At 71.5% G+C, this 56557-nt stretch carries 52 protein-coding genes, 1 rRNA gene and 1 pseudogene (1 of these 54 cut by a window edge); 17 read left to right on the top strand and 37 right to left on the bottom strand.

The features are described from left to right. The 4 genes from ABZ833_RS29490 to ABZ833_RS29475 form a co-directional block, all read right to left on the bottom strand. Positions 1-175 carry the beginning of a hypothetical protein gene (locus tag ABZ833_RS29490; protein ID WP_361052540.1) on the bottom strand. It extends 701 nt beyond the left edge of the window, so 175 of the gene's 876 nt are visible here — the first part of the coding sequence; its start codon is at positions 173-175; its stop codon lies beyond the left edge, outside the window. Further along, positions 172-1452 (bottom strand): glycosyltransferase family 4 protein, encoded by a 1281-nt coding sequence (locus ABZ833_RS29485; protein ID WP_361052537.1) that lies wholly within the window; start codon positions 1450-1452, stop codon positions 172-174. The genes ABZ833_RS29490 and ABZ833_RS29485 overlap by 4 nt, the downstream gene beginning before the upstream one ends. 164 nt (positions 1453-1616) lie before the next feature. Beyond that, positions 1617-2897, bottom strand: a complete 1281-nt coding sequence (locus ABZ833_RS29480) for an ABC transporter substrate-binding protein (protein ID WP_361052534.1) — start codon at positions 2895-2897, stop codon at positions 1617-1619. Next, positions 2872-3387 (bottom strand): hypothetical protein, encoded by a 516-nt coding sequence (locus tag ABZ833_RS29475; protein ID WP_361052531.1) that lies wholly within the window; start codon positions 3385-3387, stop codon positions 2872-2874. The genes ABZ833_RS29480 and ABZ833_RS29475 overlap by 26 nt, the downstream gene beginning before the upstream one ends. A gap of 201 nt (positions 3388-3588) precedes the next feature. Here ABZ833_RS29475 and ABZ833_RS29470 point away from each other — a divergent pair, with 201 nt between their 5' ends. The 3 genes from ABZ833_RS29470 to ABZ833_RS29460 are packed head-to-tail and all read left to right on the top strand — an operon-like array spanning position 3589 to position 7653. Continuing rightward, complete coding sequence (locus tag ABZ833_RS29470; protein WP_361053005.1) at positions 3589-4098, top strand: hypothetical protein; 510 nt, start codon at positions 3589-3591, stop codon at positions 4096-4098. A gap of 4 nt (positions 4099-4102) precedes the next feature. Further along, a complete protein-coding gene (locus ABZ833_RS29465) occupies positions 4103-6916 on the top strand; it encodes an ATP-binding cassette domain-containing protein (protein ID WP_361052528.1) in 2814 nt (937 codons plus the stop codon). Further along, positions 6913-7653, top strand: coding sequence for an ATP-binding cassette domain-containing protein (locus tag ABZ833_RS29460; RefSeq protein WP_361052525.1), 741 nt, complete (start codon positions 6913-6915; stop codon positions 7651-7653). Before ABZ833_RS29465 ends, ABZ833_RS29460 begins: the two co-directional genes overlap by 4 nt. Positions 7654-7659: 6 nt before the next feature. On the opposite strand, the gene ABZ833_RS29455 is transcribed toward ABZ833_RS29460, so the two are convergent. Next, on the bottom strand, positions 7660-8280 hold the full coding sequence (locus ABZ833_RS29455; protein ID WP_361052522.1) for a transglycosylase family protein: 621 nt from the start codon (positions 8278-8280) through the stop codon (positions 7660-7662). A 110-nt stretch (positions 8281-8390) separates the two neighbouring features. Then, the gene (locus ABZ833_RS29450) at positions 8391-9035 is read right to left on the bottom strand and encodes a transglycosylase family protein (protein WP_361052519.1); all 645 of its coding nucleotides are present in this window, start codon (positions 9033-9035) and stop codon (positions 8391-8393) included. Between the two features lie 525 nt (positions 9036-9560). Here ABZ833_RS29450 and ABZ833_RS29445 point away from each other — a divergent pair. Beyond that, entirely contained in the window at positions 9561-10367 is an 807-nt protein-coding gene (locus ABZ833_RS29445) for a hypothetical protein (RefSeq protein ID WP_361052516.1), read from the top strand. Positions 10368-10545: 178 nt separating this feature from the next. Then, on the top strand, positions 10546-10845 hold the full coding sequence (locus ABZ833_RS29440) for a hypothetical protein (RefSeq protein ID WP_361052513.1): 300 nt from the start codon (positions 10546-10548) through the stop codon (positions 10843-10845). Positions 10846-10922: 77 nt separating this feature from the next. On the opposite strand, the gene der is transcribed toward ABZ833_RS29440, so the two are convergent. The 6 genes from der to ABZ833_RS29410 form a co-directional block, all read right to left on the bottom strand. Beyond that, entirely contained in the window at positions 10923-12395 is a 1473-nt protein-coding gene (der, locus tag ABZ833_RS29435; RefSeq protein ID WP_361052510.1) for a ribosome biogenesis GTPase Der, read from the bottom strand. 68 nt (positions 12396-12463) lie between these two features. Next, complete coding sequence (locus tag ABZ833_RS29430) at positions 12464-13150, bottom strand: lysophospholipid acyltransferase family protein (protein ID WP_361052507.1); 687 nt, start codon at positions 13148-13150, stop codon at positions 12464-12466. Further along, entirely contained in the window at positions 13108-13809 is a 702-nt protein-coding gene (gene cmk, locus ABZ833_RS29425) for a (d)CMP kinase (RefSeq protein ID WP_249590806.1), read from the bottom strand. The genes ABZ833_RS29430 and cmk overlap by 43 nt, the downstream gene beginning before the upstream one ends. A 169-nt stretch (positions 13810-13978) precedes the next feature. Continuing rightward, positions 13979-15064 (bottom strand): prephenate dehydrogenase, encoded by a 1086-nt coding sequence (locus ABZ833_RS29420; RefSeq protein WP_361052503.1) that lies wholly within the window; start codon positions 15062-15064, stop codon positions 13979-13981. Next, complete coding sequence (gene aroH / locus ABZ833_RS29415) at positions 15061-15423, bottom strand: chorismate mutase (RefSeq protein WP_249590804.1); 363 nt, start codon at positions 15421-15423, stop codon at positions 15061-15063. Before aroH ends, ABZ833_RS29420 begins: the two co-directional genes overlap by 4 nt. Positions 15424-15544: 121 nt before the next feature. Next, entirely contained in the window at positions 15545-16012 is a 468-nt protein-coding gene (locus ABZ833_RS29410) for a YidB family protein (RefSeq protein WP_361052500.1), read from the bottom strand. A gap of 189 nt (positions 16013-16201) precedes the next feature. Between ABZ833_RS29410 and ABZ833_RS29405 the strand changes: the two genes are divergently transcribed. From ABZ833_RS29405 to ABZ833_RS29390, 4 genes are all read left to right on the top strand, one after another. Then, positions 16202-16891, top strand: a complete 690-nt coding sequence (locus ABZ833_RS29405; protein WP_361052497.1) for a hypothetical protein — start codon at positions 16202-16204, stop codon at positions 16889-16891. A 29-nt stretch (positions 16892-16920) separates the two neighbouring features. After that, complete coding sequence (locus ABZ833_RS29400; RefSeq protein WP_361052494.1) at positions 16921-17514, top strand: DUF6529 family protein; 594 nt, start codon at positions 16921-16923, stop codon at positions 17512-17514. After that, positions 17511-17996: a Rieske (2Fe-2S) protein gene (locus tag ABZ833_RS29395; protein WP_361052491.1), complete on the top strand. Its 486-nt coding sequence runs from the start codon at positions 17511-17513 to the stop codon at positions 17994-17996. Before ABZ833_RS29400 ends, ABZ833_RS29395 begins: the two co-directional genes overlap by 4 nt. Before the next feature lie 79 nt (positions 17997-18075). Then, positions 18076-18768 carry a nucleotidyltransferase domain-containing protein gene (locus ABZ833_RS29390; protein ID WP_361053002.1) on the top strand — a complete coding sequence of 231 codons (693 nt, stop codon included), beginning with the start codon at positions 18076-18078 and terminating at the stop codon, positions 18766-18768. On the opposite strand, the gene ABZ833_RS29385 is transcribed toward ABZ833_RS29390, so the two are convergent. From ABZ833_RS29385 to ABZ833_RS29335, 11 genes are all read right to left on the bottom strand, one after another. Further along, complete coding sequence (locus ABZ833_RS29385; RefSeq protein WP_361052488.1) at positions 18765-19772, bottom strand: ADP-ribosylglycohydrolase family protein; 1008 nt, start codon at positions 19770-19772, stop codon at positions 18765-18767. The genes ABZ833_RS29390 and ABZ833_RS29385 overlap by 4 nt on opposite strands. Then, positions 19769-20497: an NUDIX domain-containing protein gene (locus ABZ833_RS29380; RefSeq protein WP_361052485.1), complete on the bottom strand. Its 729-nt coding sequence runs from the start codon at positions 20495-20497 to the stop codon at positions 19769-19771. Before ABZ833_RS29380 ends, ABZ833_RS29385 begins: the two co-directional genes overlap by 4 nt. A 133-nt stretch (positions 20498-20630) precedes the next feature. Further along, positions 20631-21854, bottom strand: coding sequence for a pseudouridine synthase (locus ABZ833_RS29375; protein ID WP_361052482.1), 1224 nt, complete (start codon positions 21852-21854; stop codon positions 20631-20633). 10 nt (positions 21855-21864) lie between these two features. Further along, on the bottom strand, positions 21865-22521 hold the full coding sequence (scpB, locus tag ABZ833_RS29370) for an SMC-Scp complex subunit ScpB (protein ID WP_361052479.1): 657 nt from the start codon (positions 22519-22521) through the stop codon (positions 21865-21867). Next, complete coding sequence (locus ABZ833_RS29365; RefSeq protein WP_361052476.1) at positions 22518-23498, bottom strand: ScpA family protein; 981 nt, start codon at positions 23496-23498, stop codon at positions 22518-22520. The genes scpB and ABZ833_RS29365 overlap by 4 nt, the downstream gene beginning before the upstream one ends. A gap of 17 nt (positions 23499-23515) precedes the next feature. After that, positions 23516-24115, bottom strand: a complete 600-nt coding sequence (locus ABZ833_RS29360; RefSeq protein ID WP_361052473.1) for a hypothetical protein — start codon at positions 24113-24115, stop codon at positions 23516-23518. After that, complete coding sequence (locus ABZ833_RS29355) at positions 24100-25284, bottom strand: ParA family protein (protein ID WP_249590793.1); 1185 nt, start codon at positions 25282-25284, stop codon at positions 24100-24102. Before ABZ833_RS29355 ends, ABZ833_RS29360 begins: the two co-directional genes overlap by 16 nt. A 324-nt stretch (positions 25285-25608) precedes the next feature. Beyond that, positions 25609-26724, bottom strand: coding sequence for an alanine dehydrogenase (gene ald, locus ABZ833_RS29350; protein ID WP_361052999.1), 1116 nt, complete (start codon positions 26722-26724; stop codon positions 25609-25611). Positions 26725-26868: 144 nt separating this feature from the next. Next, on the bottom strand, positions 26869-28920 hold the full coding sequence (locus tag ABZ833_RS29345; protein ID WP_361052997.1) for a tetratricopeptide repeat protein: 2052 nt from the start codon (positions 28918-28920) through the stop codon (positions 26869-26871). A 241-nt stretch (positions 28921-29161) separates the two neighbouring features. Beyond that, the gene (locus ABZ833_RS29340) at positions 29162-29788 is read right to left on the bottom strand and encodes an NUDIX hydrolase (RefSeq protein WP_249590792.1); all 627 of its coding nucleotides are present in this window, start codon (positions 29786-29788) and stop codon (positions 29162-29164) included. 86 nt (positions 29789-29874) lie between these two features. Continuing rightward, positions 29875-31542: a CTP synthase gene (locus tag ABZ833_RS29335; RefSeq protein WP_361052994.1), complete on the bottom strand. Its 1668-nt coding sequence runs from the start codon at positions 31540-31542 to the stop codon at positions 29875-29877. A gap of 412 nt (positions 31543-31954) precedes the next feature. On the opposite strand from ABZ833_RS29335, the gene ABZ833_RS29330 reads away from it, so the two are divergent. Continuing rightward, positions 31955-33766: a glycoside hydrolase family 15 protein gene (locus ABZ833_RS29330; RefSeq protein WP_361052469.1), complete on the top strand. Its 1812-nt coding sequence runs from the start codon at positions 31955-31957 to the stop codon at positions 33764-33766. A gap of 18 nt (positions 33767-33784) precedes the next feature. Here the strand turns inward: ABZ833_RS29330 and ABZ833_RS29325 are convergent, their stop codons facing one another. Beyond that, on the bottom strand, positions 33785-35308 hold the full coding sequence (locus ABZ833_RS29325; protein ID WP_361052466.1) for an APC family permease: 1524 nt from the start codon (positions 35306-35308) through the stop codon (positions 33785-33787). Between the two features lie 159 nt (positions 35309-35467). Between ABZ833_RS29325 and ABZ833_RS29320 the strand changes: the two genes are divergently transcribed. Continuing rightward, positions 35468-37105 carry a PucR family transcriptional regulator gene (locus ABZ833_RS29320; RefSeq protein ID WP_361052464.1) on the top strand — a complete coding sequence of 546 codons (1638 nt, stop codon included), beginning with the start codon at positions 35468-35470 and terminating at the stop codon, positions 37103-37105. A gap of 15 nt (positions 37106-37120) precedes the next feature. Here ABZ833_RS29320 and ABZ833_RS29315 read toward each other — a convergent pair whose 3' ends face one another. The 3 genes from ABZ833_RS29315 to recN form a co-directional block, all read right to left on the bottom strand. Then, on the bottom strand, positions 37121-38263 hold the full coding sequence (locus ABZ833_RS29315) for a glycosyltransferase family 4 protein (protein ID WP_361052461.1): 1143 nt from the start codon (positions 38261-38263) through the stop codon (positions 37121-37123). A 319-nt stretch (positions 38264-38582) separates the two neighbouring features. Next, the gene (locus ABZ833_RS29310; RefSeq protein WP_361052458.1) at positions 38583-39359 is read right to left on the bottom strand and encodes a hypothetical protein; all 777 of its coding nucleotides are present in this window, start codon (positions 39357-39359) and stop codon (positions 38583-38585) included. Positions 39360-39506: 147 nt separating this feature from the next. Next, positions 39507-41234, bottom strand: a complete 1728-nt coding sequence (gene recN, locus ABZ833_RS29305; protein WP_361052991.1) for a DNA repair protein RecN — start codon at positions 41232-41234, stop codon at positions 39507-39509. A 244-nt stretch (positions 41235-41478) separates the two neighbouring features. Between recN and ABZ833_RS29300 the strand changes: the two genes are divergently transcribed. Next, on the top strand, positions 41479-42828 hold the full coding sequence (locus ABZ833_RS29300; protein WP_361052455.1) for an FtsX-like permease family protein: 1350 nt from the start codon (positions 41479-41481) through the stop codon (positions 42826-42828). Between the two features lie 171 nt (positions 42829-42999). Here the strand turns inward: ABZ833_RS29300 and ABZ833_RS29295 are convergent, their stop codons facing one another. From ABZ833_RS29295 to ABZ833_RS29285, 3 genes are read right to left on the bottom strand one after another with little or no spacing between them, the layout of a single operon-like run. Next, positions 43000-43920: an NAD kinase gene (locus tag ABZ833_RS29295; RefSeq protein WP_249590784.1), complete on the bottom strand. Its 921-nt coding sequence runs from the start codon at positions 43918-43920 to the stop codon at positions 43000-43002. After that, positions 43917-44732, bottom strand: coding sequence for a TlyA family RNA methyltransferase (locus tag ABZ833_RS29290; protein WP_344528876.1), 816 nt, complete (start codon positions 44730-44732; stop codon positions 43917-43919). The genes ABZ833_RS29295 and ABZ833_RS29290 overlap by 4 nt, the downstream gene beginning before the upstream one ends. Positions 44733-44739: 7 nt before the next feature. Then, complete coding sequence (locus tag ABZ833_RS29285) at positions 44740-45072, bottom strand: hypothetical protein (protein WP_361052451.1); 333 nt, start codon at positions 45070-45072, stop codon at positions 44740-44742. Between the two features lie 42 nt (positions 45073-45114). Between ABZ833_RS29285 and ABZ833_RS29280 the strand changes: the two genes are divergently transcribed. Further along, positions 45115-45462, top strand: coding sequence for an SCP2 sterol-binding domain-containing protein (locus tag ABZ833_RS29280; protein WP_361052448.1), 348 nt, complete (start codon positions 45115-45117; stop codon positions 45460-45462). Here the strand turns inward: ABZ833_RS29280 and ABZ833_RS29275 are convergent. Genes ABZ833_RS29275 through ABZ833_RS29265 form a run of 3 tightly spaced genes read right to left on the bottom strand, consistent with a single transcriptional unit; the run spans position 45446 to position 48422 of the window. Next, positions 45446-46357: an ABC transporter ATP-binding protein gene (locus ABZ833_RS29275; RefSeq protein WP_361052445.1), complete on the bottom strand. Its 912-nt coding sequence runs from the start codon at positions 46355-46357 to the stop codon at positions 45446-45448. The two genes, ABZ833_RS29280 and ABZ833_RS29275, sit on opposite strands and share 17 nt — an antisense overlap. Further along, entirely contained in the window at positions 46354-47382 is a 1029-nt protein-coding gene (locus tag ABZ833_RS29270; RefSeq protein WP_249590779.1) for an iron chelate uptake ABC transporter family permease subunit, read from the bottom strand. Before ABZ833_RS29270 ends, ABZ833_RS29275 begins: the two co-directional genes overlap by 4 nt. Further along, positions 47379-48422, bottom strand: a complete 1044-nt coding sequence (locus ABZ833_RS29265) for an iron chelate uptake ABC transporter family permease subunit (RefSeq protein ID WP_249590778.1) — start codon at positions 48420-48422, stop codon at positions 47379-47381. Before ABZ833_RS29265 ends, ABZ833_RS29270 begins: the two co-directional genes overlap by 4 nt. Before the next feature lie 53 nt (positions 48423-48475). Between ABZ833_RS29265 and ABZ833_RS29260 the strand changes: the two genes are divergently transcribed. Genes ABZ833_RS29260 through ABZ833_RS29250 form a run of 3 tightly spaced genes read left to right on the top strand, consistent with a single transcriptional unit; the run spans position 48476 to position 51392 of the window. Then, positions 48476-49516, top strand: coding sequence for an ABC transporter substrate-binding protein (locus tag ABZ833_RS29260; protein WP_361052440.1), 1041 nt, complete (start codon positions 48476-48478; stop codon positions 49514-49516). Next, complete coding sequence (locus ABZ833_RS29255) at positions 49516-50559, top strand: ABC transporter substrate-binding protein (RefSeq protein ID WP_361052437.1); 1044 nt, start codon at positions 49516-49518, stop codon at positions 50557-50559. The genes ABZ833_RS29260 and ABZ833_RS29255 overlap by 1 nt, the downstream gene beginning before the upstream one ends. Beyond that, a complete protein-coding gene (locus ABZ833_RS29250) occupies positions 50559-51392 on the top strand; it encodes a siderophore-interacting protein (protein WP_361052434.1) in 834 nt (277 codons plus the stop codon). Before ABZ833_RS29255 ends, ABZ833_RS29250 begins: the two co-directional genes overlap by 1 nt. A 97-nt stretch (positions 51393-51489) precedes the next feature. On the opposite strand, the gene ABZ833_RS29245 is transcribed toward ABZ833_RS29250, so the two are convergent. Then, the gene (locus ABZ833_RS29245; RefSeq protein WP_361052431.1) at positions 51490-52518 is read right to left on the bottom strand and encodes an HAD hydrolase-like protein; all 1029 of its coding nucleotides are present in this window, start codon (positions 52516-52518) and stop codon (positions 51490-51492) included. Positions 52519-52590: 72 nt separating this feature from the next. Here ABZ833_RS29245 and ABZ833_RS29240 point away from each other — a divergent pair, with 72 nt between their 5' ends. Beyond that, positions 52591-53868, top strand: coding sequence for a DUF1015 domain-containing protein (locus tag ABZ833_RS29240; RefSeq protein WP_361052428.1), 1278 nt, complete (start codon positions 52591-52593; stop codon positions 53866-53868). Positions 53869-53938: 70 nt separating this feature from the next. Here ABZ833_RS29240 and ABZ833_RS29235 read toward each other — a convergent pair whose 3' ends face one another. The 3 genes and pseudogenes from ABZ833_RS29235 to rrf all read right to left on the bottom strand — a co-directional run bounded on the left by ABZ833_RS29235 (position 53939) and on the right by rrf (position 56346). Beyond that, positions 53939-54745 (bottom strand): hypothetical protein, encoded by an 807-nt coding sequence (locus ABZ833_RS29235; RefSeq protein ID WP_361052988.1) that lies wholly within the window; start codon positions 54743-54745, stop codon positions 53939-53941. Between the two features lie 531 nt (positions 54746-55276). Continuing rightward, a pseudogene (locus ABZ833_RS29230) lies at positions 55277-56053 on the bottom strand (hypothetical protein); the annotation flags it as partial. A gap of 176 nt (positions 56054-56229) precedes the next feature. Further along, positions 56230-56346: ribosomal RNA gene (gene rrf, locus ABZ833_RS29225) — 5S ribosomal RNA — on the bottom strand. Between the last annotated feature and the right edge of the window lie 211 nt (positions 56347-56557).

Below are 56557 nucleotides of genomic sequence, written 5' to 3'. Positions count from 1 at the left end.
CGTCACGGCGGCGCAGCAGCAGGTAGGCCGCGCCCTTGCCGCCGGGGTCGGTGACGTCGAAGGTGAGGCCACCCGCGGAGTCGGCTATGCAGTCGGCGCGCGGTGCCGCGGCGACGTCCTGATCGGTACCGGCGTCGCAGGGCGATGAGGCGTCCGAGGTGGCCAAGGCCGTCATGCGGTGGATCCCTTCGTCTGTATGCCGCTGGTCGGTACCCCGTGTCCGATGTCCCGCACCGCGTACGCGCCGCCGAGGAGCGCGCCACGGGTGCGGTGCAGCGTGCCGCGCACCCGGCCGCCGAAGGAGCCGCCGCGGGCGAGCATCCCGGTGAACATCGCGTCGTAGCGCTCGGCGATGCGGGCCGGGTCGAAGCGCTCGGAGTCCTCGAGCGCGGCGCCCGCCATCCGCTGGCGCAGTGAGTCGTTGTTGATCAGTTCGAGCAGGCCGCCCGCTATCGCGTCGGGGTTGCCGACCTCGACGAGGCGTCCGTCGACGCCGTTGTCGATGATCTCGCCGGGCCCGTGCGGGCAGTCGGTGGCGACGACGGGCAGGCCGCAGCGCATCGCCTCGACGATCGTCATGCCGAAGGACTCCAGGCTGGAGGTGACGGCCGCGATGGAGCCCTTGGCCCACTCGGGCTCGATGGGGTGGGCCGGCCCCATCAGGAAGACGTGGTTGTAGAGGCCGAGTTCGTCGATCAGGGCGCGCAGCTTGTCCTTCTGCTTGCCGCCGCCGTATATCCGAAGGCGCCAGTCGGGACGCTCGGCGCGCACCTGGTCGAAGGCGCGGATCAGCAGGTCGTACCGCTTGACGGGGGCGAGCCGCCCCGCCGCGACGACCCACTTCTGGTTGCCGTCGGCGGGCTCGATGCCGGGCGCGGGCACGGGGTTGGGGACCGCCTGGACGTGGACTCCGGGCAGGCGCATCGTGCGGCGGTAGGCGCGGGCGTCGGCCTCGGTGGTCGTGGTCAGGACGTCGAGGCGGGGATAGACGCTGCGCAGCTGACGGCGCAGTTCCTTGGAGTGGCTGTCGAGCGTGAGGTGCTCCTGGCCGACGCGCAGCGGGCCGCGCGCGGTCTCGCGGGCGAGGTGCACGTTCAGGCCCGGCCGCGTGCCGACCACCACGTCGGAGCTGACCGAGGAGAGGTGCTCGGCGATGCGCCGGTCGGTGAGAGCGCTGTACTGGTCGTAGCGGCCTTCCGCGCTGGGGAAGGTCCGGGCGGGCCGCAGGGCGTCGGCGGCCTCCCCCTCGTAGCCGGGGCTGTCCTTGCGCATGTCGACAAGGTGACTGAGCCTGACGCGGGAGTCGGGCGAGAACACGGGGTCGTCACGGTGCCGGAAGACGGAGACGATCTCGACGTCGTGATGCTCGGCGAGAGTGTTCGCCAAGTTGTACGTCGTCCGGATCGTCCCGCCGATTCCGTACGCGTTGTGAATCAGGAAAGAGATGTGCATGCGTCCCCGTATCCCACGCTTCCCCGCGGACAGTCCCTCTCGTCCGCCTACCGCAGGGTTAGACGGGGATTAAGGACAGAGGGTTGGGTTTCATCATCATCTTGTTCCTGAACAGTTGTGCTATTGGTATCCGGTTCCGGGAACTTTCCTGCTAGGTACACGCATCATGGCTGGTAGGAGAGCTGCGGCACCTCGAAGCAGTTTTCGCTCATGTTCCCCTGTGTGACCCAGCCCTCACCGTCCTTCCAGCGGGCCACCGACACACAGGTCATGCGGGTCTCGGGCGGATCGGCCCGTTCCTCGTACGTCACCGGAAGCAGCAGCCCCCGCGCGGTGTACGGCTTGCCCCGGTTCATGAAGCGGTCGACGCACGCGCGCGTGACGTCGCCGCGGCACGACTTCGCCGCGTCCGTGAACCACATGGCCGCCGCCCAGCCCTCAAGCTGCCACTGGGAGAGCACCTTGTGGCCCTTCATCGCGTCGCGGAAGGCGCGCACGGCCGGCTGGTCCGTGTCCTCGTAGCTGCGGCTCGCGCCGGTGGCCCACAGGGCGTTGCGGCAGCGCGGTGCGTCCTTGTAGTCCTCGGCCACGGAGGAGGTCCAGTTCTGGACGTTGGTGACCTTGGCGGTGACCTTGGCCCCCACCTCGTCCATCGCCTCGCACAGCTGGGTGTTGCCGTGGGTGTCCATCGCGTCGAAGACGAGATCGGCGCCCTGCTCCTTCAGGTCGGCCGCCGCCGCGCGGAAGTTGGGCAGCGCGAAGTCGACCTGCTCGGTGACCACCTTGTAGCCCTCGGCCTTCAGGCCCCGGGTGACCAGACGGGCGTACGCGGCGGAGGCGGCCTGGTTGTAGGAGACGACGGCGGCGGTCCGTGCCCCCTGCTCCCGCTTGAAGTAGCGGTAGACCTCGGTCCCGCCGATCAGCTTGCCGTCCCAGCCCGGTTTCCCGCTCCGTGGGGCGAGGCTGCCGTAGATCCCGTACAGATGCGGATAGGTGTCGTACGCGGACCCGATCGGCTGGCCTCCGACGTCGGGCACGCGCGCGCGGGAGACGCGGGATGCCCCGGCGTAGTCGAGGGAACTGGTCGCGACGAGCGCGACGACGCGCTCCTCGTCGACCAGCTTGTGCACGCACGCGTTGTTGCCGACGCCGCTGCCGCCGTCATCGCACGTACGCACCTCGACCTTGCGCCCGTCGATGCCGCCCCGGGCGTTGAGCCGTGCGAAGTACTCCTTGGCCCCGTCCCGCGGCCCGGTGAACGCCGAGCCGCCGACCGGGCTGGTCGCGCTGGTGATGATGCCGACCCGGACCGGCGCCCCCGACGGGGCGGGCGCCGTGCTCCTGTCCTCGAAGTCGCTCTCGGGAAGCCGGCTGCCGCACCCCGCCACCGCCACGAGCAGCGCGGCTACGGCAAGGGCCTCAACAGCCCGGACCGGGCGACGCATTGCCGCTCAGCTTCACCAGTGCGCAGAGGGTCTTGACGGACACCTTCCAGGTGTCGTCCTCGTTGACGGAGGTTCCCGATGCGCCGGGCAGCGCGGTGGCACCCTTCAGAGTCAGTGCGTACGTCACGTCCGCCTCGGTCGCCGAGGTGAACTCGACCTTGTTGACCTCGGCGCTGACCTGCTTGCCGCGCTCGTCGCCGCTGAAGCTCTTCAGGACGGCACGCATCTTCGGCCCGTTCTCGAGAACGGCCTCCTTCTCCTTCATGGAGACAGCGGGATCGAAGAACTTCTCGAAGTTCTCCTTGACCTCTTTCTCGGCCGCCGCCGGATCCGCGGGCGCGGTCGCGTCGTCCGAAGGGGCGTCCGAAGGGACGTCCTGGGTCGACTTCTCGGCGGACGGCTTGGGCGGATCGCTCTCGCCGCCCCCGCCACTGTCGTCACCGCATGCCACGGCGGCCGGAGCGACGAGCAGGACCGCGGCAGCCGCCATCGCCGCGCTCCGCACCCTTCCCCGCCTGAGATCGCTCCCCCGCCTGGGGTTGGTCCAGAGCACCATCTGGGTCACCACCGGGTGTCGGTCCGGACCATCAGGGCCCGGTGCTTTCAGGGTCAGCTTGCAGAAGGCATAGTGCAAGCCATCGGCTGACATGGACAGCCCACCGACGCTACGAACGTGTCCCAGGGGGCGCAGATGCGGGCGGCTCAACCGGATCAGACAGCCAGTTCGGCCCGGCTCCGTGCCGTGCGCCCGCTCCTCTGGGTGGCCTTCGCCGCCCTCGCCGCCGGTGCGGTGCTCTGCGTGGTCGGCTGGTACGGCATCTCCGGCGAGCGCTTCGCCGAGCGCCAGCTCCCGTATCTGGCGTCGTGCACGGTGCCGGGCGCGGCACTGATCATCGCCGGGGCCGTGCTCTTCACCCACGGCAGAGGCGCCCTGTCCACGGCCCGCGTGGAGGAGCTGTACGAACTCCTGGTGACGGCGGGCACGCCCCCCGAAGCCACCGATCGGCAGGCCCCCGTGGCGACCAGCGGCGACTCGCTGATGATCCCCGGCGGAACCCTCTGGCACCGGGCTGACTGCCCCCTGGTCGCGGGGAAACCGGAAGCGGTCCCCGCGGACGCCCGCATCCTCGCCACCGGCGATCTGAGCCCCTGCCCCATCTGCGAACCGCAGTCGACCACCACCCCGCCCCCGGAGCGATGACCCGGTGGCCTCCCTGAGCTACGACCTGACGCTGGCCGGGCTCGCGGTCGGCAGCGCGGCGGCCCTCACCGGCATCGGCCTGATCGTCACGTACCGCGCGACCGGCGTGCTCAACTTCGCGCACGGCGCGATCGCGATGGTCTGCGCGTACGTCCTGCGCGAACTGACGGTGGAGTGGCACTGGCCCCTTCCGCTCGCCACGGCGGTCACGCTCCTCCTCGTCGCCCCCGCCATCGGCCTGCTCCTGGAGAAGGCGGTCTTCCGCCCCTTGTCGGTCCTGGGCAGCGACCCGGCCCAGACCCTGGTGGCGTCCATCGGCGTCTTCATCCTCCTGGTCGGAGGCGCCGCCCTGATCTGGGGCCCAGGGGCGAAGGCGGACGCCCCCACCCTCATGTCGGCGGATCCCTGGGCCCCACTGGCCGTGACGATCGCCCTCGCCACCACGGTCTGGGCGATCACCCGCTGGACCCGCTTCGGCAGCGAACTGCGGGCCGTGGTCGACAACCGCCCTCTCGCGGTCCTCAGCGGCATCGACGCGGACCGGGTGGCATCCGCGGGCTGGGCATTCGGCGCGTTCACGGCAGGTCTGACCGGCGCACTGCTCGCCCCCTTCGTACGCCTCGACCCGTACGGCATGCCGCTCCTGGTCATGGAGGTCGTGGCGGTGGCGGTGGCGGCCCGCATGCGGAGCCTGTTCATCGCGGTGATCGTGGCCCTCGGCCTCGGGGTGGCCCAGAGCCAGCTGACCCGCCTGCACCCATCGGGCTGGGCGGAGCCCCTCCTCCAGGCCCTGGGAGCCAACCTCTTCGTGGTGGCTCTCCTCATCGCGGCCCTCGTGCTCCCGGGCGTCGGCTCGCAGAACACGCTCCCCCGCACGGTGACGGCGCGCGTACCGACGCCTCCGGGCGCGTGGATAGTGGCGGCGGTCCTCTTCCTCATCCCGCTGGGCTTCGCGGGCTCGGACCTGACGACCTCGGTCCAGGTCCCGGCTCTGGCCGTCATCCTCCTCTCCCTGGTGATCGTCACCGGGAGAGGCGGTCAGATCTCGCTCGGCCAGGCGGCGTACGCGGGCCTGGGCGCGCTCTTCACCGCACTGCTCACGGCGGGCCGCTTCCCGGGCCTGCCCGAGCTCCCCCACCTCCCCGCCCTGGCCGTGGCCGTCCTCCTGGTGGCCCCGCTCGGCCTCCTCACCGGATGGCCCGCGATCAGCCGCCGCGGCCTGGCGCTCGCCCTCGCGACGTTCGCGGTCGGCGTCGGCGTCAGCCGCTTCGTCTTCGCCCAGCCGTACGCGACGTCGGGCCTCACCCTGGACCGCCCCGCGGGCTTCGACAGCGACCGCGCGTTCTACGTCCTGGAACTGGCCCTGCTCGCCGCGGCGTTGCTCTTCGCCTTCAGCATGCGCCGGGGCCGCATGGGGCGCGCGCTGGCCGCGATGCGGGACCACGAGGCGGGGGCGGCGGCCGCGGGCGTGCCGGTGCGCACCCTGAAGCTCACGGCCTTCGTGGCCGGTGCGGCGCTTGCCGCCCTGGGGGGCGGGATGCTGGGCATGGGCCTACGGGCCTTCGACCCCGCCGCGTACGACCCCGTGCGCGGGCTCCTCTGGTTCGCGGCGGTGGTGGTCCTTGGCGCGGACAGCCTCCTGGGGGCGCTCGTTGCGGCGGCGCTGCTCGTGGGGCTGGACGCGGGGGCGCGGGGCGGCGTGGCGGCGGCCTTGATCGGCGTCCTCGCGGTCCTGACCGGCCGTGTTCCGACCACCGCCGGGTGGACCCGCCGCCTCTCCCTGACCCCCCTGGGCCACCGAGCCCGCAGCGCGCTGGCCCCCACCACCCGATCACCCCGCAGCCCCACCTCAACGAACAAGCCCTCCCACCCACCCGCCCGATCACCCCGCATCCACCCCTGGACGAACAGGCTTTCCCGCCCACCCACCCGATCGCCCCGCAGCGAGAGTCTCACCGGCCCGCAGACGCCATCGCGACCCGAGGGGACGGTTCGGTATGTCCGCCCGGAGCACGGTTCGCGGCGCTCCGGGGCCGAAGCAGCCCCGCGGCCACCGGACGATGGCGAGGACGGACATACCGAGGCGGCCCCGCCCCCGAGCGGACCCCGCCGCGAAGCCCCGCACCACCCCCTGAGGGCTCACGGAATCACCGCCACCTACGACGGCTTCACCGCCCTCGACGGCGTGGACCTCACCGTGCCCCCCGGCCACATCACCGCCGTAGTGGGACCCAACGGCGCAGGCAAGAGCACCCTCTTCCACTGCCTCGCCGGCACCCTCCGCCCCACCAGGGGCCAGATCACCTACGACGGCCACGACATCACCCGCACCCCCGCCCACGCCCGAACCCGCCTGGGCGTGGCCCGCACGTTCCAGCAACTGGCGGTCTTCCCGTCACTGACCATCACGGAGAACGTCCAAGTAGGCGCGGAACAGGCGGCCCGCGCCCACAGCCCTGAGACCGAGACCACCACCCAGGCCCTCCGCCTCCTCTCCCTCCACGGCGACAACACCCGCCACCACCCCGCCGCAGACCTCCCCACCGGCACCCTCAGACGCGTAGAACTCGCCCGAGCCCTGGCAGGCAGGCCCCACACCCTCCTCCTGGACGAGCCCGCAGCAGGCCTGGACAGCGCCGAAGTCGCCGCACTGGCCCGCATCCTGCGGGCCCTGGCAGCCGACGGCATGGCGCTCCTGGTGGTCGAGCACGACATCGACCTGGTGGCGAACCTCGCCGACACCGTGCACGTCATGGCAGCGGGCCGCATCATCGCCTCGGGCCCGCCGACCGAAGTACTCCACAGGGCGGCCCCATGAGAACCGGCATCGAACTCCACGAAGCCCGCGTCCACCACGGCCCCCTGGAAGCCCTGCACGGCGTGACCCTCGCAGCCCCGTCCCCCTGCCTCACGGTCCTCCTGGGCCGCAACGGCTCGGGCCGCACCACGACACTGCGCGCCCTGGCCGGCACGGCCCCCCTCACCACAGGCACCGTCACCTGGGACGGAACGGACGTCACCCGGCTCACCGCGCACGAACGCGCACAACGGGGCCTGTGCTTCGTGCCGGACGGACAAGCGGTGTTCGGCCACCTCACAGTGGCGGAGAACCTAGAGCTGTCGACCCCAGCCCCCAACGCCCACCCCAACCCCAACCCCAAAACCCAATCCGCACCCGCACCCACACCCACGCCTAGAGCCGACATCACCCCGGCCCTGACCACCTACCCCGAACTACGCCCGCTCCTCCTCCGCCGCGCAGGCACCCTCTCCGGCGGCGAGCAACGCATGCTCGCCCTCTCCCGCGCCGTCCTGACGGCCCACGCCCGGGTGATCCTGATCGACGAACCCACCCAGGGCATGTCCCCCACCGTCGCGTCCCGGACATACGACCTGCTCGTCGGCCTGAGCGCACGCGCCTGCGTCCTCACCGCGGAACAGCGACTGCCGCCCGGCCTGCGCGAACACGCGAGCCGGACGGCAGTGGTGGTGCACGAACTGCGCCGTGGCGCGGTCGTGTTCAGCGGCGAGGCAACGGAGCTCAACCGCCGGTGACAGACCTCAACCGCCGGTGACGGCCTTGCCGACCTTCTTCTGGATGACCAGCCTGGTGCCGACATCCAGCTCGTCGGGCCGACTCCCCACAGCCTTCCGGTTGGCTTGATACAGCGCTTGCCATCCGCCCCGCACCTTGTACTTCCGGGCGATGGAACTCAACGTCTCCCCCGCCTTCACCACGTGCACGACGACACGGCCCTCCCGGATCTCCTTCGGGATCTTCTTCGAGCACACGGGCCAGGCCTTCCACCCCTGGGTACGCAGCACCTCCTCGGCGACCTTGATCTGCTCCTTCTTGGTGGCGAGGTCGGCACGCGGCGCGTACTTGAGCCCGCCGTGCTCCTCCCAGGTGGGCTGGTAGAACTGCAGCCCTCCGTAGAAGCCGTTCCCGGTGTTCACATGCCACCGGCCACTGCTCTCGCACTGCGCGAGGCAGTTCCAGGGCCCCTCGGTGCGTGAGCAGTCGTACGCCGCTGCGGCGGCACCGGGCCCCGGCAGGGGCGGCGGCGGAGCGGCGGCCGCGGACACCGGGAGCAGCAGCGAGGAGAGAAGCGAGGAGACCGCGGCGACGACCAGACCAGCGGGCCACAGCGACCGAAGACTCTTGATCGGCATCGGATACATCCGCCCACGCTAGGCAGCGCCACCCCGGCGCGAGGCCGTGCCGCGCCGCCACGGGCGTGGCCCCACCCGGTCGGCCGACCAAGCAGGGCCACGCCCCTGAAGGGCGGAGCTCAGAGATCGAGCCGCTGCCCGGGCAGGATCACATTCGGGTCCCCGCCGATGACCGCCTTGTTGGCGGAGTACACCTTCTGCCAGCTGACGCCGTGCGCCGCCGCGATCCGGCTCAGGGTGTCCCCCTGCCGAACGGTGTAGTCACCGCGCCCGGATCCCCGGTCGGCATGGCTCGGCGTACGCTTCCGCGGCGCCGTGGGCTGCTGCTTGACGGCCTTGGGCGCCTTGGATGCCTTGGGCGCCTCGGCCGCCTTGGGGGCCGCAGGAGCGGCTGCCGCCCCCGGCGCACTGCCGGACGCACCCGCCCGAGCCGAACAGCTGGGCCAGGCGCCCCACCCCTGAGCGCGCTGGACCTTGGTGGCGACAGCGATCTGCTGCCCCTTGGACGCCTGGTCGGCGGTCGCCGCATAGGCTCCTCCGCCGTACGCGCGCCAGGTGGACGCGGAGAACTGCAGTCCTCCGTAGTAGCCGTTCCCGGTGTTGATGCTCCAGTTTCCGCCGCTCTCGCACTGAGCGATGCGATCCCACACTCCGCTGTCCGCCGCTCCGGCCTGGCCGGTGGCGGTGAGCAGTCCCAGCGGGGCGAGCAACGCCGCTCCGCCGATCACTGCTGTCCTGCGAACGCACTTGGGACGTGCGGACATGAATATCCCTCTCGAAGGACCCGGGATCCCCCAGGTGTCCCGGACCTCCTCGCGCATCTGACGCCGGAGGCCCGCTCACCCCGTCCGCCGGAGTTCGGCACGTTCGTGCCGTGGTGCTTGAGCTGGCTGCTGGTGCGGCCGGCGGACGTACCCGAGCGGTGCTCGCTGCACACGGCGGTGGAATCTAGGCGCCCGCTCGCCCCGATATCAACCAACTCCTTGTCATTCCAGGCCAGTTGACTGTTACCCGGAGTATCGGCCAATTCAAGCCAGCCACTTAATTCCCTGATTTCAGGATTTGTCGACCTGTCGCCACAGCGATCTGTGACCCAGTTCACCGGCCCAACTTGCCTGTACGCAGAAGACGTTGGCGCGGAGTGACGGATTCCGCCGGGCAACTCACCCTCCGCTGCGGATGGTTCGATTCCGTTCGCCTTCGCGCGTGACTTGCGCCACTGATCGCCCGTTGTCTTCTTATGAGCCGGGCACCCCCGGTCCGCACGCAACGATTCCGAGGAGCCACCCGTGCCGCGCATGCTCGACGTCGGCGACGACGTCCGCGCCGAGATCGGCGACGAAGAAGCCGACCGGCTGCTCGCCGGAGAGAACGCCCCGGGCAGTTACGACTGCACCTCCTGCCGTACCCCCGGCGACACGGAGCAGGAACGCACCAGCACGGTCCTGTTCATCGGCGACGAGACCGCCGTACTCGCCTTCGCCCACGCCACCTGCCTGCCCTCCCAGATCGTCCAGGTCTCCGAGGAGCAGCTGCAGGGCGCCGTCCGCTCGATCACCGGCGAGGACGGCACCGGCCTCGCCGGGGTCCCCGCCCCCGCTCCCGGCGAGGGAGTGCCCGACCAGGCCGTCCTCGGCGTGACCAGCGGTCTCGTCCTCATCGAGGGCGAGCTGCGGCCCGCGCTCGTCGTCGAGCCGACCGGCGCCATCGCGCGCCCCGGCTCCGCGCCCGGCGGCGGCGACGACTTCCTGCAGCTCCTGGTCGAGCAGGGCTTCCACCCGGTGGCCTCCCTCGACGGCGTACCCCCGGTGCTGCACGGCTGGTCCGTGCTGCTCGCCGCGGGACAGCTGCACGCCGTGCTCCAGCCCGGCGCGGGCGGCGGCTCCCCCGTCGCCTGGTGGCAGGCCCACCACCCGCTCCAGGTCACCGAGGCCTGGCGGGCCGCGGCCAACAAGCTCCAGACGGTGCTCCTGTTCGCGGCGCCGGTCGGCTCCATCGGCCGCCAGCCCCGCGAGGACCTGCTGCGCGGCGCCCTGGACAAGGCGGCGGTGCACGGACGTCTGGTCGCGGCGGCGATGCCGCTCGCCGGCACCTGAGCCCCCGCGGGCCGCGCCGCCGCCACGCCCCGGGTCCCGGCTGCGCCGGTCACGCTCCCGGCGCCCCGTGAAAGCGGCGCGGCCCCCGCATCCGTACGCGGACGGGGTCGTTGGCACATACGTGCACACATACGACCCCTCCCGCCCCCGGCCGGCGTACCAGTCCCCCATCCCCTCCATGCGCTCGGCGCAGGAGACGGGGGCCGACCACTCGGCCACACCGATCTACGACGCGCTCTACTCGGAGTACCGCAGGTCGTTCAAGGCCCTTCCGGGAGACCGGACCGGCGAGGAGGATCTGGGCTTCACGTCGTTCGGCGGCGCGCCGTACGGCACCCACCGTGTCGGTGACCGGCACGATCCGCGGCACAACACCTTCAGCCAGCTGCACGTCACCCGCTACGGCCACGAGCAGCACGGCACCGTGCACCAGCAGTTCCCCGCGGCGCTGCCGCCGGGGCCGCGCAGGGGGATCTGAGGCGCCGCCGCCGACGCAATGGGCCGGGCCCCGCCTTCGACATGAAGGCGGGGCCCGGCCCATTGGTCCGTCCGTGCTTACTTCTTGCGGCCGCGCTTCTCACGCACCCGCACCGAGATGTGGATCGGCGTGCCCTCGAAGCCGAACTCCTCACGGAGCCTGCGCTCCACGAAGCGGCGGTAGCCGTGCTCGATGAAGCCGGAGGAGAAGAGCACGAACCGCGGCGGCTTCGTGCCCGCCTGCGTGCCGAAGAGGATGCGGGGCTGCTTGCCGCCCCGGATCGGGTGCGGGTGGGAGGCCACGAGCTCGCCGAGGAAGGCGTTGAGCCGCCCCGTCGGGACGCGCGTCTCCCAGCCCGCGAGGGCCGTCTCGATCGCCGGGACGAGCTTCTCCATGTGGCGGCCGGTCTCGGCGGAGACGTTGACGCGCGGGGCCCACGCGACCTGGAGGAGCTCGGTCTCGATCTCCCGCTCCAGGTAGTAGCGGCGCTCCTCGTCGAGGACGTCCCACTTGTTGAACGCGACGACGATGGCACGGCCCGCCTCGACGGCCATCGTGACGATGCGCTGGTCCTGGACGCTGATCGACTCGCTGGCGTCGATCAGGATGACCGCGACCTCCGCCTTCTCGACGGCGGCCGCCGTGCGCAGCGATGCGTAGTAGTCGGCACCCTGCTGGAGGTGGACGCGCTTGCGGATGCCCGCGGTGTCCACGAACTTCCAGACGACGCCGCCGAGTTCGATGAGCTCGTCGACCGGGTCACGCGTGGTGCCCGCGACCTCGTTGACGACCACGCGGTCTTCGTTCGCCACCTTGTTGAGCAGGGACGACTTGCCGACGTTCGGGCGGCCGATGAGCGCGATGCGGCGCGGACCGCCGACCGCGAGGCCGAAGGTCGTGGCGGGTCCCTCGGGCAGCGCGTCCAGGACGGCGTCCAGCATGTCGCCGGTGCCGCGGCCGTGCAGGGCGGAGACAGGGTGCGGCTCGCCGAGACCCAGGGCCCACAGGGCGGTGGCGTCGGCCTCGCCGGACTGGCCGTCGACCTTGTTGGCGCACAGGACGACGGGCTTGCCCGACTTGCGGAGCAGCCGGACGACCGCCTCGTCCGTGTCGGTGGCGCCGACGGTGGCGTCCACGACGAAGACGACCGCGTCGGCCGCCTCGATCGCGTACTCGGCCTGGGCGGCCACGGACGCGTCGATGCCGAGGACGTCCTGCTCCCAGCCGCCGGTGTCGACGAGCCTGAAGCGGCGGCCCGCCCACTCGGCCTCGTACGTCACGCGGTCGCGGGTCACGCCGGGGCGGTCCTCCACGACGGCCTCGCGGCGGCCGATGATGCGGTTGACGAGGGTCGACTTGCCGACGTTCGGGCGTCCGATGACGGCGAGCACGGGCAGCGGGCCGTGGCCCGCCTCCCCGATCGCGCCCTCGACGTCTTCGGCGTCGAAGCCCTCTTCCGCGGCGAGCTCCATGAACTCCGCGTACTCGGCATCGCCAAGCGCCCCGTGCTCGTGTTCAGCCGAGCCTTCGGGCTGGATCTGGTCGTTCATGAAGTCCGTACCTCTGTCGTATTCGTGATCGGTGGCCACCTCGGAGGGGCCACTACTGAAAGTCTCGCTCAGCGCCCGGTCAGGCGCCTGGCGTCGTCCAGGTGGGCGGTGAGCCGCTCCTGGATGCGCACGGTCGCCTCGTCCAGCGCCTTGCGCGTACGCCGTCCGCTGCCGTCGCCCGCTTCGAAAGGGTCGCCGAAGACGACGTCGACCCTGCTGCGCAGTGGGGGCAGCCCCTTTATCAACCGTCCGCGCTTCTCCGTGCTTCCCAGGACCGCGACCGGCACGATCGGCGCTCCGCTGCGTACGGCGAAGTAGGCGAGGCCGGCCCGCAGCGAGGCGAAGTCTCCCTCGCCCCGGGTGCCCTCGGGGAAAATCCCGAGAACGCCGCCGTCGTCGAGCACGCCGAGGGCCCGGGTGATCGCCGTGCGGTCGGCGATCTCACGGTCCACCTTCACCTGCCCGATGCCCTGGAGGAAACGGTCCAAGGGCCCGATGAACGCTTCCTTCTTGATGAGGAAGTGGGTCGGCCTGGGCGCCGTGCCCATCACCATCGGACCGTCGACGTTGTGGGAGTGGTTCACGGCCAGGATCACCGGGCCGGTCGCGGGGACCTTCCAGGCGCCGAGGACGCGGGGCTTCCACAGGCCGTACATGAGGCCGACGCCGATGCGGCGGCCGACCTCCGCACCCCGTTCCGATGGCGCCGCGGTCACTTCGCTGCCCGCTTCTCCTCGACGAGGGTGACGACGCACTCGATGACCTGCTGCAGCGTGAGCTCGGTGGTGTCCACCTCGACGGCGTCGTCGGCCTTGGCCAGCGGCGACGTCTTGCGGCTCGAGTCGGCGGTGTCCCGCTTGATGAGCGCCTCACGCGTGGCGGCGACGTCGGCGCCCTTGAGCTCGCCGCTGCGGCGGGCGGCGCGGGCCTCGGGCGAGGCCGTGAGGAAGATCTTCAGGTCGGCGTCGGGCAGGACGGTCGTACCGATGTCACGCCCCTCGACGACGATGCCCTTCTCGGCGGACGCGGCGATGGTGCGCTGCAGCTCCGTGATGCGGGCGCGCACCTCGGGGACGGCGCTGACGGCGCTGACCTTCGAGGTGACGTCGGTGGTGCGGATCGGGCCCGCGACGTCCGTGCCGTCGACCGTGATGGTCGGGGCGAGCGGGTCGGTGCCGGAGATGATCTCGGGCTTGCCCGCGACCGCGGCGATGGCGGTCGGGTCCGTCAGCTCGATGCCGTTGTGCACCATCCACCACGTGATCGCGCGGTACTGGGCACCGGTGTCCAGGTAGCTGAGGCCGAGCTGGGCGGCGACGGCCTTCGAGGTGCTCGACTTGCCCGTGCCGGAGGGCCCGTCGATGGCGACGATCACTGCTGCGGGCGCCGGGCCGGCGGTTTCCACGGTTTCCACGGGGTGCGAGCACCTTTCTGTGTGCACAGGGCTGGAGCAGGGCGGCATTCTTGCCCTGCATAAGGTTACTGGCTCCCACGCTTGTCTCTTACTGCCCGGTGGGGTGCCCCTGTCCCGCCCGCTTCGCGGCGGATCTTTTCCCTCCGGCCCGCCCGATGCCCCGCGGCATCTACTGGCGGATCGACCAGCCTCGCTCCCTCAGGCCCGCCGTCAGGGTCGGGACCGCCTTCGGTTCCACCAGGAGCTGCACGAGGCCCGCCTGCTGGCCCGTCGCATGCTCGATGCGTACGTCCTCGATGTTCACCCCGGCCCGCTCCGCGTCGGCGAAGATCCTCGCCAGCTGTCCCGGCTGGTCGTCGATGAGCACCGCCACGACCTCGTACGCCGTCGGCGCCGCCCCGTGCTTGCCGGGCACCCGGATCTGGCCCGCGTTGCCGCGCCGCAGCACGCCCTCGACCCCCGCGGCTCCCTCGCGCCGCTTCGCGTCGTCCGCCGACTGCAGGGCCCGCAGCGCCGTCACCGTCTCGTCGAGATCGGTGGCGACGGCGGAGAGCAGGTCGGCGACGGGGCCGGGGTTGGCGGAGAGGATGTCGATCCACATCCGGGGGTCGGAAGCGGCGATGCGCGTGACGTCGCGGATGCCCTGGCCGCAGAGGCGCACCGCGGTCTCCTCGGCGTTCTCCAGGCGCGCGGCGACCATGCTGGAGACCAGGTGCGGCATGTGCGAGACGAGCGCGACCGCGCGGTCGTGGGCGTCGGCGTCCATGACGACCGGCACGGCACGGCAGAGGGCGACGAGCTCCAGGGCGAGGTTGAGGACCTCGGTGTCGGTGTCGCGGGTCGGCGTGAGCACCCACGGCCGCCCCTCGAAGAGGTCGGCGGTGGCGGCGAGGGGACCGCTGCGCTCGCGCCCCGACATGGGGTGCGTGCCGATGTACGGGGTGAGGTCGATGCCGAGGGCCTCCAGCTCCCGGCGCGGACCGCCCTTGACGCTCGCCACGTCGAGGTAGCCGCGGGCCACGTCGCGCCGCATGACGTCGGCCAGGGTCGCCGCGACGTGCGCGGGCGGCACGGCGACGACGCACAGGTCGACGCGCCCCTCGGGCGCTTCGTCGGTGCCGGCGCCGAGCGCAGCCGCCGTGCGGGCCTGCCCGGGGTCGTGGTCGGCGAGGTGCACGGCCACACCGCGCGAGGCGAGGGCCAGGGCGGCGGAGGTGCCGATCAGGCCGGTTCCGATGACGAGGGCGGTTCTCACTGGGCGATGTCCTTGCGCAGGGTGGCCGCGGCGCCGAGGTAGACGTGCGTGATCTCCGCGCGGGGCTTCTCGGACTCTATGTGCGCGAGGACGCGGACGACCCGCGGCATGGCTCCCTCGATCTGCAGCTCCTGCGCGCAGATCAGCGGGACGTCCACGATGCCGAGCCTGCGGGCGGCCGCCGCGGGGAAGTCGCTGTGCAGATCGGGCGTCGCGGTGAACCAGATGCTGATCAGGTTCTCCTGGGTCAGCGCGTTCCGCTCGAGGATGGCGGTGAGCAGCTCGCCGACCTGCTCGTCCATGTGGTCGGCGGCGTCCCGCTCCAGTTGGACGGCGCCCCGGACCGCTCGTACCGCCACAGTGGTGCTCCTCGCTCGCGTACGTACGACTGATGTACCGACAAGGGTAATCAGGGCCCCGGGGACGAGTGCGCGGCGCCCGCCTGCCGAGACGGACGCCGCGTGCCCCACCGGGGTGGGGTCAGAGCTTCTGCTCCTTGATGAGGTCCTCCAGCGAGCCCGTGGGGACCTGCCCCTGCGGGGTCAGCTTGTCGACGGCCTGGGGCAGCTGCTGCGCGATCTGGTCGGCGGCCTCGTCACGGCTGACGCCCGCGTCGGCGGCCACCTTGTCCAGGGTCTCGTCGGGGACGGACTGCTTGACCTGGTCCGGGCTCAGCGGCTGGTTGTCGCCCTTGCCGACCCAGGAGTCCAGCTGCTCCTGGCTGACCAGGCCCGACTTCGTGATCATGTCCATCAGGCCGCCCAGCGGATTGCCGCCGGAGCCGCCCTGGCCGCCCGCGGCACCGCCCGCTCCGCCCGCGCCGCCGCCGCCGAGGAGGCCGCCGAGCAGTGAGCCGAGGACGTTGCCGCCTCCGGAGCCACCGGCCTGGCCGCCTTGGCCGCCGCCGAGGAGACCGCCGAGAAGGCTTCCCAGATCGTTACCCGCCATGGTCGCGCCTTTCGAGTGAGTGGCCGGGCCGGCGCCTCGAACGGGCGCGGACCTCAGACCATGCCAATGTCACCCGAATCGCCCCCTGTCGCCACTTGGCCCGATTGATGGCCGTTCAACTATGGACGCCGGGGCACGGGTCCGCTTGCATGGAGGGTCTGGCACGGCCCACGCCTCGGGGGAGGCCGCATGAAGCGCTCCGGACCGCTCTACACGCTTCTCGGGGGACTACTGCTCGCCCTGTGCATGCTGTCGCTGAACGCGACGACAGGGGAGGGGAATTCGTCGTACGGACAGGACTCGCCCGGCGCCTCCGCGGCGCCGGCGCCCTCGTCCGCGAAGCCCACCAAGAGCACGCCCGCACCCACCAAAAGCCCGTCCAAGAGCCCGTCCAAGAGCCCGCCGAAGAAGCCGAGCGGGAAGTCCGAGTACGCGGGCCGCACGGCCGACGACGCCGCCGCGGTCTCCCTCTCGATCCGTGACGACAAGGCCATCGCGTACTACTGCAACGGCCGCGACGCCGAGTCCTGGCTGAAGGGCGACGTCGAGGACGACGGCTCCATGCGCCTCACCGGCAAGGACGGCGCGAAGCTGGACGCCACGCTCGCCGACAACGCGGTCCGCGGCAAGGTCGAGATCGACAAGCAGCCACGGGACTTCACCGCCGCCAGGGCCAAGAAGCCCTCCGGCCTGTACCGCGCGACGACCGAGGTGCGCGGCGCCGAGATCGACGGCGGCTGGATCGTCCTGCCCGACGGGCGGCAGGTCGGGATCCTCAAGGAGGACGGCAAGCCGCGGAAGGCCCCGCGCCTCGACCCGGAGACCGGCACCGTCCCGTTCGACGGCGGCGAACTCACCGCCCGTCCCGTCGTGCCCTGACCCCGCTCCGCCCCGACCAGGGAGCCGCCATGAGCGTCGATCCGAACGCCGCGACACAGGGCGGCTTCGGCCCGCCCCCGGCGGCGGGCGACCACCGCCGCCCGCACCCCGCCCGCTACCTCGTGCCCGCCCTGGTCGCCGCGGCCGTCGCCGTCGGCCTCGGCGTGTACGGCAAGACGCACGCCCCCGAGGGCACGGCCTTCAACCTCGCCGGGTTCAGCAGCACGAGCGCGGTCAAGGCCTGGCTCGGCACGACGGCGTTCGCCTTCGCGCTGGTCCAGGTCGTCTCGGCGTTCATGGTGTACGGGCGCCTGCCGGGACCGTCCTGGTCGTCGGCGCTGCACCGCTGGTCGGGCCGGATCGCGTTCCTGGTGGCGGTCCCCGTGGCGGTCCACTGCCTCTACGCCCTTGGCTACCAGACGTACTCGAGCCGGGTGATGTGGCACTCGCTGCTCGGCTGCTTCTTCTTCGGCGCGTTCAGCGCCAAGATGCTGCTGCTGCGCTCGGAGAAGCTGCCCGGCTGGCTGCTTCCGGTGGTCGGCGGCCTGGTCTTCGTGGTCCTCACGGTGGTCTGGTGGACGTCGGCGCTGTGGTTCTTCCGCACGTTCGGGGTGACGACATGAGCGGCGCGCGGCCCTCGCGGCGCACCGTCATCGCCGCGGGCGGCGCGGTCGCGCTGACCGCCGGGTGCAGCAAGTACGGGGACGAGGGCGCGGAACCGGAGCCGCCGAAGTCGCAGCCGACGTCCGCATCGCCCTCGGCGTCGAAGCCGGGCGGCAAGGACAAGGACCAGGATCAGGATCAACCACCGCCCAAGGCAGAGGAGTTGGCCAAGACCTCCGACATCCCTGTCGGCGGCGGGAAGGTCCTCAAGGACAAGAAGATCGTCGTGACCCAGCCCGAGGAGGGCGACTTCAAGGCGTTCTCGGCGGTCTGCACGCACTCGGGCTGCACGGTCAGCGAGGTGGCCGACGGCACGATCAACTGCGCCTGCCACGGCAGCAAGTACCGCGTGGCGGACGCCTCGGTCGCGGGCGGCCCCGCCCCACGCGCGCTCCCCCCGCAGAACATCACGGTCACCGGAAATTCGATCACCCTCGGCTAGCCCCTGGCCGTACGCTCCCGGCATGCACCACCCCAAGGACAACAAGGACGCCAAGGACGCCAAGGCCCTGGACCCGGACCTGGACCCGGACCTGGCTCTCGTACGCGACCACACCGTCTACGCCTGCGTGATGGGCTCGCGCGCCTTCGGCCTGGCCACGGACGGCAGCGACACCGACCGCAGGGGCGTCTTCCTGGCCCCGACCCCGCTCTTCTGGCGCTTCGAGAAGCCGCCCACGCACGTGGACGGACCGGCGGAGGAGCAGTTCAGCTGGGAGCTGGAGCGCTTCTGCGAGCTGGCCCTGCGCACCAATCCGAACATCCTGGAGTGCCTGCACTCGCCCCTGGTGGAACACGTGACGGACACCGGCCGTGAACTCCTCGCCCTGCGCGACGCGTTCCTCTCCCGCCAGGCCCACACCACCTTCGTCGGCTACGCGCTGGGCCAGCACAAGAAGCTGGAAGCGGACGTACGCCTGCACGGCGCACCCCGCTGGAAGCACGCGATGCACCTCCTGCGCCTCCTGACGAGCTGCCGCGATCTGCTGCGCACCGGCGAGCTGACCCTCGACGTCGGCGACCAGCGCGAGCCGCTGCTCGCGGTCAAGCGCGGCGAGGTCTCCTGGCGGGACGTCGAGTCCTGGATAAACCGCCTCGCGGACGAGGCGGACGCGGCGGCCACGCGCACGCCCCTGCCACCCGAACCGGACCGCCGCCGGATCGAGGACTTCCTGTTCCGCGTACGCCGGACGTCGGCGGCGGCAGCGGCCTAGGCGCCCTGGTCCCAGAGCGCCCCGAGCCCGAGCAGCTCCGCGCGGTACTCGATCCGCTCGGCCCACTCGGCGGGCCAGACGTCCGCGCCCAGGTGGGCGCCCGCGAACGCGCCGGCCAGGCAGGCGATCGAGTCGGAGTCGCCGGAGGTGCAGGCGGCCCTGCGCAGGGCGGTGAGGGGCTCGTCCACGAACTGCAGGAAGCACAGCAGCCCCGTGGCGAGCGCCTCTTCGGCGATCCAGCCCTCGCCCGTGGCCAGGCAGGGGTCGGTCTCCGGGTTGGTGTGCCTCAGCGCGGCCTCCAGGCGCTCGAGGACGGCCAGGCACTCGTCCCAGCCCCGGGCGATGAACGCCCCCGGCGTCGGATCGCCCCCGCGCGTCCACAGCTCGCCGAGCCAGTTCGCGTGGTACGTCTCGCGGTTCTCGTACGCGTAGGAGCGCAGCAGCCCGACGAGCCCCGTCGGCTCGGCGCCCTGGGCGAGCAGCCGCACGGCGTGCGCCGTGAGGTCCGAAGCGGCGAGCGCCGTCGGGTGGCCGTGGGTGAGCGCGGACTGCAGCTGGGCGGCGCCCGCCCGCTGCTCGTCGCTCAGGCCGGGGACGAGCCCGATGGGCGCGACGCGCATGTTGGCGCCGCAGCCCTTGGAGTGCACCTGGCTCGCCTCCTCCCACGGCTTGCCGGTCTTGAGGAGGTAGCAGGCCTTCAGGCAGGTGTTGCCGGGGGCGCGGTTGTTCTCCGGCGACTGGTACCACTCCACGAACTCCTCGCGCACCGGCCGCTCCATCCGCCTGGGCCCGAGCGGTCCACGGTCCATGGCGGTACGCAGGCCACGGCCGAGCGCGAGCGTCATCTGCGTGTCGTCCGTGACGATCGCGGGCCTGGGCAGCCGCATCTCCCGCCAGGGCCCGCACTTGGCGAGGATCGACGGCACGTCGTTGAACTCGGTCGGGAAGCCGAGCGCGTCCCCGAGGGCGAGACCTATGAGGGATCCGGTGGCGGCACGCTTCATGAGGGCTGTCCTTCCGAGGGGGTGGCCGTGGGGCGGAGCAGGGGCGGGTGCAGGGAGGTGGCCGGGCCCGCGCGGTACAGGGCCGCCGGTTTGCCGCGGCCGCCGGTGAGGCGCGCGGCCCCGGGGATCGCCTCGACGAAGCCGGACGTGCCGAGCACCTTGCGCCGGAAGTTGGCCGGGTCGAGCTCGGCGCCCCACACGGTCTCGTAGACCTGCCGCAGCTCGCCGAGCGTGAACTCGGGCGGGCAGAAGGCGGTGGCGAGGCCGGTGTACTCGAACTTGGCGCAGACGCGGTCGTGGGCGTCGGCGAGGATCCGGTCGTGGTCGAAGGCGAGCGGGCCCTGGGTGCCGTACGGGAGCCACTCCGCGCGGGCGGCGTCGCTGCCGGCGCGCACGGCGGGCGGATCGGGGACGAGCGCCGCGAAGGCGACGGAGACGACGCGCATCCGCGGATCGCGGCCGGGTTCGCTGTAGGTGCGCAGCTGCTCCAGGTGCAGCCCGTCGCTGTCGGCGAGGCCGGTCTCCTCGGCGAGCTCCCGTCCCGCCGCCGTCTCGGCCGACTCCTCGGGCAGCACGAATCCGCCGGGCAGCGCCCAGCGGCCCGCGTACGGCTCCTGGCCGCGCTCGACGAGCAGCACGTGCAGGCGGCCCGCGCGCACGGTGAAGACGGCGAGGTCGACGGTCACCGCGAACGGCTCGAAGGCGTACTTGTCGTAGCCCTGCATGACTCCCCCTCCCTTTATGGTCACTGAGACTATAAAGGGAGGGGGAGCGCCCTGCAAGACACAAAAAAGGCGGCCGGCCCCCTGCATGTGCAAGGGACCGGCCGCCTTCGGTGACCTCAGTGGCGCCTACGGCCTAGAGGTCGACTTCCTGCATGAGCATGCCGACCTCGGTGTTCGACATCCTGCGCAGCCACCCCGACTTCTGGTCGCCAAGGGTGATCGGCCCGAAGGACGTCCGCACCAGCTTGTCGACCGGGAAACCGGCCTCCGCGAGCATGCGGCGCACGATGTGCTTGCGGCCCTCGTGCAGCGTCACCTCGACCAGGTAGTTCTTGCCGGTCTGCTCGACGACGCGGAAGTGGTCCGCGCGGGCGTACCCGTCCTCGAGCTGGATGCCGTCCTTGAGCTGCTTGCCCAGGTCGCGCGGGATCGGACCCACGATGTGCGCGAGGTAGACCTTCTTCACGCCGTACTTCGGGTGCGTGAGGCGGTGGGCCAGCTCACCGTGGTTGGTGAGCAGGATGACGCCCTCGGTCTCCGTGTCCAGACGCCCCACGTGGAAAAGACGCGTCTCGCGGTTGGTCACGTAGTCGCCCAGGCACTGGCGGCCCTCGGTGTCCTCCATGGTGGAGACGACGCCTGCGGGCTTGTTCAGCGCGAAGAACTGGTACGACTGGGTGGCGACCGTCAGGCCGTCGACCTTGATCTCGTCCCGCTCCGGCTGGACCCGCAGGCCCTGCTCCATCACGATCTCGCCGTTGACCTCGACACGGGCCTGCTCGACGAGCTCCTCGCAGGCACGGCGCGAGCCGTAGCCCGCACGGGCGAGGACCTTCTGCAGCCGCTCGCCCTCCTGCTCGGCGCCCGGGAAGGTCTTGGTCGGGCTCACCTTCGGCTTGCCCGCGTACCGCTCGCGGTTGCGCTCTTCCTGCCGCGCGTCGTACTCGCGGGACGTCGCGGGAGCTCCCGCGCCGCGCCGCGTACCCCTGTCCGAGCCCTGAGGGGCCCTGGGGCCGCCCTTGGCGCCACCGCGCGCGGCCGCGCCACGGCCCTTGCGGGAGGCGTCGCCGCCCACGTCGTAGCGGCGCTCCTCGGGACGGGGCTTGCTCTCCCGCTTCGGCGCGGCCTGGTCGTCGCGCGCGCCACCGGCGCCGCGGCCCTGCCGGTCCGGGCTGTTGCCGGAACCCCGGTAGTCACGGCCGCCACCGCTCGGGCGCCCACCACCGCTCGGGCGGCCGCCGCCACTCCCGCGGCCTCCGCCGCTCGGGCGCCCACCGCTGCTGCCACGGCTGCCGCTGTTGCCACCACGGCTCCCGCCGTTGTTTCCGCTGCTGTTCCTGCCGTTGCTGCTTCGCATCAAATTTCCGTTAGTCGACTGTGCGCTCGGTGTACTCGTCACCCGGCGCATCGGGTGCGTCCGGGTCGAACGACGGAACGCCTTCCAGCGTCTCGGCCTCGATCGCCTCCGCCTCGGGGAGGAAGGGCGCGAGCTCCGGGAGCTCGTCAAGGCCACGCAGGCCCATCCGCTCCAGAAAGTAGTTCGTCGTCCTGTACAGGATCGCACCTGTTTCGGGTTCCGCGCCCGCCTCCTCCACCAGACCCCTCTGGAGGAGCGTCCGCATCACGCCGTCACAGTTCACCCCGCGCACCGCGGAGACCCGCGAACGGCTGACCGGCTGGCGGTACGCGACGACCGCGAGGGTCTCCAGGGCCGCCTGGGTGAGCCGTGCCTGCTGCCCGTCGAGCACGAAGCGCTCGACGGCCGCGGAGTACTCGGGCCGCGTGTAGAACCGCCAGCCGCCGGCCACGAGCCGCAGCTCGAAGCCCCGGCGCTGCACGGTGTACTCGTCGGCGAGCTCCCGCAGCGCGTCGGCGACCTGCCGCCGGGGCCGGTCGAGGATCTTGGCGAGGTGCTCCTCCGTGGCCGGTTCGTCGACGACCATGAGGACGGCCTCCAGGGCGGGCCGCAGCTCCAGATCGGCGACGGCACCGGCCAGATCTCCCGCGGGACTCTCCACACTCATGTGACCGTCTCCTCACTCGTCTCACCCGGCGGATCGGGTGCGCGGTCGAACTCGTCGGTCACCGTCGGCTCCCCGTCGCCGTCCCCGCCGGTCCACCGCACCATCAGCTCGCCCAGGGCGGTCTCCTGGTCCAGCTCCACGGCCTTCTCGCGGTACAGCTCCAGGAGGGCCAGGAAGCGGGCGACGACCGTGAGGGTGTCCCCCGCGTCCTCGACGAGCACCTGGAAGCTGACCTCGCCCCGCTCGCGCAGCCGGGCCACGACCAGACCGGCCTGCTCCTGCACGGAGACCAGCGGGGCATGGATGTGGTCGACGTACACCTGGGGCTTCGCGCGGGGCTGCATCGCCTTCACGGCCAGCGCGGCGAACCCCGCGGCGCCGATGCTGATGACGACTTCGGGCAGCAGCTCGGCGTGGTGGGCCTCGAGCCCCACGGTCCGCGGATAGCGCCGGGCCTCGTCGTCGAGACGCCCGCTGAAGATGTCGGCGATCTGCTTGTACGCGCGGTACTGCAGAAGCCGGGCGAAGAGCAGGTCCCGCGCTTCGAGCAGCGCGAGATCCGCCTCGTCCTCGACCTCCGCGGAGGGCAGGAGCCTGGCCGCCTTGAGGTCGAGCAGGGTGGCGGCGACCACGAGGAACTCGGTGGTCTGATCCAGGTCCCAGTCGGGCCCCATGGCCCGGATGTGCGCCATGAACTCATCGGTCACCGTGGACAGCGCGACCTCGGTGACGTCCATCTTGTGCTTCGAGATGAGCTGAAGCAGCAGATCGAACGGACCCTCGAAGTTGGCGAGCCGGACCTTGAACCTGCCGTCGTCAGGCTCGGTGGACGGCTCCGGCCCCGACTCCGGGGCCGTCTCCGGTTCCGGTTCCGGTTCGGGGACCGGCTCCGGTTCGGGCTCCGCGGGAGCCGCCCCAGGACCGCGCCCCAGGGCGCGGCGGCGGGCAGGCAGTGCGGAATCGTCGTTCAGGGGCATCGGCGGGAACGCTACCGCTACCGCCCGCGCAACCGTCGTACGAGAATGCTCGCGTCCCCGCGGGACTCGAGATCCGCGAGAACGACGGCCACCGCCTCGCGCACGATCCGCCCGCGGTCGACCGCGAGCCCGTGCTCGCCCCGCAGGACGAGACGCGCGTGCTCGAGGTCCATCAGCTCCTCGGCGGACACATACACGGTGATCTTCTCGTCGTGCCGCTCACGGCCGCTGGGCCGCCGGTTGGCCGCCCGTGCGCGCCGCCGCGCCTGTGCCGTCGAGGGGGAGTTCGCGGACCGTCCGCCGCCGCCCTGTGCGGCGGCGCCTTCCTGGCCCTGACCGGGACGGCGCCCGTCCTTCTCGGCGTCGGCGCCGGCCGAGCGGCTGCGGGATTCGCCCGACTCCGCGTCGGCCGCGCCGTGTTCGGCGGCGTCACCACCGTCACCGGCAGCGGCACCGCCGTGCGCGTCACCGGCAGCGGTCTCGTCGCTCTCGCCCGCGGGTGCGGGCACCCGTGCCTCGCCGTTCGCCTGGCGTCGCGGGGACGACGACTGCAGCGCCATCCCCCCGGTCGTACGGAACAGTTCGTCGGCCCCCGGCAGACTCACTCGGCGTGACACCGGGCGAGCACCTCCCTGGCGAGCTGGCGATAAGCGGCCGCGCCGACCGAGTTCGATGCGTACGTCGTGATCGGCTCACCGGCGACCGTGGTCTCCGGGAAGCGGACCGTGCGTCCGATCACCGTGTGGTACACGTGATCGTCGAAGGCCTCGACCACCCGCGCGAGCACCTCACGGCTGTGCACCGTGCGGGAGTCGTACATGGTGGCCAGGATGCCGTCGAGCTCCAGGTCGGGGTTGAGCCGCTCCTGGACCTTCTCGATGGTCTCCGTCAGCAGGGCCACACCGCGCAGCGCGAAGAACTCGCACTCGAGCGGCACGATCACCTTGTGAGCCGCCGTCAGGGCGTTCACGGTGAGCAGGCCGAGCGAGGGCTGACAGTCGATCACGATGTAGTCGTAGTCCTGCATCAGCGGCTTCAGCGCCCGCTGCAGCGTGGACTCGCGCGCGACCTCGCTCACCAACTGCACTTCGGCTGCCGACAGGTCGATGTTGCTGGGCAGCAGGTCCATGTTCGGGACCGCCGTCTTCAGCAGCACCTCGTCCGCCGACATGCCCCGCTCCATGAGCAGGTTGTAGACCGTGAGGTCCAGCTCCATCGGGTTCACCCCGAGGCCCACCGAGAGCGCGCCCTGCGGGTCGAAGTCGACCAGCAGGACCCGGCGTCCGTACTCCGCGAGCGCGGCACCCAGGTTGATGGTCGACGTCGTCTTGCCCACGCCGCCCTTCTGGTTGCACATCGCGATGATCTTCGCGGGACCGTGATCGGTCAGCGGACCCGGAATCGGGAAGTACGGCAGCGGGCGCCCCGTGGGACCGATGCGCTCACGGCGCTGACGGGCCGCGTCCGGGGCCAGCGTGGCCGCGTACTCGGGATCGGGCTCGTACTCGGCGTCAGGGTCGTAGAAGTGCCCCTGGGGCAGTTCCTCGTAGTCGGCGAGTTGGGTGTGGGTGGTGTTCTCGCCACTCCGGTCGCCGGCCATGGCGTTCACGTGATGGCCATCCATGCTCTGGGGTGCAGACGATGTCGGTTGCGTCGGCTGCGGTTTCTGGCGGGCTTCGAAGGTGCGGACAGCGACGGAGCCGACAGCCTCGAGCCCCACGGGTCCTTGGCCCCGCTCAGAGGTTCCTGGTTGACCACCCCCGGGAGCAAATGTCGACTCATTCACAAGTCGTCTTACCTCCTTGGTGACCAGGAAATTTCTCGATAGGTCAGCGTGGCACCATGCCGACGGTTGGCGACTCTATGGCGTGTCACCGCTCCGCAGCAACACAATCCGCCGGACCCGGCCCGATGTGTCGGCAATCGAACGCCCCCATGTCAAGGGCGCGCGGGGTGCCATTGGCACATTTCCGGGGTGGTCGAATCGGTTAAAGGGTTACGTTCAAGGCGAGTTGACCATGTCCACGGACATACGCATACGGCCGGACCCCTCTCAAGGTCCGGCCGTGGGCGTGAGATTGACGACTTTCGTTGACGAAAGCGGTCAGGTTCAGCCGAGGAGCGTCTCCAGCTCGACGTGCTCGAGGCCGTGCGACTCCGCGACCTCCTTGTAAACCACCTTGCCGTCATGGGTGTTGAGGCCCAGGGCGAGCGCCTTGTCGCGGCGCAGCGCCTCGACCCAGCCGCGGTTCGCCAGCTCGACGATGTACGGCATCGTCGCGTTGGTCAGCGCGTACGTCGACGTGTTGGGCACCGCGCCGGGCATGTTGGCGACGCAGTAGAACACCGAGTTGTGGACCGGGAAGGTCGGCTCGGCGTGCGTGGTCGGGTGCGAGTCCTCGAAGCAGCCGCCCTGGTCGATCGCGATGTCGACAAGGACACTTCCCGGCTTCATCCGCGACACGAGCTCGTTGGTGACGAGCTTCGGGGCCTTGGCTCCGGGGATGAGGACGGCGCCGATGACGAGGTCGGCCTCGATGCAGGCCTTCTCGAGCTCGAAGGCGTTGGAGACGACGGTCTGGATCTTCGTGCCGAAGATCTTGTCCGCCTCCTTGAGCTTGTTGATGTCCTTGTCGAGCAGGGTCACGTGGAAGCCCATGCCGATGGCGATCTGCGCGGCGTTCCAGCCGGAGACGCCGCCGCCGATGACGACGGCCTTGCCGGCCGCGACACCCGGGACACCGCCGGGCAGGACACCGCGGCCGCCGTTGGCCGCCATCAGGTGGTAGGCGCCGACCTGCGGGGCCAGACGGCCCGCGACCTCGGACATCGGGGCGAGCAGCGGGAGCGCGCGGTTCGCGGTCTCGACCGTCTCGTACGCGATGGCGGTGGTGCCGGACTCCAGGAGCGCGTCCGTGCACTCCTTGGAGGCGGCCAGGTGCAGGTAGGTGAAGAGGGTCTGGTCCTTGCGGAGGCGGTGGTACTCCTCGGCGACCGGCTCCTTGACCTTCAGGAGGAGGTCGGCGGTGGCCCAGACCTCGTCGGCGGTGTCCAGGATGACGGCGCCTGCGGAGACGTACTCCGCGTCCGTGATCGAGGAGCCGACACCGGCGTTCCGCTCGATGACGACCTGGTGGCCATGGCGCACCAGCTCGTGCACACCGGCGGGGGTGATGGCCACCCGGAACTCGTTGTTCTTGACCTCGCGGGGGATGCCGACCTTCACGTCGATCACGGTCCTCTTGGCTCAGGGGTTTTTCGGGCAATGCACTACATACCGATACACAAGAGGGCGCATCGGAGACACCACGGAAGTACGCGGCGGAGCCAGTCTAATGAAGGACTTCTCGCTGTCTAGCCTTTCAATGCATCAATCTTCTGCGGAAGCGCTACGGATTTCGTAGGCGGAAGCCCCTGCTCCATCCTTCGAATCCTTCGATGCAGGCCCTGTGACCTCCTCGAGCTCCATTCCCAGCATGCGCTCGGCCGCACCGCGGTGCAGCCGGGCGGCCGCCGGGTCGCCGAGCCGGTCCAGGGTGTCGGCCAGCCTGAGCTGCAGCGCCGCCTGGAGACGTACGTCACCGGCCTGCCGCGCCCACTCGACGGCCTCCTGGCAGGTGCGCAGCGACTCCTCGGGGCGGCCCGCGTACTCCTGCACCCGCGCCAGCTCGCTCAACGCCCGTGCCTGGCCCGCCACATCGCCGGTCTTGCGGTGCCCGGTGACGGCCGAGCTCCAGTTGCGCAGCGCTTCTCCGTAGCGGCCCGCGTAGGTGTGCACCGTTGCGATCCGGCCGTAGAGGCGGGCGGCGTCGGTGCGCTCGTCGCGCGCGAGCCGATGGGCGAGGGCGCGGCCGAACCAGTCCGATGCCCGCGACCAGTCCCCCAGCTCCTGGTAGGCGCCGCCTACGGATTCCATCGCGCGGCCGGTCGCGTACGGATCATTTGCCTGCCGTCCGGCGTCCAGAGCCAGCCGATAGCGCACCAGCGCCTCCTGCGTACGCCCCGTCCTCGCGTCCAGATCCGCGAGGTTCAGGAGGGCCGCCGCCTTCTCGCGGGGCAGGTTCCTTCGCTCGGCGACATCGAGGACGAGGCGGTGGATGCCGTACAGCTCGGGAGCCGCTTCCTCCGTGCCCCGATGGGCGACCAGGGCCCGCGTCAGGGCCGCCATCAGGCGACGGGCGAGGGTGTCGAGCTCTCCGTCGGCGACCGCGAGGCGGGCGGCGGCCAGCAGTGCGGGCTGGCGGATGCGCAGCCACTCGGAGGCGGCGGCGGGGCTGGGGAAACGCAGGGCGCGCGGCATCCCGGCGAGCTTCTTGCGGGCGGCGGAGCCGTCCGGCTCCGTGATCGCCCGGCAGGACTGGAGCAGACGCACGGTCCGCTCCAGCATCCTGGCGCGCGCCAGCTGGACCTCCGCGGGCCGGTCCTGGCTCTCGCTGCACGTGCGCAGCAGCGGTACGAGGCAGCCCGGCAGCTCGTACTGCGGAAGCGGCGAATCCACGGCCCTGACCAGGCCGAGCTTCACGAAGTCGTCCAGGGTCGTGCGGGCCGCGGAGACCGAGCAGCCCGCCAGCGCGGAAGCGGTGTGCGGGTCGACGTGGCCGGCGGGGGCGAGGGAGAGCAGTCGCAGTATCCGCGCGGCCGCCCCCGGCAGCGAGGCGTACGAATGGTGGAAGACGCGCGCGAGCGCGGAGGCCTCCTCGGGGCGGTCGTGCACCTGCTTGGCCAGGTCGGCGACGGCCGCCTTGGGCCGCACGGAGAGCCAGCCGCCGGCCAGGACGAGCGCGGCGGGATGCGCGGCGCACGCCTCGACCAGGCTCTCCGCGGAGCGCGGGTCGACGGTGATGCGCACCGGGCCCGCCGCGCGGGAGAGCAGTTCGACCGCGGCGGCGGAGTCCAGGCCGCCCAGCGTGCACGGACGCACGTCCGGGATCCCGGTGAGCGGGCCCTCCGAGACGGCCACGGCAAGGCATTCGGGCGCGTCCGGGAGCAGCGGGTCGACCTGCTCGGCGTCCGCTGCACCGTCCAGGAGGAGCAGGGCCCTGCGTCCGGAGAGTGCCTCTCGGAGCACTTCGGCGAGCTCGTCCTCGTCGGCTCCCGGGGGCGCCGGGACGTCGAGGGCGTCCAGGAGTTCGCGGGCGGTGCGCTCCGTGGGCACGCGCGTGCCGTCGGGTTCGGTGAGGTGGGCGCGGAGCACCCCGTCGGGATAGTCGTCGGCGAGCTGCCGCGCGAGTTCCTCGGCGAGCGCGGTGCGGCCCGAACCGGGGCGGCCCGCGACGAGGAGCACGCGTGCGCGTGGCGCCTTGCGGCCCGAGATGGTGTCGAGCCCCGCCCGGTCGATGTCGGCGCGGAGCTCTTTCAACTCCCGGCGCCGGCCGACGAATTGACCGCCGCCGGAAGTCCGGTCCGAAGCGGGCCGCGGCACCGCGCCGCCCGCTGCCGATCCGTCCGTGTCGACCGCCTGATCCGTCACGGGCCATGCTCCGTCCGCCTGCGCGCGAACCCGAACGGGACTCCGGCCGGGACGCTTCCAGAGCCTAGTTCAGGCCCTGGTGCCTCCCCCGACGAGCGGCGCGCACAAGTCCCCCGATCGGATCAGTAGATCGTCACACCGGAGGCCTCCGATGGCCCCCTGAGCGCTTCCCCAGGGGGCTCCGCGGGCTTCCTCAGGCCTCGAAGGGGCGCGCGGGCCAGGGCGCGTCGGCCGGGCGCAGCGCGTCGACGCCGTCGCCGCTCAGCACGGCGGTCAGCGAAAGGGCGCCCACGACGAGGCAGTTGTTGTGCAGCTCGCCGGCGAGCACGCCGCGTACGAGCTCTTCGAGCGGTACCCGCGCCAGCTCCATGTCGGCCTCCTCCTCGGAGACTTCGAAGCGCTCGCCGTCGGCCTCGGAGAGATCGCGGGCGAGGAAGATGCGCACGGCCTCGTCGCAGCCGCCGGGCGTGGTGTAGACGTCGGTCAGGACGCGCCAGTCCTCGGCCTTGACGTGCGCCTCTTCGTAGAGCTCGCGCTGGGCGGCGTGCAAGGGGTTCTCGCCCGGGATGTCGAGCAGCCCGGCCGGGATCTCCCAGAGCTTGTGGTGGACGGGGTGGCGGTACTGGCGCAGCACCAGGACGCGGCCGGCGTCGTCCAGGGCCAGCACGGCGACCGAGCCGGGGTGCACCTGGTAGTCACGGCGGACGACGGTCCCGTCGGGCATGACCACATCGTCGGTGCGCACGGAGGTCTTGTTCCCCACGAAGGGTGTCTCCGTGGCCGTGACCTGCCACTCCTCGGCGGTGTCCTTGATCGTCATGTCGCCCTGTCCTCCCACACGTGCAAACAGAAACCGGGGCACGCGCCTCATAAGGCTCGTACCCCGGCAACCGTATCGCTCTTGTGTTACTTACCCGTCTGGCGCTCCACCGCGGCCTTCACCAGACCGGCGAAGAGCGGGTGCGGACGCGTCGGGCGCGAGCGCAGCTCCGGGTGCGCCTGGGTGGCGACCAGGTAGGGGTGGACCTCGCGCGGGTACTCGACGTACTCGACGAGCTTGCCGTCCGGGGACGTGCCGGAGAAGAGGATGCCGGCCTTCTTCTCGAGCTCGGCGCGGTAGGAGTTGTTCACCTCGTAGCGGTGACGGTGACGCTCCTCGACGTACTCCTTGCCGTCGTACACCTCACGGGCGATGGAGCCCTCGGCGAGCTTCGCCGGGTACATGCCCAGGCGCATCGTGCCGCCCATGTCGCCCTCGCCCGCGACGATGTCCAGCTGCTCCGCCATGGTCGAGATGACCGGGTGGGCGGTCGCGGAGTCGAACTCCGTGGAGTTGGCGTCGGGGATGTCCGCGAGGTTGCGGGCGGCCTCGATCACGATGCACTGCAGGCCGAGGCAGAGGCCGAGCAGCGGGATCTTGTTCTCGCGGGCGAAGGTGATCGCGCCGACCTTGCCGGTCACGCCGCGGTCGCCGAAGCCGCCCGGGATGCAGATCGCGTCGACGTCGGCGAGCTGCTTGGCGGAGCCCGCCGGGGTCTTGCAGTCGTCGGAGGTGACCCACTTGACCTTGACGCGGGCGCGGTTGGCGAAGCCGCCGGCGCGCAGCGCCTCGGTCACCGAGAGGTAGGCGTCGGGCAGGTCGATGTACTTGCCGACCAGCGCGATGGTGACCTCGTGGTTCGGGTTGTGCACCCGGTCCAGGAGGTCCTCCCACTGGGTCCAGTTCACGTCGCGGAACGGCAGGTCCAGCTTGCGCACCACGTAGGCGTCGAGGCCCTCGGTGTGCAGGACCTTCGGGATGTCGTAGATCGACTTGGCGTCGACACACGCGACGACCGCGTCCTCGTCGACGTCGCACATCAGCGAGATCTTGCGCTTGATGGCGGTCGGCACGTCGCGGTCGGCGCGCAGCACGATGGCGTCGGGCTGGATACCGATGTTGCGCAGGGCCGCGACCGAGTGCTGGGTCGGCTTGGTCTTCAGCTCACCGGACGGGCCGATGTAGGGCAGGAGCGAGATGTGCACGACGAAGACGTTGTCGCGGCCGACCTCGTGGCGGACCTGGCGGACGGTCTCCAGGAACGGCAGGGACTCGATGTCGCCGACCGTGCCGCCGACCTCCGTGATGACCACGTCGACGTCGTCGGTGGCCATGCGGCGGATGCGGTGCTTGATCTCGTTCGTGATGTGCGGGATGACCTGGACGGTGTCGCCGAGGTACTCGCCGCGCCGCTCCTTGGCGATGACCTGCGAGTAGACCTGGCCGGTGGTGACGTTGGCCGTGCCGTCGAGGTCGACGTCGAGGAAGCGCTCGTAGTGGCCGATGTCCAGGTCGGTCTCGGCGCCGTCGTTCGTGACGAACACCTCGCCGTGCTGGAAGGGGTTCATCGTGCCGGGGTCGACGTTCAGGTACGGGTCGAGCTTCTGCATCGTGACCCTAAGACCCCTGGCCTTGAGCAGCGCGCCGAGGCTGGAGGCCGTCAGCCCCTTCCCGAGGGAGGAGGCGACACCCCCGGTGACGAAGATGTGCTTGGTCGTCGTGGCTGTGCTGTTTCGAAAAGCAGCGGGCTGCATGGCCAAGAGGGGGCTCCCGTGGTCGCGGTCTGGAGGGTGCGTACCGGCGTCGTCCTCAGGGGTTCTTGAGGAGGTGCCGTCGCTGCGGTTCGGGGGTTCAATGACCACCGGCTCACGGGCTACCAGGGTATCAGCGACGGGACGAGGCTGCTTCCGGCCACGCTCGGGCACTCACGTCACACCTTCCTCACCTGGTGCTCACCCGTTCGGCGCAGCCTCCTTGCCGGGAGCGGCGCGCAGATCAGCGAGGTGCGTCGTATCCTGCTCGGACACTCGCTGCCGAGCCGGTCCGACTAACGGCAATCACCCCCGTCCGTTCCCCGGAACAAGAGGCTCGTGCAGTTCGTTTTACAGCGAACCCTTGACCGTAGAGCGAGCGCCCCGAGAGGGCGACGTGGCCGTTTGACTGGAGATGCACGTGGCCGGGCGCATCGAGGATTACGCACTCATCGGAGACATGCAGACCGCTGCCCTGGTCTGCCGGGACGGCACAGTCGACTGGCTGTGCCTGCCCCGCTTCGACTCTCACGCCATCTTCGCCGGATTGCTCGGCACGGAGGAGCACGGATTCTGGCGCCTTGGGCCCGCTCACAGCCCCGACGCGCCGCCGCCGACCGCCGCGCGGCGCACGTACCGCGGCGACTCGCTGATCCTGGAATCCGAGTGGGACACCCCGCGCGGCACGGTCCGCGTGACCGATTTCATGCCGCCGCGCGACACGGACGCCCCGCAGCTGGTGCGGATCGTCGAAGGTGTCAGCGGCCGGGTGCCGATGCGCTCCGCCCTGCGGATGCGTTTCAGCTACGGCCGCGTGGTGCCCTGGGTGCACAAGGTCGACGGGCGCACGGTGGCCGTCGCGGGGCCCGACTCGGTGTGGCTCGACACGTCGGCCGAGACCTTCGGCAAGGACCTCACGACGTACTCGGACTTCACGGTCGCGCCCGGTGACCGGATCGCGTTCACCATCTCGTGGCAGCCCTCGCACAAGGAGCCGCCCGCGCCGGCCGAGCCGGAGAACGCCCTGGTGGCCACGGAGGACTTCTGGCGGGAGTGGGTCGAGCACTGCACGTACCACGGCCCGTACCGCGAGGCCGTGGTCCGCTCCCTGATCACGCTGAAGGCCCTGACGTACGCCCCGACGGGCGGCATCGTCGCGGCGCCCACGACGTCGCTGCCCGAGGACATCGGCGGCTCCCGCAACTGGGACTACCGCTACACCTGGCTGCGCGACGCCGCCATCACGCTCTCCTCGCTCCTGCGCACCGGATACCGCGAGGAGGCCCGCGCCTGGCGCGAGTGGCTCCTGCGGGCGGTGGCGGGCGACCCCGAGAACCTGCAGATCATGTACGGCATCGCGGGCGAGCGCGAGCTCGGCGAGGCCGAGCTGGACTGGCTGCCCGGGTACGAGGGCTCGACCCCGGTCCGGGCGGGCAACGGAGCCGCGCACCAGCTCCAGCTCGACGTGTACGGCGAGGTCACCGAGGCCCTGCACCTGGCGCACATGACGGGCCTGGCCCGCAGTGACTACGCCTCGCTGCTCCAGCTCAAGCTGATCCGGTATCTGGAGACGAACTGGGACCAGCCGGACGAGGGCATCTGGGAGGTGCGCGGCCCGCGCCGCCACTTCGTGCACTCCAAGGTGATGTGCTGGGTCGCCGTCGACCGCACGATCAAGCTCATCGAGTCCGGCGACGCGGACGGTCCCCTGGAGAAGTGGCGCGAGCTGCGCGACGACATCCACCGGGACGTCTGCGAGAAGGGCTACGACAAGGAGCGGAACACGTTCACGCAGTCGTACGGCTCCAAGGAGCTGGACGCCTCGCTGCTGCTCATCCCGCAGATGGGCTTCCTGCCGCCCGACGACAAGCGCGTCATCGGCACGATCGAGGCGATCCAGCGGGAGCTCTCGACGCCGGACGGCTTCATCCTGCGCTACCCCACCACCGGCGACGACGCGGGCGTGGACGGCCTCGAGGGCGACGAAGGCGCCTTCCTGGCCTGTTCGTTCTGGATGGCGGACGACCTGGCGATGATCGGCCGCGTCGACGAGGCCCGCAAGCTCTTCGAGAAGCTGCTCGCGCTCCGCAACGACCTGGGGCTGCTCGCCGAGGAGTGGGATCCGCGGCTGCAGCGCCAGGTCGGCAACTTCCCGCAGGCGTTCAGCCACGTGCCGCTGATCGACACGGCACTGCGGCTGACGGCCAGCGGGGCGTACGGCGGCTAGCGAGGCCAGCGAGGCCCTTCAGGTCCGGACGGCGACGGGTTCCCCGTCGCCGTCCGTGCGTTCGGCCGCGTCCTCCAGGACGATCCGGCCGATGATCTCGTAGCGGGCGGGACGCCTCGCCCTCAGATACAGGCCGAGGCCAAGACCCCCGAAGAAGACGAGGCCGACGATCCACGGGATGGCCTTGAAGAAGAGGGAGTCCGCCGCCGTGCCCGCCGCCGTGTCCATGTTGATCACGAGCAGCACGACGACGGCGATCATGCCGATGCCGCCGAGCAGCGGGGCGACCAGGGTCGTGAACCAGTGCCGGTCCTCGGGATGGTTCTTGCGGAAGTAGCCGATGACGGCGAACGAGCAGAGCGTCTGGACGATGAGGATCGCCATCGTGCCGAGGATCGCGAGCAGCGTGTACAGGTGGATGTACGGGTCCTGGCCGGTGAGCCAGAAGGCGGCGACCAGCGCGACGGCGATCGCGGACTGGACGTAGGAGGCGATGTACGGGGAGCCGTGCGTGGGGTGCGTACGGCCCAGGCCCCGGTGCAGGAATCCCTCGCGGCCTATCGCGTACAGATAGCGCGAGGCGCACTGGTGGAAGGCCATGCCGCAGGCGAACGAGCCGGTGATCAGGAGCCATTGGAAGGTGTCGACCGCCCACGCGCCGATGAAGGTGTGGGCCGGGTCGAAGAACAGGTCGAGCGGGCTCGTGGACTGCGAGACCTTCACCGAACCGGCCAGGCCGTTGCCCGCGATCGTCATCCAGGAGACGTAGATGTAGAACAGGCCGACACCGACGACCGAGACGAGGGTCGCGCGCGGGATGACCTTCTTGGGGTTGCGGGACTCCTCGCCGTACATGGCGGTGGACTCGAAGCCGACCCACGACCAGAAGGCGAAGAAGAGGCCGAGGCCTGCCGAGGTGCCGGTGAAGGCGTTCTTGGGGTTGACCGGTTCGAGGGGGATGCCGTCGGGGCCGCCGCCGTGGATCAGTACGGCGGTGGCGACGGCGAAGAGGACCGCGATCTCGGCGATCAGCATCACGCCGAGCGCCTTCGCGGTGAGGTTGATGTCGAAGTACGACAGGACGACGGTGACGGCGAGCATCGCGCCCGCGTAGAGGATCCACGGCAGGTCGGCGCCGAGCTGATCGTGGACGGTGGTCTTCGCGAAGTAGGCGAAGACACCGACGATGGACGCCTCGAAGACGACGTAGGCGAGGACGGCGAGCATCCCGGACGCCATGCCCGCGATGCGGCCGAGGCCGTGCGAGATGTAGCCGTAGAAGGCGCCCGCGGCGGTGATCCGCTTGGCCATGGCGACGTATCCGACCGAGAAGACGGTCAGGACGAGTGTGGCGAAGAGATAGCCGGCGGGCGCTCCGGTGCCGTTGCCCGCGCCGACGGCGATGGGGAGATTGCCGGTCATGGCTGTGATGGGCGCCGCGGTGGCGACCGCCATGAAGACGACGCCGACGAGGCCGACGGAGTTCGCCTTGAGGCGGTGGACCTCGGGCGGAGTGGATTGCTCGGACGTGTGCTCTGGCATGGCCGGCACCCTGCCGTGGAGTGACGTACGCCACAACCGACAGGAGGTCGCGCAATTGACGTCCCGGGGCGACGAGTTGTCGGGGTTTGAGCGGACCAGATCATTCCCGTGACCGGTCGGAGATGTTCCCGGAACGAATGCGCAGGTAGCGTCCGCCACATGGACAGTCAGGGCACGCAGGGCACTCAGGGCGGCATCACCGTGCAGCGGGCCCTGGAACTTCCGGGTCTTCGCGGCGGGCTCCCCGAGGTGGTCGCGGGGGCGGACCGGCTGCAGCGCACGGTGCGGTGGGTGCACGCGGGCGAGGTGCCGAACATCGCCTCGCTCCTCAAGGGCGGCGAGCTGCTCCTGACCACGGGCCTCGGCCTTGGCGCACGCCCCGCCGAGCAGCGCGTCTTCGTGCGCAAGCTGGCCGAGCGCGGTATCGCGGCGCTCGTCGTGGAGCTCGGCCCGCGCTTCACGCGGCTCCCCGCGGCGATCGTGGAGACGGCGCGCGCGGCGGGCCTTCCGCTGGTGCAGCTGCACCGCGAGGTGCCCTTCGTGACGGTCACGGAGGAGGTCCACACCGAGATCGTCAACGGCCACTACGCACTGCTCCAGCGGGCCGAGGAGGTCCACCGGCGCTGCACGGAGGCGCTGCTCGGCGGGGGCGGCGTGCCCCAAGTCCTCAATGTCCTCGCGGACTTCAGCGGCAACCCGGTGTTTCTGGAGACGCCGGACGGACAGCTTCTGTACGCCGCCGGGGCGGGCACCGAGTGTGCCGATCCCCTCCAGGTGTGGGAGGGGCTGCGGGGCCACCACAAGGACGGGCCGCCCGCGGGCGCGCTGCTCGTGGACGTGCCGGGCGGAGGGCCGGGGTCGAGCTTCGTGCGTGCCCGGCTCGTGCTGCTCGCCGTGGAGTCCACGCTGCTTCCGGTGCACCGGATCGCGGCGGAGCGGGCCGCGGGCTCGCTCGCGGTGGTCCTGATGCAGGCCCGGCAGGAGGAGGAGCTCGCCGCGCGCGGCCGGGGTGACTTCCTGACCGACCTGGCCGAGGGGCGGATCCAGGCCGACGACGCGCCCGCCCAGGCGCGGGTCCTCGGCTTCAAGCCCGGCGAGAGCCCGCTGCTCCCGGTCGTGATGCGCCTCGCGGACGGGCTGCCGCCCGGCGGCGGCTGGGCCGTGCTCGCGCGGGCGGTGGCGGAGGAGCTCGCGGCGGTGGGGGTGCCGGTGCTGCTCGGCGTCCGTCCTGTCGAAGGGCGTGTCCCGCTGCTCCTGGGCCTGCGTACGGAATCCGAACGCACCGCGGTGGCCGACCGGGTCGCCGCCGCGCTGCGGGCGGGCGTGGAGCGGGCGGGCATGCAGCGGGCCGGGGCGCTGCCGCCGGTCGTGGTGGTCGGTGTCGCGGGCGGCTGGGCCGCCGCTTCGGCGGGCCTGAGGCACGCGGCGGAGACGGCGACGGCCGCACAGGGCCTCATCGACCGCCCCTGGTACGACGCGCGGCGCCTGGACATCGATCTGCTCCTGTGGCGCCTGCACAACTACGACGACTCGGCGCTCGCGGCGTTCGTGGACCGCGCGATCGGCCCCCTGCGCACCCACGACCAGCGCTCGAAGCCGCCGCTGCTTCCGACCCTCCAGACGTACCTGGCCCATGCGGGGCGCAAGGCGGAGACGGCGCGCGAACTGCACCTGAACCGCCAGACCCTCTACAACCGCCTCGCCAGGATCAGCGAACTCCTCGGCACGGACCTGGACGACCCGCAGACGGTGCTCGCGCTGAGTCTGGCGCTGCGGGCACGCAGGCATGTGGCGTAGGCAGGGCCGCGGGCCTCAGGAATACATGGCGAGGGGCTGCGTCAACTCGTCGTAGACGCTGAGGACTTGGGTGACCGTCTCGTCCTCGGTCGGCCATGTCGCCGCCTGGGCCGTTCCCTTGTCCTTGAGGCGCTCCCTGAGCACGGGGTCGGCGAGGAGGCGTGCGACGGCGGTGGCCAGGGCCTCGGCGTCGCCGTACGGGACGAGCGCGGCCGCGTCGCCGACCAGTTCGGGGATGCCGCCGACGGCGGTCGCGACGAGCGGCACGCGCGCGTGCAGGGCCTCCTGGGCGAGCACGGAACGGGACTCCCAGCTGGTGGGCAGCACCACGAGGTCGGCCGCAGCGAGCATGTCGGGCACGTCGTCGCGCCGCCCGACGAGCCGGACCGGAAGGCCTTCGCCCTCGATACGGCGCTGCAGGGCGCCGCGCTCGGGCCCTTCACCGGCGATGACGAGGAGCGGCAGGGGGTCGAGGTGCCGCCACGCGCGCGCTGCGTCCAGGAGGACGTCGTGGCCCCGCTGCCGTTCGAGCGTGCCCACCGTGACGATCAGCGGCCGCCCGACGGCGCCGAGTTCGGCGAGGGCCTTGTGCCGCAGCCCTTCGGCCTCCTCGGCCCCGCCGGCCGCCACGCGCGGCGCGGGGAGCGTGACGGGGGCGAGGCGTGCGTCCCGCGCGCCCCTGCTGCGGGCGCGGTCGACGAGGTCGGACGAGGTGCCGAGGACCACGGCGGCGGCCTTGGCGACGCGCCGCTCCAGGAGGTGCAGGACGCGGGCGCGCGCCCCTTCCGCGTGCGCGCGGGTGTGCCAGGTGACGACGAGGGGGATGCGGCGGCCGGTGAGCGCGAGGGCCGCGCGGAGCGCGGCATGCAGTCCGTGCGCGTGCACGAGGTCGGCGTCGGCGCAGGCCGTGCGGAGGGAGGCGACGGATGCGGGGTCGCTGCTGCGGGGTACGTGGACGTGCCGGGCGCCGGTGCCCGTCAGGTCGTAGGCGGTGGCCGCCTCGGAGGGGGCGCACACCGTGACCCGCACGCCCCGCGCCGCGAGGCCCGCGGCGAGCGACCTGACGTGGGCGCTGCTGCCCGCGCTGCCACCGCCCAGGACTTGCACGGTGTGCAGAGAGGTCTGACCGTGCGGTGAGTGGCTGCTCACGTGGCTCACGTAGCCGGGGCTCCTGGGTCGGCGTCGGGGGGCTGCGCCAAGGATGCCAGTCCGTACGGACGTTCCGGCACCGCCGAAAGGTCTCTTCCGTGTCGGGGCGGGCAACTCCCTGACCCGGATCACCCACACGGGTGAGGACAACGGGGTTTCAGCACCGCGGACGACCTGCGGCCCCCGCATCTTCGCAGCGGGGGCGTGCCGGGCGGAAGGCTTTCAGGAGGCTCGGCGTGGCCTGGCCGTGGTCTCCTCCGCGGGGCGGCGCTTCCGGACAGCGCTTCCGGACGACATTCCCGGGCGGATTTTCCCGGCGACCGAGACGCTAGCCCCGGGCCCCGGCGACGGCGCTTACCCTCTCGCCGTACGCGGCGGCTGCCACCAGACCCGCCGCGTGGACGGCGAGCCCCGCGCGGCCGTTGCCCGCGGCGATGGCCGCGCCGAGCGCCGCGCCCAGGGCGTGCGCTCCCGCGTCGCCGATCATGGCGCGCTCCCCGAGGTCCTCCGGGAGCACGGCCGCCGCGGCTCCCACGGAGGCGGCGGAGAGGACTCCGGCGGTGCCTGTGCGCAGCAGCCCCGGTGCTCCCAGCGCCACCACCGCTCCGGCGGCCCTCCCCGGGCGTACGTCCACGAGGTTGACGAAGTGCGCGGTGCCCGCGATCACGACGCCCGCGAGGAGCTTGTCCACGGGCCGCTCCTTGAGCAGCGCACCGGCGGCGAGACCGGCCGCCGAGATCCCGAACAACTTCACGGCTCCACTGGTCACTTCACCGCCCCGCAGAGCGCCCAGGTGCGCGCGAAAGCCCCGGCGCGGGTCGCCTTCGCCCGCCACGTCGTCGTACGCCCCGCACGCCCCGGCGGCGAGGACGGCGAGCGCGGCGGCGGCGCGGGACCGGGCAGGCAGCGCCACCGCTCCGGCCACCGCGCCGAGGGCGGCAGCGGGCCCGGCGTGCAACTCCACTGTCCGCCCGGCGTAGTTCTTCCGCTGCCAGCGGTCGGGTCCGCCGGGGGCACGTGAACGCAACGCGGCGGTGGCCGCACGGGTGCCGGCGGCTGCGGCGAGGAGGGCGGTGAGGCGCCGGGCGGGCTTGCGGTCGACCATGCGGACCAGCCTACTTTCGGCCCGCAAGGGCTCACTCACGACCCGCACGGTCCCCCTCTCAGCCCGTCCGGCGTTTGAGGACGAACTCTCGGCGAAGCCGGTGATCGACGGCGAGCACCGGCCCGCCTGAGGCCCGGCCGGCTACCGCTACCCGTCCCCCCGCGCCGTGGCCAGCAACTCCTCCGCATGGGCCCGGGCGGTCTCCGAGTCCTCCTGCCCGGCCAGCATCCGGGACAACTCCCGCACCCGGTCCTCGCCTTCGAGCACGAGAACCCCGGACCGCGTCACGGACCCGTCATTCGTCTTCTCCACCAGCAGCTGCCGGTCGGCGAACGCCGCCACCTGGGGCAGGTGCGTCACGACCACGACCTGCGCGGACTTCGCGAGCCTGGCGAGCCTGCGGCCGATCTCGACCGCGGCCTTGCCGCCGACGCCCGCGTCGACCTCGTCGAAGAGGTACGTCGGAACGGGATCCGTGCCCGCGAAGACGACCTCGACGGCGAGCATCACGCGCGACAGCTCACCGCCGGACGCGCCCTTGGCGATCGGCCTCGGCGGGGCGCCCGGATGCGGGGCCAGGAGGAGTTCCACCTCGTCGACACCCGCCGGACCGTACGCGACGAGGCGTCCGTCGACCGGCACGCCGTCCCCGCCCTCCGGCACCTCCGTGGCGGTGATGTCGATCGTCACGCGCGCGTGCGGCATCGCGAGCGAAGCAAGCTCTTCGGTGACGGCCGCCGCGAACCGCGACGCCGCCTCCTGACGCGCGTCGGTCAACGCCTGCGCGAGTCCGGCCAGTTCGGCCCGGAGCGCGTCCCGCTCGGCGGTCAGCTCCTCAAGACGGTCGTCGTCACCCTCGAGTTCGGTGAGCCGCGCGGCCCCCTCCTCGGCCCAGGCGAGCACGGTGTCGATGTCGGAGCCGTACTTCCGGGTCAGCTGGGTGAGCGCGGCCCGCCGCTCCTCCACCGCCGCGAGGCGCAGGGGATCGGCGTCGAGGTCGTCCGCGTACCCCGCGAGCTCACCCGCCACATCGCCGAGCAGGATCCCGATCTCGCCGATCCGCTCGGCGAGGGCGGCCAGGGCGGGGTCGTGCGAACGCACCGCTTCAAGGGCCCTGTGGGCGCCCGCGACCAGCGTCGTGGCGTCGACGCCCTCCGGGTCCTCGGGGTTGGCCGCGAGCGCGGCGTGCGCGGACGTGGCGGCGGAGGCGAGGGCCTCCGCGTGGCCGAGCCGCTCGGCCTCTGCGGCCAGTTCGGTGTCTTCGCCCGCGCGCGGCTCGACGCCCGCGACCTCGTCGAGGCCGAAGCGCAGGAGATCGGCCTCCTGGGCCCGTTCACGCGCACGCGTGGTGATCTCGTCGACCTCGGTCGTCACGGCCCGCAGCCTGCGGTACGCCGCCGTGTACTTGGTCAGCGGCACGGTGACCGCGTCGCCCGCGTACCGGTCGAGCGCCCCGCGCTGCCTGGCCGGCTTGAGCAGCCCCTGCTGGTCCGTCTGGCCGTGCACCGCGACGAGGTCGTCGGCGAGCTCGGACAGCAGACCCACCGGGACCGACCGCCCGCCCAGATGCGCGCGGGATCTCCCCTCCGCCGAGACGGTACGGCTGATCAGCAGCGCCCCGTCGTCGAGTTCGGCCCCGGCCTCCTCCGCACGCACGGCGGCCGAGGCGCCCGCGGGCACAGTGATCCGCCCTTCCACCACCGCCGCCTTGGCGCCGATCCGCACCAAAGCGGGATCCGCGCGTCCGCCGAGCAGCAGGCCAAGGCTGGTGACCACCATCGTCTTGCCCGCACCGGTCTCGCCGGTCACGGCGGTGAACCCCGGCGACAGCTCGACCACTGCGTCGTCGATGACTCCGAGCGACCGTATCCGCATCTCCTCCAACACGGACACGACCTTACGAGGTCATGGGCCAGGTGTGCGACGGCCCCTGGTCTCCTTCCACCTTCCTTCCACGAAGACGCAGGTGGCAAAGGCGGACCGAACGGACGCTGTCACCCGCAGGGGGTGAAGGTCCCGGTGAAGATCCCGGTGAAGATCCTGGGGGGGGATTACCCCACCACGATCTTCCTGACAGCCTCCTGGTGCATGGGGGCCCCAGCGTCCCACCATGATCGGTATGGGAACGGGACTGGCACAGGCGGCGCTGCGGGCGCATCGCCCGGCATTCGTGGGCACGGCGGTGGCCGCGCTCTTCGCGGCGACCGTCGTGAGCGCATCGACGATGATGCTCGGCACGACGGGCACCGACGGGCTCTCCGCGCGGGCCCGCAGACAGATCACCGAGAACGGCGTCGGCGACATGGCCGTCGTCCTTCTGATCGGTTCGGTCTACATGTCGATATTCGTGGTCGCGTCGACCATGGGCACGGCCGTCACGCAGCAGCACCGCGAGCTGGCCATGGTGCGCTCCATCGGTGCCAAGCCCCGCCAGGTCCGCCGCGCGGTGGCCGCCCAGGCCCTCGCCGCGTCGATCCCGGCGGCGCTCGCGGGCTTCGTCATCGGTGGCTTCGCCGCGCGCTGGTGGCACGCGGGCATGGTCTCGCACGGACTGCTCCCCGCCGAGGCGGAGTTCCGGTTCGGCTGGGTCGCCCTGCCGGTGTGCCTGGGCGTGGCCGTGGTGACGACGACGCTCGCCGCGGTCCTCTCGGCGCTGCGGTTCTCGCTCCTTCGCCCGGCCCGCGCCCTGAGCGAGGCCGCGACCGGACGGCGGGGGCTCGGCATGCTCCGGGCGCCGCTCGGCCTCATCGCGGTCGCGGGAGCCTGCGTGGTCTCGGTGCTCCTCTCGAAGCAGCCCGCGGACGAGGCGAGCGAGGGGGCGTTCCTCGTCCTGATCCTCTTCTGCGTCGGCGCGGGGCTGCTCGGCCCGCGGATCATCGGGCCCGCGGCCTGGGTGGTCTCCGCGCTGGTGGGCCGGTTCGGCGCCGGCGCGCGCCTGGCGATGCTCAACGTCCGCTCGCAGCCCCGCCGTTTCTCCGCCGCGGTCGTGCCGCTCGTCCTGGTCGTGGGCTTCGGCCTGACCAAGATCGGCATGCACACCACGGCGCAGCACCACACGGGCTCGGCGGGCAGCACGGGCGAGGTCTGGCTCGACTACGTGGGCACGGGGCTGTACGCGGGCTTCGCCGCGATCGCCGCGGCGAACACCCTCGCCATGATCTCCTTCGAGCGCCGCCGCGACGTCGCCCTGCTGCGCGTGGTCGGCAGCCAGCGCGCGCAGGTGCGAGCGATGGCCGCCTGGGAGGCGGTGGTCGTCGCGGGCACCGCGCTGCTGCTCGGCACCGCGATCGCGCTCGGCACACTGGCGCCCATCCTGAGCACGGCCTTCGGCTCGTCACTCCCCCACCTGCCGTGGGGCGTGCCGACGGGGATAGCGGCGGGCACGCTGCTGCTCACCCTGCTGGCGACGGGCCTTCCGGTACGCGCGGTCATGCGGAAGCGGGCCATCTCAGTGGTCTGCTCCACGTGACGGCGGCGAGGCGGTCCACGTAAGGGGCGCGGGGAGGCGGGCCCCGTAAGGGGCGCGGGGCTGTCACATGTGCGGCTCCGCCACGCGGGCGCGCCCAGCCCCCACCGGGCCCGCAGGTGACGACCGCACCCCCACCGGCCCGCAGGCCAGCACCGCACCCCCAGCGGAGCGCTAGTGCGGAGCCCCGCGCCACCCCGACACCGGCAGGGCGAACTTCGCCACGAGCCGGTCGGTGAACGACGCGTGGTGCAGCCGTGCGAGCCGCACCGGCACCCCGCCCCTGCGCACCTCGACCCGGGCCCCCGGCGGCAGTTCCACGGTCCGCCGTCCGTCGCACCAAAGGACCCCGTGCGGCGTGTGCTGCTGGACCTCGACGGCGAGCACCGAGTCCGGCGAGGTCACCAGGGGCTTGGCGAACAGGGCATGGGCGCTGATCGGCACCATCAGGAGCGCCTCCACCTCCGGCCACACCACGGGCCCGCCCGCGGAGAAGGCGTACGCGGTGGAGCCGGTCGGCGTCGCGCACACGATGCCGTCGCAGCCGAAGCCGGTGACCGGACGTCCGTCGATCTCCAGGACGACTTCCAGCATCCGCTCGGCCGACATCTTCTGCACGGCGGCTTCGTTCAGCGCCCAGTCGCGGTGCACGACATCGCCGTTGCTGTGCACGACGACGTCGATGGTCATCCGCTCCTCGACCTCGTACGCCTTCGTCACCACCCGGTCGACGACCTTGTCGAGGTCGTCGCGCTCGGCCTCGGCGAGGAAACCGACGCGCCCCAGGTTCACGCCGAGCATCGGCACCCCGGAGGCGCGGGCGAACTCGGCGCCGCGCAGCAGGGTGCCGTCGCCGCCGAGCACGACGAGCAGTTCACAGCCGTCGAGGCACTGCGGGGTGGCCTCCTTCACGGTGCCGACCTCGGGCGGCAGCGGCAGATCGGCCGCCTCCGCCTCCAGGACCCGTACGCCGATGCCGCTGCGCAGCAGCCCCTGGACGACGAGTTCGGCACTGCGGATGGCGGCAGGCCGTCCGGTGTGCGCGAGCAGGAAAACGGTACGAGCTCGGGTCTGGGTCTCTCGGGTGTCAGTCAACGGGGCCCCTCCGCCACGGCACGGTCTACGTCCGCCGGGTCGAGTTCGGGCGCCCCGGCACGCAGCCACAGAAAGTACTCGACATTTCCGGAAGGTCCGGGCAGCGGGCTCGCGGTCACGCCACGCACACCGAGCCCGAGCCCCCACGCCTGCCTCGCCACACCGCGTACGGCGTCGGCCCGCAGCTCCGCGCTGCGCACCACACCGCCGCTGCCCAGGCGCTCCTTGCCGACCTCGAACTGCGGCTTGACCATCAGGACCAGGTCGGCGTCCGGGGCGGCGCACCGCACGAGGGCGGGAAGCACCAGGCCGAGCGGGATGAACGAGAGGTCGCCGACGACCAGATCGACGGGGGTCCCGTCGATGGCCTCAAGCGTCAACTCCCGTACGTTCGTGCGGTCCTTGACGGTGACCCGGTCGTCGCTCTGGAGCGACCAGGCGAGCTGGCCGTACCCGACGTCCACGGCGACGACGCCCGAGGCACCGGCGCGCAGCAGCACGTCGGTGAAGCCGCCGGTGGACGCGCCCGCGTCGAGCGCGCGCCGCCCCTCGACGACCAGGCCCTGCGGCACGAACGCGGCGAACGCGCCCGCCAGCTTGTGGCCGCCGCGCGAGACGTAGTCGGGATCGCTGTCGTCGGTCGCGACCACGATGGCTGCGGCGGTCTCCACCTGCGTCGCGGGCTTCGTCGCGGTGTTCTTGTCGACGGTCACCCGCCCTGCGGCGATCAGCTGGCTGGCGTGCTCGCGCGAGCGCGCCAGCTTGCGCCGGACCAGCTCGGCGTCGAGGCGGCGGCGTGCCACTCCTGCCACGTTCTGTTCAGCTCCTGTTGTACGGGGGTGAGTGCTGGGACGAAGCCGCGGGCGTCCCCATGGGTGAGGGCGCCGGCGGCCCGGGGCGTGCGTCGAGCGCGGTCAGCGCGTCACGCAGTCCCCGGTGTACATCCTCGTACACCTCGATGTGGCCGTCCGTGGCGAGGTGGTCGGCGTCGCCGAGACGCGTGAGCAGGCCGTCGACCTCCGCGTCGCCGGTCGGCACACGCTCCACCCCGAGAGGGGCGGGTCCCACGGGGTCGTACGTCTCGGCCCGCACCTCGGCGGCGGCCTCGGGCTCCACCGGCTCAGGCTCGGGGCCCGGCATCGAGTCGCTCATGCCCAGACGCTACCTCGAAGCGCTGCGGTACCGTCGATCACGATGGCGACGATCGAAGAGTGCCGCACGGCGCTCGACACACTCTCGGACAACCTGGCGGGCGCCGAGGGCGGCGTGCGCAGCGCGGCCGCGCTCAACCGCTCGCTCAGCTGCCGCATCACCGATCTTGACGTGACCTTCACGGGCCGCCTCGAGAACGGCCGGATCACGGTGCTCGACACGAATCCCGGCCCCCCTCGCGAGAAGGCCGAGATCCGCCTCACCATGTCCGGCGACGACCTGGTGGCGATGGTGGACGGCGAGCTGAACTTCGCGAAGGCCTGGGCCTCCGGCCGGGTCAAGCTGGAGGCGGGCCTGCGCGACATGCTCCGCCTCAGGTCGCTGCTTTAGCCCCCGCGTCGGCCACGGCCCCGGCCCCGGTCACGGACTTCTTCCGTCCCCGGCGCGCCGCGGGCACCACGAGCGGCGTCCCCGACTCCGGGTCGTCGATGATCTGGCAGTCCATCCCGAAGGTGTCCCGCACCAGCTCCGTCGTGACGATGTCGGACGGGGCGCCCTCGGCCACGACCTCGCCCTCGCGCAGGGCGATGAGGTGGGTGGCGTACCGGGCCGCGTGGTTGAGGTCGTGCAGGACGGCGACGAGCGTGCGGCCCTGCTCCTCGTGCAGGTCGGCGCAGAGGTCGAGCACGTCTATCTGGTGCTGGATGTCGAGGTACGTCGTCGGCTCGTCCAGGAGCAGCAGCGGAGTCTGCTGGGCGAGCGCCATCGCGATCCACACGCGCTGGCGCTGGCCGCCCGAGAGTTCGTCGACATAGCGATCGGCCAGCTCGGCGACACCGGTCGACGCCATGGACTCGCCCACGATCCGCTCGTCCTCCGGCGACCACTGCCGAAGGAGGCCCTGGTGCGGATAGCGTCCGCGCGCCACCAGGTCGCCCACCGTGATCCCGTCGGGCGCGATCGACGACTGCGGGAGCAGGCCGAGCGTGCGCGCCACCTTCTTCGCGGGCATCGACTGGATGACGTTGCCGTCGAGCAGGACACGGCCGGCGGAGGGCTTGAGCATCCGGGACAGGGCGCGCAGCAGGGTGGACTTGCCGCAGGCGTTCGGGCCGACGATCACCGTGAAGGAGTTGTCGGGGATCTCGACGGACAACTTCTCCGCGATGACGCGCTGGTCGTAGCCCAGTGTCACGTCGTCCGCGATGAGCCGGTTCACTGCGGCACGCTCCTGCCTGTCGGTGCTCTCAGAGGTATTCGTGTTCGTGGCCGTCCGCGTCTTCATATCCGCCCCGCCTTGCGCTCGATGACGAGGAGCCACAGCAGATAGATGCCGCCGAGCACGCCCGTGACCACGCCGACGGGCAGCTGGTCGGCGCCGAAGGCCCGCTGGGATGCCCAGTCCGCGACGATCAGCAGGGTGGCGCCCATGAACATCGCGGGCATGAGGTTGGGTCCCGGCGAGCGGGTGAGCCGCTTGGCCAGCTGCGGCGCGGTGAGCGCGACGAAGGCGACGGGGCCCGCCGCGGCGGTCGCGGCCGCGGTGAGCAGCACCGCCGAGCCCATCAGGACGATGCGGGTGCGCTCCACGGGCACCCCGAGCGCGTAGCCGACGTCGTCGCCCATCTCCAGCATCCGCAGCGGACGGGCGTACGTCATGACGAGCGGCACGAGGATCGCGCACAGGACGAGCAGCGGCCAGACCTGGTCCCAGTCCCGGCCGTTGAGGGAGCCGGTCATCCAGACGACGGCCCGCGCGGCGTCGACGAGGTCCGCCTTGGTGAGCAGATAGCCGTTGATCGCGGTGACGAACGCGGAGACGCCGATGCCGACGAGGACGAACCGGAAGCCGTGCACGCCCCGCTTCCAGGCGAGCACGTAGATCGCGAAGCCGGTCACCAGACCGCCCACGAGCGCACCCCCGGCGACCTGCACAGCGGTGCCCTGGAAGAGGACGATCATGATGAGCGCGCCCGCGGTGGACCCCTGCCCGAGGCCGAGGATGTCCGGACTGCCCAGCGGATTGCGCGAGATGGACTGGAAGATCGCGCCGCCGAGCCCGAGCGCGGCACCCACCAGGAGGCCGACGAGGACCCGCGGAAGCCGCAGGTCGTTAATGATGAACTCCTGCCCGGCGTCTCCGTTGCCGAGCAGGGTGCGGATGACGTCGGCCGTGGGGATGTAGAAGTCGCCGGTGCCGATCAGGACGACGCTCGCAGCGAGCGCGGCCACGATGAGCACGGCGACGACCACGGCCGTGCGGACGTCGAGACGGAAGCTGAGTCCGCCCCGGGTGCGTATCGCCTTCACAGCTGAGCCAGCCTCCGCCGTCGTACGAGAAAGATGAAGACCGGAGCGCCGATCAACGCGGTGATGATGCCGACCTGCAGCTCGGCGGGGCGCGCGACGACGCGCCCGATGACGTCGGCGCCGAGCAGAAGGACCGGCGAGAGGATCGCCGCGTACGGCAGGATCCAGCGCATGTCGGGCCCGGTGAAGGAGCGCACGACGTGCGGCACCATCAGGCCGACGAACATGATGGGCCCGCAGGCCGCGGTCGCGGCCCCGCAGAGCAGGGTCGCAGCGGCCATGGACAGGGCGCGGGTGCGGTTCAGATGGGCGCCGAGCGCGCGGGCGGTGTCGTCGCCCATGGCCATGGCGTTGAGCGGCCGGGCGAGGCCGAGGGCCAGCACGATGCCGACCACCAGGAAGGGCAGGACCTGCAGGATGGTCTCGGTCTTGGCCGATGCCAGGGAGCCGACCGTCCAGAAGCGCATCTTGTTGAGCGCGGCGTTGTCGGTGATCATCACGGCCTGCAGATAGCCGTAGAGCGCGGCGCTCAGGGCGGTTCCGGCGAGCGCGAGCCGTACGGGCGTCGCGTTGCGGGTCCCGCCGAGGGCGTAGACGGCGGCGCCGACCACTGCCGCTCCCGCGAAGGCGAACCACACATAGCCGCTCAGCGAGGTGACGCCGAAGAAACTGATGGCGGTGACGACCGCGGCCGAAGCGCCGAGGTTGATGCCGAGCAGGCCCGGGTCGGCCAGCGGATTGCGCGTCAGCGCCTGCAGGACGGCTCCGGCGAGGCCGAGGGCCACACCGACGAGCACGCCGAGCAGCGTCCGCGACAGCCGCTCTCCGACGACGACATCGCCGTACGTCCCGGTGTCCTGGAACAGACCGTGCCAGACCTGGTCGAGGGACATCTGTTTGGCACCGACCGCGATGCTCGCCACGACGACGAGCAGCAGCACACAGACCGAGACGAGGAGCCCGGCGCTGCGTATCGCGCGGCGGTTGGGTGGCGCGGGGGCACTCTCCGCGCTGGCTTCGGGGGGACTGTCGACCAACACCAGGTTAGGTTAGCCTACCCTCGCACTTGACTTCGACGAGAGAAGCACCACCTATGCGCGCCCGGCGTCCGATACCTCCCGCTCTGACACGCCGTGGTGTGCTCGGCGTGGGCGGCGCCCTCGGAATCGGCGGACTCCTGACAGCATGCGGCGGGGGCGGCGACGGCGCAAAACCGTCAGCCGGCGGCACGGGCTGGAGCTTCAAGGACGACCGCGGCACCACCGCGAAGGCGGCCAGGACTCCGCGCCGGATCGTCGCCTACATCGGCGCGGCCGCAGCCCTGCACGACTTCGGCGTCGCGTGCACCGGCGTCTTCGGCCCGACGAAGCTGAAGAACGGCGAACCCGACGTCCAGGCCGGTGGCGTCGATGTCGACAAGGTGACGATCCTCGGCAACGCCTGGGGCGAGTTCAGCATCGAGAGGTACGCGAAGCTCCGCCCCGAGCTGCTCGTCAGCACGATGAACGAGTCACCGAGGCTCTGGTACGTCCCCGACGACTCGGCCAAGAAGATCACCTCGCTCGCTCCCGGCGTCGGCATCCTCACCGGCAAGTCCTCCCTGACGAAGGTGATCGGCCGCTTCGCCGAACTCGCCGAATCACTCGGCGCCGACCTCAGGGCGGAGAAGGTCACCGCCGCGAAGAAGCGCTTCGAAGCGGCGTCCGAGACCCTGCGCACGTCCGCCAAGGCGGCCAGGGCCCGCGGCGGCCTCAAGGTCATGGCGGTCTCGGCGCAGGCCGACATGCTCTACGTGGGCGACCCCGCCGACTTCACCGACCTGCGCCACTACGGCGGCCTGGGCGTCGAGTTCGTCACCCCGAAGAAGACAGCCGAGGGCGGCTTCTTCCAGGAGCTCGGCTGGGAGAACGCCGACACGTACGAGGCCGATCTGATCCTCGTCGACAAACGGACCGGCAACCTCCAGCCCGCCGAGCTCAAGAAGTCCAAGCCGACCTGGGCGAAACTCCCCGCGGTCAGGGCAGGCCAGGTCATCTCCTGGTCCAACGAAGCCCAGTTCAGTCACGCCGGCTACGCACCGCACATCGAGCAGCTCGCGGCAGCCGTCGACAAGTCGAAGAAGGCGGCAGCCTGATGTCCACCACCCACCGCCCCGTCGCCCCCAGAGGCACCTCCCGCACCGGCATGTCCCGCCGCGGCCTGCTCACCTCGGGCGGGGCACTCGGCCTCGGCGCCCTGCTCACCGCCTGCGGGAGCGACAAGAAGTCCGGGAAGAGCGCGGGCTCCAAGCCCTGGAGCTTCAAGGACGACCGCGGCAAGACCGCGAAGGTGAACCACACCCCGAAGAACATCGTCGCCTACATCAGCACGGCGGCCGCCCTGCACGACTACGGCGTCACCTGCACCGGAACCTTCGGCCCCTCCAAGCCAGTGGACGGCAAGCCCAACCCCCAGGCGGGCGATCTCGATGTCGACAAACTGACGAGCCTGGGCGAATCCTTCAACCAGTTCAACATCGAGAAGTACGCGGGCCTCAAGCCCGACCTCCTGATCAGCAACATGTTCCCGCCGCCCGCCCTCTGGTTCGTGCCCGCGGACAGCACCAAGAAGATCGAGGCGCTCGCGCCCACCATCGGCATCAAGGGCGCCCGCGTCTCCCTGCTCGAACCGCTCAAGCGCTACACCGAGCTCGCCGAGGCGCTCGGCGGCGACCTCGAATCGGAGAAGGTGCGCGCGGCCAAGGCCCGCTTCGACAAGGCCGAGCGCCGGCTGCGCAAGGCAGCGAAGGCCAACCCCGGCCTGAAGGTCCTCGCGATGACCGGCGACGCCGACCAGTTCTACGTCGCCGTACCGGACTCCTACTGCGACCTCAACTACTTCAAGGACCTCGGCATCGAGTTCGTCGAGGGCAAGAAGGTCGACGAGTGGGGCTTCTGGGAGTTCCTGAGCTGGGAGAACGCCGACAAATACCACGCCGATCTCATCATGATGGACAACCGGTCCAGCGCGCTGCCGCCCAAGGAACTGGCGAAGAAACCCACTTGGGAGCTGCTCCCCGCCGTCAAGGCCGGCCAGACCGTGCCCTGGTCGATGGAGGAGCGCTACAGCTACGCCGGTTACGCCCCCGTGCTCGAACAACTCGCCACCGCCATCGAGAAATCGAAGAGGCTCACCTGATGACTGCATCCCCGTACCACTTCTTCGATGTCCACGTGCTGCGCACCGAGTACGTCACCCCCGCCATGATCCGTGTGGCGTTCGGCGGCGACGGCCTGGCACGGATGGGCTCGGCGGGCCGCGACCAGCGCATCAAGGTGTTCCTGCCGCAGCCGGGGCAGGACGCCCCCGTCATGCCGGACACATCGGGCGGGGACGCGGCAAGCTGGTACACCGACTGGCTCGCCCTCGACCCCGACGTCCGGGGCATCATGCGCACCTACACCACACGTGAACTGCGCCGCGACCCCGACGAGTTGATCGTCGACTTCGCGGTCCACGGCACGGCTCCCTCACCCTCCGACGGCCCGGCCACCAGCTGGGCGCGGTCCGCACGGCCCGGCGCCCGGATCGGCGTGCTCGCGCCGATCGAGGACGAGAACGGCGCGTACGACTTCAGGCCGCCGCAGGACACCGACTGGGTCCTCCTGACCGCCGACGAGTCGGCGCTCCCGGCGGTGGCGGCCATCCTCGAGACGCTTCCGCCGGCCACGCCGACCCGCGTCTGGATCGAGGTCCACGACCTGGCGGACAAGCAGGAACTGCCGACGAAGGCCGACGCCGAGATCACCTGGCTCACGGAAGAGGGCGGGACGCCGTCGGCGATCCGGGCCGCGGAGCTGCCACCGGGCACCCCGTACGCCTGGGTCACGGGCGAGTCCGCGACGGTCAAGACCGTACGCCGCCACCTGGTGAGCGACCGCGGCTTCGACCGCAAGCGCATCTCGTTCTCCGGCTACTGGCGCAAGGGCACCACCACCGACGAGCTGATCGACCGCAACGAGACGGCCTGACTGACCACCTCTCCCACGACGAAGCCCCGCCCGCGCACCGGCCGGGGCTTCGCCATGAGGCGGGCGGCTGGCGGCAGGCGGCAGGCGGCCCGGGGAGCTACACCCCCAGCCGTGCCAACGCCTTCTCCCCGTCCAGCGTGCACACGCCGTCCCCCGCCTCCGTCCACGCCGCCGCGCACAGCGCACGCAGCCCGTCCATCGCGTCGCCCTCGCCGTCGAGCACCAGCTCCTGCCCCCGCGCCGACGCCGTCCACCCGCCGCAGCCGAAGCCGCCCTCCGCAGAGGTCACTTCGGGCTGGCCGGTCAGCATGCCGCGCAGGTCCGCGTCCACGTACGTCGGCCGATGCTCGGGCGGGGCCGCGAGCAGCTGGGCGCCGTCCGTGACCCCGGTCAGGACGAGCAGCGAGTCCACCTCGCCGTTGAACGCGCCCTCGATGTCCGTGTCGAGCCGGTCCCCCACGACCAACGGCCGCTCGGCGCCCGTCCGCAGGATCGTCTCGCGGTGCATCGGAGGCAGCGGCTTGCCCGCCACCTGCGGCTCCGCGCCCGTCGCGATGCGTACGACCTCGACCGCCGCGCCATTGCCCGGCGCGATGCCCCGCGCGCTGGGAATCGTCAGGTCCGTGTTGGACGCGAACCACGGCACGCCACGCGCGATCGCGTAACAGGCCTCGGCGAAGCGCCCCCACGCCATGTCGGGCCCGCCATACCCCTGCGCGACCGCCACCGGCCCGTCGTCCGCCGAATCCACCGGCTCGAGGCCGCGCTCCCGCAAGGCGACCCGCAGCCCTTCGCCGCCGATCACCAGCACCCGCGCCCCCGCGGGGACTTGCTCGCTCACCAGGCGCGCCGCGGCCTGCGCGGACGTGATGACGTCCGCGGCCCCGGTCGGAATGCCGAGCTCCGTCAGATGCTCCGCCACCGCGTCCGGCGTACGCAGCGCGTTGTTCGTCACGTACGCGAGATGCATGCCGCCCGCCCTGGCCGTCCCGAGCGACTCGACGGCGTGCGCGATCGCGTGCCCTCCCGCGTACACCACCCCGTCCAGGTCGAGCAGCGCCGTGTCATATGCCTCGCTCAGCACATTCCGACTGCCCTCGGGCCGCGTCCTGACGGTCTGGCTCATTACGCATCGCTCCTCGATCGATCCCACTCCCCCGATCATCGCTCATGCCACTGACACACATACGATGCAGCAATGAACACAGCGGGTCATACCGACGACCAAGGCCTCGATCTGATCCCGTTCCGAGGCATTCGCTACGTCCCCGAGCGGGTCGGCAGCCTAGCCGCCGTGACATCCCCGCCGTACGACGTGGTCGTACGGCCCGACGGCCTGCTCCACCTGGAGTCCGCCGACCCGCACAACATCGTCCGGCTGATCCTCCCCCAGGCCACCACACCGGCGGCCCGCAACGAACAGGCAGCCGAGACCCTGCACGCCTGGCTCTCCCAGGGCATCCTCGCGCCCGACCCGGAGCCCCGCCTCTACGTCTACGAACAGCGCGACACCGACATCCTTCAGCGCGGCGTCATCGGCGCCCTGAGCCTCTCCGAGGCGGATGACGGCATCGTCCTGCCCCACGAAGGCGTCATGCCCCACGTCGTGGAGGACCGCGCGGGCCTGATGCGCGCGACGAACGCCAACCTCGAACCGCTGCTCCTGACATACCGCTCGAACGGCGACGCCACGGGCGCGACGGCCGTCGTCGAGCGCACCGTGCTGAACAAGCCTCTCTTGTCGACCACCACGGAGGACGGCTTCAGCCACCGCCTGTGGGCGGTCACCGACCCCGCCGATCTCGCCGAGATCCAGTCAGATCTCTCCCACCACCAGGCCCTGATCGCGGACGGGCACCACCGCTGGGCGACCAATCTCCGGCTGCGCTCCGAACACCCGTCGCCCAGCCCGTGGGACCGCGGCCTGGTCCTCCTGGTGGACACCGCGCGCTACCCGCTCCGGGTCCGCGCCATCCACCGCTACCTGCACCGGCTCCCGGTCCCCGACGCCCTCGCGGCCCTCGCGGGCTCCTTCCGCATACGCACCGTCGAAGGCCCTCTGCCGAGCGCTCTCGAAGCCCTGGCCGAGGCCGCGACCGAAAGCAACGCCTTCCTCCTGGCGGGTGACGGAGGCTTCCACCTCATCGACCGCCCGTCCCCGGACCTCCTCGCCCGTACGATCCCCGCCGACCCGCCTGAGGCCTGGCGCACGCTGGACGCGACGGTCCTGCACTCCACGCTCCTCGACCACATCTGGAAGATCCCGGACGCCCCGGAGCACATCGCGTACATCCACGACACCGCCGCGACCGTGGAGAAGGCGGAACGCGACGGCGGTACGGCCGTCCTGATGCACCCGGTCCGCGAAGAAGTCGTACGCGACCTGGCCCGCCAGGGCGTCACGATGCCCCGCAAGTCCACGTCCTTCGGCCCCAAGCCGGCATCGGGCCTGGTCCTGCGCAGCCTCGACTTCTGAAGCATCCGGATACGACGATGGGCGGGACCCCTGGTGGGGTCCCGCCCATCGTCTGCGACTAGGTCAGCGCTCAGACCTTGTCATCGTCTGCTTCGTCGTCTGCTTCGTCGTCGACGTCATCGTCCTCGTCGTCGTCCTCCTGGACGGGAGTGACGTCGTCGGTGACCACGGGCTCCGCCACCGGCGCCGGCTCGTCGCCCTCCATGACGTCGACGAACTCGACACCGTCCAGCTCGGCAAGGCGGTCCGACGCGTCGGTGCTGCCGTCCTTGTCGGACTCGATGACCTTCGCGAACCATTCGCGCGACTCGTCCTCGCGGCCGGCCGCGAGCAGCGCGTCGGCGTAGGCGTAGCGCAGCCGCGCGGTCCACGGCTGGACGGAGTTCGACCCCAGCTCGGGACCCTGCAGGGTGACGATGGCGGCATCGATCTGCCCCAGGTCACGCCGCGCACCGGCGGCGACGAGACGCATCTCGACCTGCCCCGGCTTGTCCAGCTTCTGCACCTCGGGCGCACCGGCCATGTCCAGCGCCTTCTCGGGCCGGCCAAGACCGCGCTCGCAGTCCGCCATGACGGGCCAGAGCTCGACGCTGCCGGTCATCCGACGGGCCGCCCGGAACTCGGCGAGCGCCTCGCTGTACTTCTGCACCGCGTAGGCGGCGAAGCCCGCGGCCTCTCGTACGGCGGCGACGCGCGAGGCGAGCCGCAGCGCGATCCGCGAGTAGGCGTAGGCCTGCTCGGGGTCGTCGTCGATGAGGTTGGCGACCATCACCAGGTTCCTGGCGACGTCCTCAGCGAGCCCCTTGGGAAGGCTCTGCAGCTCCTGCTGTACGTCCTTGTCGATCTCGTGACCCGTGACGTCATCGGGGATCGGCAGCCGCTTGATGGGCTCGCGGTCACGGTCGTCACGCCCGCGGTACCCACCGCGGTCGCCGTCACGCCGGTCATCGCGCCCTCGGAAGCCGCCACCGCCGGGACGCCCACCACGGCTGTCGTCACGACGCGGCCCACGGTCGTCGCGCCCACGGAAGCCGCCACCGCCGCCACCACGGTTGTCATCACGGCGGAAGCCGCCACGGTCACCACCGCGATCGGCACCGCGGTCGCTGCCACGGTCATCGCGACGGAAACCACCGCGGTCACCGCCACGGTCGTCACGGCGCGGAGCACCGGAAGTCGAGCGGTCGTCACGACGGAAACCACCGCGGTCACCGCCACCACGGTTGTCGTCACGCCGGTCATCGCGCTGGAAAGCGGGACGGTCGCCACCACGGGGCCGGTCATCCCGGCGGTCGTCACGACGGAAGCCGCCACGGTCACCACCGCGATCGGCACCGCGGTCGCCGCCACGGTCATCGCGACGGAAACCACCGCGGTCACCGCCACCACGGTTGTCATCACGCCGGTCATCGCGCTTGAACCCGGGACGATCCCCGTCGCGGCGGAACCCGCCGCGGTCGCCGCCACCACCACGGTTGTCGTCGCGACGGAAGCCACCGCGGTCACCGCCGCGGTCGTCACGCCGGTCATCCCGGCGATCGTCACGACGGAACGGGAGACGGTCGCCGCCACCGCTGCGGTCGTCGCGGCGAGGGGCACCGGAAGTCGAGCGGTCGTCACGGCGGAACGGGGGACGGTCGCCGCCGCCACGGTCGTCACGACGCGGAGCACCAGAGGTCGAGCGGTCGTCACGACGGAACGGAGGACGCCCGCCATCACGGTCATCGCGCCCACGGAAACCGCCGCGGTCGCCACCGCCACCACGGTTGTCGTCACGACGGAAGCCACCACGGTCACCGCCCCGGTCGTCGCGGCGCGGAGCACCGGAAGTCGAGCGGTCGTCACGGCGGAACGGGGGACGGTCGCCGCCACCACGGTCATCACGACGCGGAGCACCAGAGGTCGAGCGGTCATCACGACGGAACCCGGGACGGTCGCCGCCCCCGCGGTTGTCGTCGCGGCGGAACCCGCCGCGGTCGCCGCCACCACCACGGTTGTCGTCACGACGGAACCCACCACGGTCACCGCCGCGGTCGTCACGACGGGGAGCGCCCCGGTCACGGTCGTCGCGGCGGGGGCCACCGGAGGTGGGGCGGTCGTCGCGGCGGAACGGAGGCCGCCCACCACCGCTGCGGTCGTCACGGCGCGGTGCGCCGCCACGGTATCCGCCCCGGTCGCCACCGTCCCGGCCGCGCTGCTCGCGCTCCGGTCGCTCGTCGGGAGAGTTGGTGGACATCGGTGACTCCTAGTCTTCGGTACCGCAGTCATTCTTGCGCAGCCGGGTAGCCGGCGCGCTTCGACAAAACAAAAAGGACCCCTGGTCCCAGCGTGGACGCTGGGACCAGGGGTCCTCCAAAGATTGTTCGGCGGCGTCCTACTCTCCCACAGGGTCCCCCCTGCAGTACCATCGGCGCTTTGAGGCTTAGCTTCCGGGTTCGGAATGTAACCGGGCGTTTCCCTCACGCTATGACCACCGAAACCCTATGAAATATCCCGCCGCAAAGCGGGATCTCAAACAGGGCAGCGAACAAGCACACTCTTCAATTAAGTGGTGTAGCTGTTCAGCCGACACAACTGTTCGTTGTTTCAGAACTAACACAGTGGACGCGAGCAACTGAGGACAAGCCCTCGGCCTATTAGTACCAGTCACCTCCACCCGTTGCCGGGCTTCCAGATCTGGCCTATCAAC

The sequence above is a fragment of the Streptomyces sp. NPDC047525 genome (genome assembly GCF_040643025.1).
In the GTDB taxonomy this organism is placed as follows: domain Bacteria; phylum Actinomycetota; class Actinomycetes; order Streptomycetales; family Streptomycetaceae; genus Streptomyces; species Streptomyces durmitorensis.
The sequence above is the reverse complement of the archived record's forward strand: the minus strand, read 5'-3'. Positions and strand labels throughout refer to the sequence as shown.

Coding starts and splice junctions, on each gene's coding strand:
- ABZ833_RS29375 (WP_361052482.1), bottom strand. CDS start 21,854: ATGCGAAGCAGCAACGGCAGGAACAGCAGCGGAAACAACGGCGGGAGC.
- ABZ833_RS29285 (WP_361052451.1), bottom strand. CDS start 45,072: ATGAGCGACTCGATGCCGGGCCCCGAGCCTGAGCCGGTGGAGCCCGAG.
- ABZ833_RS29450 (WP_361052519.1), bottom strand. CDS start 9,035: ATGTCCGCACGTCCCAAGTGCGTTCGCAGGACAGCAGTGATCGGCGGA.
- ABZ833_RS29330 (WP_361052469.1), top strand. CDS start 31,955: ATGCACGTGGCCGGGCGCATCGAGGATTACGCACTCATCGGAGACATG.
- ABZ833_RS29325 (WP_361052466.1), bottom strand. CDS start 35,308: ATGCCAGAGCACACGTCCGAGCAATCCACTCCGCCCGAGGTCCACCGC.
- der (WP_361052510.1), bottom strand. CDS start 12,395: ATGAACGACCAGATCCAGCCCGAAGGCTCGGCTGAACACGAGCACGGG.
- ABZ833_RS29260 (WP_361052440.1), top strand. CDS start 48,476: ATGCGCGCCCGGCGTCCGATACCTCCCGCTCTGACACGCCGTGGTGTG.
- recN (WP_361052991.1), bottom strand. CDS start 41,234: ATGCGGATACGGTCGCTCGGAGTCATCGACGACGCAGTGGTCGAGCTG.
- ABZ833_RS29485 (WP_361052537.1), bottom strand. CDS start 1,452: ATGCACATCTCTTTCCTGATTCACAACGCGTACGGAATCGGCGGGACG.
- ABZ833_RS29300 (WP_361052455.1), top strand. CDS start 41,479: ATGGGAACGGGACTGGCACAGGCGGCGCTGCGGGCGCATCGCCCGGCA.
- ABZ833_RS29475 (WP_361052531.1), bottom strand. CDS start 3,387: ATGGCGGCTGCCGCGGTCCTGCTCGTCGCTCCGGCCGCCGTGGCATGC.
- ABZ833_RS29340 (WP_249590792.1), bottom strand. CDS start 29,788: ATGACGATCAAGGACACCGCCGAGGAGTGGCAGGTCACGGCCACGGAG.
- ABZ833_RS29310 (WP_361052458.1), bottom strand. CDS start 39,359: ATGGTCGACCGCAAGCCCGCCCGGCGCCTCACCGCCCTCCTCGCCGCA.
- ABZ833_RS29380 (WP_361052485.1), bottom strand. CDS start 20,497: ATGCAGGGCTACGACAAGTACGCCTTCGAGCCGTTCGCGGTGACCGTC.
- ABZ833_RS29395 (WP_361052491.1), top strand. CDS start 17,511: ATGAGCGGCGCGCGGCCCTCGCGGCGCACCGTCATCGCCGCGGGCGGC.
- ABZ833_RS29470 (WP_361053005.1), top strand. CDS start 3,589: ATGCGGGCGGCTCAACCGGATCAGACAGCCAGTTCGGCCCGGCTCCGT.
- scpB (WP_361052479.1), bottom strand. CDS start 22,521: ATGAGTGTGGAGAGTCCCGCGGGAGATCTGGCCGGTGCCGTCGCCGAT.
- ABZ833_RS29280 (WP_361052448.1), top strand. CDS start 45,115: ATGGCGACGATCGAAGAGTGCCGCACGGCGCTCGACACACTCTCGGAC.
- ABZ833_RS29320 (WP_361052464.1), top strand. CDS start 35,468: ATGGACAGTCAGGGCACGCAGGGCACTCAGGGCGGCATCACCGTGCAG.
- ABZ833_RS29455 (WP_361052522.1), bottom strand. CDS start 8,280: ATGTATCCGATGCCGATCAAGAGTCTTCGGTCGCTGTGGCCCGCTGGT.
- ABZ833_RS29240 (WP_361052428.1), top strand. CDS start 52,591: ATGAACACAGCGGGTCATACCGACGACCAAGGCCTCGATCTGATCCCG.
- ABZ833_RS29250 (WP_361052434.1), top strand. CDS start 50,559: ATGACTGCATCCCCGTACCACTTCTTCGATGTCCACGTGCTGCGCACC.
- ABZ833_RS29275 (WP_361052445.1), bottom strand. CDS start 46,357: ATGAAGACGCGGACGGCCACGAACACGAATACCTCTGAGAGCACCGAC.
- ABZ833_RS29385 (WP_361052488.1), bottom strand. CDS start 19,772: ATGAAGCGTGCCGCCACCGGATCCCTCATAGGTCTCGCCCTCGGGGAC.
- ABZ833_RS29410 (WP_361052500.1), bottom strand. CDS start 16,012: ATGGCGGGTAACGATCTGGGAAGCCTTCTCGGCGGTCTCCTCGGCGGC.
- ABZ833_RS29460 (WP_361052525.1), top strand. CDS start 6,913: ATGAGAACCGGCATCGAACTCCACGAAGCCCGCGTCCACCACGGCCCC.
- ABZ833_RS29440 (WP_361052513.1), top strand. CDS start 10,546: ATGCGCTCGGCGCAGGAGACGGGGGCCGACCACTCGGCCACACCGATC.
- ABZ833_RS29480 (WP_361052534.1), bottom strand. CDS start 2,897: ATGCGTCGCCCGGTCCGGGCTGTTGAGGCCCTTGCCGTAGCCGCGCTG.
- ABZ833_RS29335 (WP_361052994.1), bottom strand. CDS start 31,542: ATGCAGCCCGCTGCTTTTCGAAACAGCACAGCCACGACGACCAAGCAC.
- ABZ833_RS29255 (WP_361052437.1), top strand. CDS start 49,516: ATGTCCACCACCCACCGCCCCGTCGCCCCCAGAGGCACCTCCCGCACC.
- ABZ833_RS29245 (WP_361052431.1), bottom strand. CDS start 52,518: ATGAGCCAGACCGTCAGGACGCGGCCCGAGGGCAGTCGGAATGTGCTG.
- ABZ833_RS29400 (WP_361052494.1), top strand. CDS start 16,921: ATGAGCGTCGATCCGAACGCCGCGACACAGGGCGGCTTCGGCCCGCCC.
- ABZ833_RS29365 (WP_361052476.1), bottom strand. CDS start 23,498: ATGCCCCTGAACGACGATTCCGCACTGCCTGCCCGCCGCCGCGCCCTG.
- ABZ833_RS29405 (WP_361052497.1), top strand. CDS start 16,202: ATGAAGCGCTCCGGACCGCTCTACACGCTTCTCGGGGGACTACTGCTC.